Source organism: Saccharibacillus sacchari DSM 19268 (genome assembly GCF_000585395.1).
Taxonomy (GTDB): Bacteria; Bacillota; Bacilli; order Paenibacillales; family Paenibacillaceae; genus Saccharibacillus; species Saccharibacillus sacchari.
Genome location: NZ_KK073875.1, coordinates 1631445 through 1689115 on the forward strand (window position 1 = coordinate 1631445; position 57671 = coordinate 1689115).

Sequence of the window (57671 nt, forward strand, 5' to 3'; positions counted from 1 at the left end):
AAGCACGCGTCCCTCGTTTTCGCCCGAACCTTCCAGCAAAATAGCCAAACGCTGCTCAGGCCGTGGCTTCTTGGCTTTTGTTTTGATCGGCAGCTCGCGCTCCATGCCTTCAATACGGCCCCGGCAATGCTCCATGACCGGACAGATGAGGCAATGCGGCGATTTCGGCGTGCAGATCAGCGCTCCGAGTTCCATCAGCGCCTGGTTAAAATCCGATGCCCGTCCTTCGGGAATCAAACCCGGAATGATCTTCTCCATCCCGATTCGCGTCTTGGGCTTGGCGATATCGTCCTCGATCAGAAAGTAGCGCGACAACACGCGCATCACGTTGCCGTCGACCGCAGGCTCGGGCTGATTGAACGCAATGCTGAGAATAGCGCCTGCGGTATACGGCCCCACTCCTTTTAACGCAAAAACATGTTCCCGCTCCGAAGGCATCTGCCCGTCATGCAGTTCGACAATTTGCTGCGCCGCCGCTTGAAGATTCCGCGCCCGGGAGTAGTAACCAAGCCCCTCCCACATCTTCACCACGTCTTCCTGCGGCGCTTCCGCCAGATCGCGAATCGTGGGGAAGCGTTCGATAAAGCGATGGAAATACGGAATCACCGTGTCCACCCGCGTCTGCTGAAGCATGATTTCCGATACCCAGATAAAATAGGGATCGCGATGCCTGCGCCACGGCAAATCCCGCTTGCTGCGATCGTACCAGACCAGCAATTCACGGCTGAAATGCTCCCGACTCTCCGCGGCTTCGATGCTGACGATCCGCTCCCATACGCTGACCGGCGCTTCATTCGCCTGATCTGTTTTTCCTGTTTCTGCGTCCATGTTTGGTTTGCTGCTCATGATGTCGTCCTTTCCACTACGGCGAAGGCCGAAGCCATCCCCGGTTGATGCGTAATGCTCAAATGTATGACATAATCGTTCCCTCCCGGCAGGCTCAGCCTGTTCCAGGCTTCCTCCGACAGCGTGACGCCGGGCTTGCCCAGCTTATCGGGAACGATCTCGATATCTTCAAACCCGACCATATGGCCGATTCCGCAGCCTAATGCCTTGACGATTGCTTCCTTGGCAGCAAAACGCCCGGAAACGAATTCCGCTAATCTCGGTCCTCGTTCTCTCGCGATTCCGAGTTCCGCCGGGGTCAACACCCGCCGCAAAAAGCGTTCTCCTTGCCGCCCGTCCAACACCCGAACGACACGGCCGATTTCCAATAGGTCGTGACCGATTCCGTAAATCATTCCGTCGTTCCTCCGCTTCGTGCCGTTATGTTCCATCGCCCTATATTGTATCAGGAGACACAATCGAACTCCAGTTCCTCTTTCTGTTCCATTCCATTGTTTTGTTTCCGGTCTTTGATTCTCGATTCGCATCGGTTAAAATAGGTTCCAACAAGATACATACATTGACCCTACTTCATATCGAAAGGTGGAATCTTTTTGTCCCGCAACATTTTCTCCCGCGTCACTTCCGACCTTACCGGGATGTCCGACAAATGCAAAGTCATTCCTCCGTCCGAATTTGCGAATACCCAAGCTCAAGCTTACATTTTCACTGAGATGAACGAGAAGCTCTATTTCCTGCTCAAATCCGCAAAAGACGAATATGCCTTCACCAACATCGGCATGATCCACGTCGACGGAGAGAAAGCGATCAGCAGCAAACGGCAGATTCTGCGCTACAATTATTTCGAGCACACGCCGACGAACGTCATTCTGGAAACGGCAGGCACAGCGGATCTGGACGTCGAGATCAAGTTCACGATGGGTCAGTCTTTCTCCATCGACGTAGTCAAAGCCCATCTCGAACCGCTCACCGCACTCTATAAAATCCTCACCCTGATCGGCATGACAAAAGCCGAATACGCGCGCCACTGGGCATTGGTCGAACGCAGCTTCGAACACAGCCGCGACGCGGTAGGCCGCCTTTCGAGCAACGGTAGCGCAAGCGCCGAATATAAAGCCATCCTCCAACACGCCCAAACCGAACTCCTGGCCGCCCACGAGAAATACCATCCTCAAGAGTACGACGCGGCCTTTGAATTGTATCTTTCCTGAGTTCAAAAAGAGAATTATTCTGAAACGAATATTCCTTATCCAAAAAGAGGACCCGGCCTTGTAGGCCAGGTCCTCTTAACATACCACTAAACTCCAACGTAGCTGGAAGCGAGAAGACGGAGAGAGAAATTCAGTTCAATACGCCTTTGAACTTGGAAAACTTCAACTCAAAATTACAATCGACTTTTCCAAGTGAGACAGCGAATTGAACGAATTTCTCTCGCAGTCTTCTCGCTTCCCCCCACCTACGTAACTTAAATCCCCGGAATCGGGTTCCGCTTATGCGCCGTTCTCTTATAGAAATTCTCCAGCAGCGATTGCACGTTCGGCGATACTTCTTTGCCTTCCAGATAATCGCTGTTCTCGTCGTACGTGATGCCCAGCTCGGTCTCGTCGGTCTGTCCGACCCACAGTCCGGCCGTCGGAGCCTTGGTCACGATCTCCGCCGGAACGCCCAGCGCGGACGCTACCTGGCGGACTTGGCGCTTGTTCAACGTGGACAACGGCGTAATATCGACCGCGCCGTCGCCCCACTTCGTATAGAACCCGGTTACGGCTTCGGACGCATGATCCGTGCCCACGACGATCAAGTTCATCTCGAACGACAACGCGTATTGCACGACCATGCGCGTTCTAGCCTTGATATTGCCTTTGCCTTTGTCGGTCATTTTTTTCGGATTGTTGATATCCAGCTTCTCGAAACTTTTCTCCACCGTCAGCGAGACATGGTCCACGGCGTCCTGAATATTCGTCTCCACCGTATGCGTTAAATCAAAAGCTTTTGCCGTCGCGTAACTATGCTCGATATCCGACTGCTCGCCGTAGGGCTGGAATACGCCCAATGTAATAAACTCTTTGCCGTTTTCCGCAGTCAGTTCGTCGGTTGCGCGTTTGCAAAGTCCCGTTGCGACTGCGCTGTCCACGCCGCCGCTGATCGCGATCAAAAGGCCGTTCGCGCCCGCCGCCAGCACGTACTGTTTCAGGAAGTCGACCCGTTTGCGGATCTCCGCTTCCGGATCGATCGTAGGCTGCACGCCCAATTCGGCGATAATTTGTTGTTGCAAACTCATCGTGAATCCTCTCCTTTGAATACCCGGAATGATATGGCTCTCTCCACCATTATACCCGTAACAGCCTGACATCGAACTTACGCCGTGTTTTTTTTCACATTCATTTATATCGAACAAGCTGATTTTATGTAAAAAAAGCCCCGGCGGACAGCAATCGTCCTGCCGGAGCCTCATTCGCAAGACTCGCCGGAAACCCGGATTATCCGCAGAATTCATCGAAAGCGCGCGTCAGATCGTCGGCGATATCGCCGGCGGAACGGTCTTCGATCGAATGGCGCTCGATAAAGTGAACCAGCTCCCCATCCTTGAACAGCGCGATCGAAGGCGAAGAAGGCGGGTACGGCGCGAAATATTCGCGAGCCTGTGCCGTTGCTTCTTTATCCTGTCCGGCAAATACCGTAAACAGGTTGTTCGGCGTTTTCTCGTGCTGAAGCGCTTGAGCGACGCCCGGACGGCATTGGCCGGCGGCGCAGCCGCAGACCGAGTTGATCACGACAAGCGTTGTGCCCGAAGCGTTAGGAAGATTTTCTTCCACTTCCTCCGGTGTTCGCAGTTCGCGGATTCCCAATGTCGTCAGCTCGTCACGCATCGGTTGGATCATGTCACGCATATATTGATCGAAAGACATAGCCATGTTCGATTCACTCCTCCAAGTCGTTGATGTGCCTCCATTATACCGTGACCCCTAACCAAAGGAAAGCTGTTTCCCAATAACGGGTCTCAAGTCACTGCTTCGGCTATTCGATTCGCCGCCCGCAAGACTGAACGTCATACCTCTACCGCCGCTTTCGAAGCTTTCGATTCGTTCTTTTTCGCAAAGTCGATCCGTACTTCCGTGCCTTCGCCTACTGTCGATTCGATGGACAAACTGCCTCCGTGCCGCTCCGCTATGCCTGAACAAAGCACCAACCCGAGCCCGGTTCCGGTTTTTTTCGTCGTGAAAAAGGGCTGCTTGATGCGTTCGAGCGTCTCTTCCGAAATGCCCGGACCGTTGTCTTTTACCCGAAGCCGCAAACGGTCTTCCAATTCCTCGATCGCGATCACGAGTTCTCCCTTGTCGTCCATCGCTTCCAGCCCGTTGCGGGCCAGGTTCAACACGAGCTGCTTAATTTCTCCGGGGTGCATCGAGATTTCTTCGCCGTCCGCTCCGTCTTCGAACCGGATCGTCTGACCGCGAAGATTGGCATCCGCCTGAAGCAGCGGCCACAAATCTTCCACGACCGAACGCAGCGTGCGGCTTTCGTTCATCTGCTGTTTGGTTCGGGCCAACGCCAGAAAATCATCGATGATTCCGCCCGCCCGGTCAAGTTCTTCCAGCACGATTTTATAATAATGATCATATTCGTCCGGCGTTTTTTTCTGCAAAATTTGCAGATATCCGCGCACGACGGCCATCGGGTTGCGCACCTCGTGCGTGACGCCCGCGGCCATTTGCCCGATCAGGCTCAGACGGTTCATGTCTTCCAGCTCGGCTCTCATCCGTTCGACTTCCGTGACGTCGTAGATGCTGCATACCGCCCCGAACACTTCGCCTTGATCCGTATGCGCCGGGGAAAAATAAATGCTGAACTTCCGGCCGCCGAACTCCATCGTCTGCTCGGCCGTCCGGTTCTCGCGAATGCTCACGTCCAGCGCCTTCAAGAACAGGGGGTCCGCTTGCATGCCGATCGAGCTCATCAGCTCCGCAAAACTTTTGCCGGCAACCATCTCGCGCGTAGCCGTCGGAACGCGGCTGCTGATCGCGCCGAAAGCCCGATCGTTCACGCCCGTTACGCGGCCCATGCGGTCCAGCGTTAGCGCGAAACCGGGAAGCGTCCGCATGAAGGCCTGAAGCTTCGTTTCTTCTTCGATGACGCGTTCGCGCATCGCGCCCGCCTGCTCGTTCAGAAGATTGCGATCCTGCGCGTCCCTGCGCGAATAAAGCAGCAGCAGACCGGCAGCGAGTCCTCCCAGCAGCTCGATCGCCACTCTCGACACGGCCGCCCAGCCGTTGCCTTCGGCGACGGACTCTTGCATATGAAAAACGGCATGGGGAAAATACGCGACGAGCAGCCAACAGGTAAGGACGACTCTGCGCCGCCACGTTTGCATCCCAAGCATCCGCGAACGGCTCAACGCCAGCAGCAGAAGCGCCGCCGCTTCTATCCAGACATAAGGCAGTTCCCTCGATTCGGCAAAAAAGCTGCCCACCAACGCGTACAAGCCCACAAGCGGAAACACGCCTTTCGGCACGCCGTACAAAATCCCCATTCCGGTCGGCAGCAGCGCCAAATGACCGTCGATCCGCGTGCTTCCGGCATCCAGAAACCAACACATCAACAGCGATACCGAGCTCGCGCACGTGAAAGCGATGCCGACGGAGTCCCCTCCGTGCCTGACGAGCAGCCGATTCGCGCGCGTACGGACAAAGCTTTCGAACGAAGGTACCAGCAAAACGGGAAGCGAAGCGAATAATACCTGGATGATGAATACTTTGAGCAGCTCCACTCTTACCGTACCTCCTTTTTGGCATGGGTGGCATTTAAAACACGCAACTGGTAACCCTGTTTATTTTTCCATATTAAAGAAAATTTCTCTCCTTCTGATTAAAACATACCCATTCTTCCGATACAATATATCCAGCAGGTTATCTCGAATTAATATTGGCATGAATAAAAAACGATCCGCAAACAATTCGCCGGAAACCACGATCTTGGGCGTGTTCACGTCTCGGTTTGTGCTACTATTTGTGCTACTATTAATGAAAGAAATCGATCAATGTGAAAAGGAAGATGCATCTTGGATTATGACGTAATCGTCGTGGGCGGCGGTTCGGCGGGACTTATGGCAGCGGTGGCGGCCGGCGAAGGCGGCGCTCGCGTGCTGCTTGTCGACAAAGGAGACAAGTTGGGGCGCAAGCTCGGCATTTCGGGCGGCGGACGCTGCAACGTGACCAACAACAAAGAATTCGACGACCTCATCAAATGGATTCCCGGCAACGGCCGGTTTTTGTACAGCGCGCTGTCGCAGTTCGGCAGTCGCGATATTATCGCTTTTTTCGAAGGTTTGGGCATTGCGCTCAAGGAAGAAGACAACGGACGCATGTTCCCGGTGAGCGATCGGGCCAAAACGGTGGTCGATGCACTGGTCGGACGGGTGCGTTCGCTCGGCGTCGAAGTGCGGATCAATACGCCGGCGGAACGCCTTTTATATGCAGGGGGTCAAGTGGCAGGCGTTCGATTGAAAGGCGGAAAAGAAATCTCGGCGCCCTGCGTGATCGCGGCGGTCGGCGGCAAGTCCGTTCCGAAAACCGGATCGACCGGAGACGGTTATCCCTGGGCGGAAGCGGCGGGGCACACGATCACGAAGCTGTTCCCGACCGAGGTTCCGATTACGTCGGGCGCGGCTTTTATCCAGAGCAAAGAATTGCAGGGCTTGTCGCTGCGCGATATCGAGCTGACCGTCTGGAACGCCAAAGGCAAAAAGCTCGTTACGCACGCGGGAGACATGTTGTTCACGCACTTCGGACTGTCCGGCCCGGCGGCGCTGCGTTGCAGCCAGTACGTGGTCAAAGAGCTGGATAAGCAGGCCGGCGGCGGAACCGTGCGCGTAACAGTCGATCTGATGCCGGACCGCAGCGCCGACGACGTGTATCGCGAGACGCTCAATCTGACGGCGGCCGATCCGAAGAAAGCGATCAAGAACGTGCTAAAAACGGCGGTGCCGGAAAAGCTGATCCCTCTGCTGCTCGTACGCGCGGAACTGGACGAGATGCTGACTCACGACAATATTCCGAAAGCCAAATGGACGGAGCTTGCGAAGCTGATCAAAGCTTTCCCGATTCCGGTGAACGGCACGTTGTCGATCGAAGATGCTTTTGTTACGGGCGGCGGCGTTCATTTGAAGGAGATCGACCCGCATTCGATGGAATCGAAATTTACGGCCGGGCTGTACTTCTGCGGAGAGTTGCTGGACATTCACGGCTACACCGGGGGATATAATATTACGGCGGCGTTTTCGACCGGGCACGCGGCCGGGACGAGTGCCGCGGAGCGGGCGTTGGGGCTGCGGGCGTAGCATTTGCCTGAAACCTATACGGTTCTAGGGCGTTTCAGACAAGCCGAGCATCACGAAACAAAAAAAGCCGTATCCGGTCACGAAGACGGACGGCTTTTTGCGTGTTGGGAAAAGTCGATTGAGACTGATGAACTTTCTATTCATGCCGACGTCTAAGCTGCACCTTCTTTCTTCTGCCAAAATGCCGCCAGCATATACGCGAGCAGCATCCCAACAGCCGCCCCCGGAAGTCCCAAAGCAACAGCTCCCCACCAAGCCGCAAACATTTTCACGCCCAGGCAAGCACTCAATGCAAAAGCAATCGGCAGCATTTGCAGTCCCACCGCAGGTCCGCATGCCGAGTCGAGCAGCACGCGATCCATCGTGGCAACCGGCGGAAACGCATGCTCGGCGAATTGCAACCAAAGCCCTCTCAGCCACATGGAGAATAACAACAGCATCAGCGGCACGACAATCCATCCGACCCACAGCGGGCCGACGATTGTAGCGGCTAGACTCACACTGGAAAATTGCAGATACATGCGGGCATAACCCCGTTCGCGCAGCGCGCTTTTGAGTGCGGCATCCGCAACCTGACGTGTCTGCCACTTGCCCATGAAGCTTGGGAGTAACGGTCCTGAACGCCGCTGGAGCCGCACCTTCTGCTTCGGCAGACGGGGCTTATCCATGGACTGGGACAATAAAAGTGCCGTGAAACGAAGTCTTGCAGCCAAGTCGACAGCCGTACTTTCCTCGAAATGATGGGACAGCATGGAACGCTTATGAGTCAGAATCCCTGCCACTGCACCGAACAATACGGTAACGAGCCCGCTGATCGCCGTCCCGTTAGCCATAGCCCAAATAAATAAAACGGACGCGGCAACCGTGCCCAGAATGAAAGCCCAACGCTTCAGCCATTCTTTTCGGAAGACTCCGACAAAATGCGTAAGCATCCCGATAACCGCGTGCAAAGTCCAGATCATCAGATACAGTACGGCAAGGCTTTCCCAAGGAAGCTCGTAACCCTCTCTTAAAAAAGGTAACAGAAGCAGAAAAATCAATACGGATTTGCCAAACTGAAACACGACAAACCCTGTGCTCGCCCGCCCCAACACGCCGCGCAACCACCCGGGTCTCTGTCTCAAAAAGACGGCGTCCGCCGGTTCCAACAATAGAATCGGCCGTGAAGCGAGCGCCGTTAGCAGCGGAAGAAGTCCCAACACAGCCAGCGGCATATGTTCGAATACCGCCGGGATCTCTCCATGCCAGAACCCATAATAATAACGCAAGCCCAGCAAGCTAAAAGGAATGATAATGTATAACGCGACGACCCAATCTACGACCAGACTCAGATTGCGGCGCTCGCCTGCGATATAATCATGCAGCCGACGTCGAAACAAGGCTCCCGGCGCCGCCAAGCCTGCAAATACCGAGTTCCCGCTCATACCGTCAAAGCCTCGAAGCAGTCGAACAGATCTCCTTCCGCCAGACCGCTCGTTTCGCGAATTTGGGCAAGATTTCCCTGAGCCGCCGTTTCTCCGCCCGAGAGCAGCACGAAATAATCGCAAATTTTCTCCGCCGTATCCAGCACATGCGTACACATCAATACCCCCGCTCCCCGCTTACGCTCTTCTTCCAGCAGGCGCAAAAAATCTCGTGTCGCACGTGGGTCCAGCCCGATGAAGGGTTCATCGACAATGTACACATCCGGCTTCAGCAAAAATCCGATCATGAGCATCATCTTCTGCTTCATGCCTTTCGACATGCCGCCCGGCAGCTTATCGCGTGCATCGGTCATACGGAATCGCGCAAGCAACTCATTGGCATGACGTTCGAAATCCGGTTCATCCATCCCGTAAGCCGCTCCTGCCAACGACAGATGCTCCCACAACGTCAATGTATCGTAATAAAGTGGCTGCTCGGGAACATACGCATACGTCCCAGATCCTCCAAATTTAATCTCGCCTTTTACATGAGGGACCAGCTTTAAAAGAGCCTTGATCGTCGTACTTTTCCCCGCTCCGTTCGGCCCGATCAATCCAACCAACTCTCCGCTAGCCACCTTGAACGATATCCCGCGTACGCAAGCATCTCCCGGTGAATATCCCGCTTCGTCAAGGCTGACCTCCAGCGCGTATGTACGTTCGTTCGGTTCATGCTCCGTCGACACTTCCATCTCGATCCTCTCCTCATATCCATTTGCCAAACGTCCTGATCCACGCGCTCGGCGTACTTGCCTGAGAAAACAAGCTTTTATTCTCCACATTACGGCTTATTCAGCGTTTTGTTTCTTTTTTCTCCAAAACGCTCCTGTGCGCGCCATCACTTCAAATTTGAAGCTTCCGTGAAAAAGAAAAAATTTAAATTATTAAAAATGAAAAACTGTGACAAATGACATGTCGTTAAACATTAGCTCTGAACTAAGATAAATATAATTCATCTACCAAAATTTGAAAGGCGGAGGCACAATGATTCATGCTCAGGCACGCGATACCGAACTGTCGCTGCATCTGTACCGGGTGTTCGCCAAATCGTTCAAAAGCGTTAACGAACATGCCGTAAGCGGCAGCAAAATTCAAGGATTCAATCCTACGGCGTTTGCCGTTCTCGAAGTTCTCTTTTTCAAAGGCCAACAACCTATTCAACAAATCGGGGCCAAGCTTCTGCTGCAAAGCGGCAACGTCACGTACGTGATCGACAAGCTGGAGCGTCACGGCATGCTGGTCCGCCACCCTTGCCCAACCGACCGTCGCGTCATTTATGCCGATCTGACGGAAAAAGGACGCGCCTTAATGGACGAAGCTTATCCAAATTATGCAGAACGTCTGACGAATGCGCTTAGCGGCTTGGAAGAAGAAGAAAAGCTTCAACTGATCTCGCTGCTCAAAAAAATGGGCATGGAAGCAGAAAGATTGTCTCCGTCGGCACGCAAGTAACGCGGCGTCCCGGCGGCGGAAGTTTTTCAACGTTCATTGCGTTCTAATAAGTGAAATTTTTCTCAATGTTTGATTGTATGTTAAAAAACGATTTTCCGTGTTCTGACGCATCGCTTCAAACCTGTCCTTTTCAAAGGTTGAATCGACGGATCGGGATCGGAAAATCGTTTTTTTATCATGTTATTTTCTATTCCCGCGGCGCAGGAGGACGCTTGCTCAGCGGAATGACCGCCAGCAGTCCCAATGCGGTCAACACCAGCATCACGATGAACAATTGGTGCAGTCCGCCTTCCAGCACGCCGGATAAACTAGCCAGCTTATCCGCAGGAAGTTCGGCGCGTCCGTGCTCGGACAACAACTGATTGATATCCGCTTCCGTAGCTCCGGAGGCTCCGCGATCCGACAGCAGCGAAGCGTTCAGGAAAGTTCCGAAAAAGGCTACGCCGAGCGTCTGTCCGAGCGTACGCAGAAACGTATTCAGCGCCGTCGAAGCCCCGCGCAGCGAGTGCCCGACCGAGGATTGGGCGATGATCGTGAATACGGTCAGCGACATGCCGAAGCCCAAGCCGAGTACGAGCATCAGTAGCGGAAGAACATAAGCCGGCGCGCTGCCGCCGAGCAACGCTACCCCGCCGCTTCCCAGTACCAAGGCGGACAACCCGATGACGGCCGCGCCGCGCGCGCCGCTTTTGGCGATCATTTTACCGCCTATGAACGATCCGACGATCCAAGTGAACGACATCGGAGCCAGCAGCATGCCGGACAATACCGCGCTCCCTAATTGCACACCCTGAACCCATAACGGGATATAAGTGGTCAGACCGATCAATAAGGTACTCACGAAGATCGCCGCGATACTGGAAAAGGTGATATCCCGAATACGGAACAGCTTCAGCGGTACCATCGGTTCCGCGGCGCGACTCTCGATCCATACGAATGCGACAAGCATCACCACAGCTCCGGCCAACAGACCGATCATGAGCGGCGAATTCCAGGAAGCGGACTGTCCGCCGGAAGTGAGCGCAAGCAGCAGAGCCGTCATCCCGATGGTGAACGTCGCGGCTCCGGCCCAGTCGATCTGCGCTTTTTTCCGCGTACGCTCTTCTTTCAAGAACAGCATAATGAACAGGACGGCCAATAACCCGAACGGAACGTTGATCCCGAAGATCCAGCGCCATGAGAACGTATCGACCAGGTATCCGCCGAGCAAAGGGCCGACCAGCGATGCGATGCCCCATACCGAGCTGATCATTCCCTGGATCTTGCCGCGCTCCTCCATCTTGTACAGATCGCCGACGATCGTGTACGTGACCGGAATTACGGCACCGGCCCCAATTCCTTGCAGGGCGCGGAAGGCGATTAACTGTTCCATGCCTCCGGCAAATCCACATAGCGCCGAGCCGACGATAAACAGGATACAGCCAAACAGGAAAATCGGTTTCCGTCCGAATAAATCGCTAAGCTTGCCGAAGATTGGCGTTGTGACAGCCATCGTCAGCAGGTAAGCGGCAAATACCCAGCTCATCAGCGAAGCCGCCTCGAACTCGCCCACGATCGACGGCGTAGCCGGACTGATCACCGTACCTTCTACCGCCGCCAAAAAGGTGGAGAGCATCAGCCCCGCCAGCACGTATTTTCGTTTGTCTTGCAGTTGTTCCACAGCTTCAAAAGCCTCCCGTTCCAAAGTCTTGATCCTCACGCGACTCGGATCATGCAGCTACCGAATGCGCAATGACGCGTCCTTCCATTCTATCACGTAATCCATCATAAAAATCCCCGAATTCGCTCCTTGGAGACGAACTCGGGGATTCGACCGCTTCAAGACCATCGGCTCTGAGCGGTTGCCTCAGCACGTATAGAGTAAATCGTTCGCTCTGTTTCAGGCTCCTGCCGCTTTGGCGGTCGGACGTTCGGTCAGCACTTCCGAACACATGCTGCCGAGCGAATTGCGAACTTTGCGAAGCTCGGTAATTCCGGCTCCGGTCAGCGTGTATTCCTCGCCGTGGGCGGTAAGCAGATTCTCCGTTGCCAGATTCTCCAGCTCCTGCTTAACCTCCCGGTCTGCGACCCGGTAACCGGCACGCTCCAGTTTGGGCAGCGCTTCACGGATCGAGATGTCCTGCTCTTCCGCATAATGCAGCAGGTGAATCCTTACGAATAAATTCTGAGTTGCAGCCTGCATATCGCCTCTCCTCCATTCTGTGAACGACTGTCGCATCCTTTAATGTTCGATTGCAGCGGCATATCCGGTGGGTCTACCTGCATTCGGCAAAATACGCAGCGTTTGAGTTACCCACTACTTACCCGCCCGTTTCATGTAGGAAACACCCGGCTTTGCAACTTTCTCCGTCGTAAAGCAACTCCGCATTCCATGGACAGATTTGGCTGCATCGTCAAATCCGCCGAGCAAATCGGAGCTCTGCCGAGGATTTCATTCCTGCCTTATCCATTGACATTTATACCGGAAAAGGCCTTAATTAAGAATGCCGGATACATCGTATTCGGCCTGATCGTTTGCCTGAACCAGGCAGAACCTGCCCGGTCGACATTTTTCGAAACTGTATGCGAATAAGGAGGCTCACGCCCATGTTTGAAACGAAAATCTACGCCGGTTCGCGCGAAGAAAATTACGCGACCGCGCTGTCCCAATTGAAAGCCCTGATCGACGGCGAGCCCGATCGCATCGCGAATCTCGCGAATGCTTCGGCATTGCTTGCCCAGTGCCTGCCCGATACCAACTGGTCCGGCTTCTATCTGTATGACGGAAAAGAACTCGTGCTCGGCCCGTTCCAAGGTCTGCCGGCCTGCATCCGCATTCCGATGGGCAAAGGCGTCTGCGGCACCGCCGCACAGACGCGCGAAACGCAGTTGGTCGAGGACGTGCATGCATTCCCGGGGCATATCGCCTGCGATTCGGCTACGAACAGCGAGATCGTCGTGCCGTTGATTGCGGAGAACGGCGATCTGATCGGCGTGTTGGACATCGACAGTCCGGAACATGCGCGCTTCGACGAGACGGATAAAGAATTCGTCGAAACATTCGCGAAGATTCTCGTCGCGCAGCTGTAATTTTTATTCGCTAGAGGAAGCTTGGGGCGGCCAAGAGAGAAATTCGCTCAAGACGCTGTCTCGCCTAATAAAGCCTACGGCTTTATTGGCTCAAAGGCGTCTTTCGCTGAATTTCTCTCTTGGCCTCTTGCTTCGGTTTTTATAAAAAAGGACAACATTCTCTCTGGGGAGAATGTTGTCCTTTTTTGGATTAAGGCAAGAAAACAGCTTGAATGCTTACCATTTGATGACTCTAAAAGGCTTCGCTTACGACATAATTCCGCTGCCGCGCATGTTTTCTTGGCGTTCGGCTTCGGTGCGGCCGCCGAGGCGGCGTTGTTTGCGGTGGCGCCAGTATTCGAAGACGCCGATCGTCAGGGCCAGCCAAGCTCCGCTGGCGACGTAGCCGCCGATGACGTCGCTCGGGTAATGGACGCCGAGATAGATGCGGCTAAGGCCGATGGTCAAGGTCAACAGAATACAGGCAGCAAGCGCGGCGATGCGAATCACACGGGGGCGAATCATGCGCCAGAGCAGATAAGCCAGGATGCCGTAGAGCGCGAATGCTCCCATGGAGTGGCCGCTCGGGAAGCTGAATGAATATTCTTGAGCCAGGCGATTAATATCCGGACGTTCGCGTTGGAACAAATTTTTAAGCAAAATATTGATCAGCGCGCTTCCTCCGGTCGCGACCAATACCAGCAGCGGTTCCCAGCGAAGACGCGGCACGACGAGCAGGAACAGCAGCAGGATCAGCTCCAACACGATAACCACTTTGGTCGATCCGATCCAGGATAACGTCTCCGCCGCAGCCGTCCATCCCGGCGATTCCTGCGCTTGAATCCGCCCGATCCATTTATGGTCAAAATCAATGACGCCCTGGCTGCCCGAACTGACCAACATCGCGATTAGCACAAATGCCACGGTTAGCACGCCGAAGCCCATAAAACAAAGAGCCGTATGCCTCATCGAGGCTTTCGTTTTCCATCTTTCCATTCCTATTCCTCCGAGTTCATCTTGAAGTAAGCGTGCCTAAAAAAACACTGCCGGAGTCGCCTTCTATATCACTTGGCGGCATCGAATCCCCATCATACCACCCAGCCGACTTTACATTCAATTTACGTTCTTCTCGACATATCTAAACACTTCCCGCCAAATCAATGCTGAAATCCCTTGCCCAGAAATCATACCATCCCTCTGACTCTCCATTTTCCTCAACAAAAAAACCTCCCCGCCGTAGCGAAAAAGGTTTTTATGAGACCTGAGCCTTCCCGTTAAGCGAAGGAATGATTTTCCCTTACAACAACCCCAAAGCTGAAGCCCTTTTGAAATTCCGCCCTTCCCCGGAAAGCCCAGCGGAGGGAGTAATTCAGTGAAGGAGCTGAAGCATTTCGAAGAAATCCACTTCGGAAGCCTATGCTATAGTTCGCCTTTGTATTTGGGAAGCATCCTTATTCAAATCAAATCCAGCTTCCCAAATGCAACACGCGACCGGAACGAATTTCTCCCGCAGCGCCACGCTCCCACCGAACAGGACTTTCAACCCCGGCTTCAGAAACTCTCCACCACCAAAAACACGTTCAGCGCAATCACCAGCGCCGCGATCGCCCAGCCCAGAATCTTCGTGATCGGCCGATTCACGAGCCCGCCCATCAGCTTACGGTCGCCCGTGAACATCATCAGCGGCACAAGCGCGAACGCGATCCCGAACGATAGAATCACCTGACTCGTAACCAGCGCTTGCGTCGCATTGATTCCCGAAATGATCAGTACGAGCGGCGGCGTCATCGTGATCGCCCGGCGCAGATACAAATTGATCCGTTTATTGATAAAGCCCTGCATGACCACGTCGCCCGACATCGTACCCACCGACGAACTCGACAGACCGGCAATCAGCAGCCCTAAGCCGAACGAGATCGCAGTCGCGGGACCGGCCAATTCTCTAAAGTGAATAAATGCTTGATCCAGTTCTTCAACGACCAGGCCGTTTTTGAAGAACAACGCGGCGGCAATGATGAGCATTGCCATATTCACAGCTCCGGCCACGACCATCGCGAACACGATGTCGAAAAATTCAAGCCGGAAAATCTTTTTCTTCTCTTCCTCGTTACGGCCGACAATCCGATTTTGCGTCAGCGACGAGTGCAGATAGATGGCGTGCGGCATAACCGTCGCGCCCAAGATGCCTGCGGCGAGCATAATGCTTTCAGTCCCTTGGAACTGCGGCGTGAAGATGCCCATCGCTACGGCGCCCATATCCGGCTTCGCCATGAACACCTGGAAGGCAAAAGCCAATACGACAGCGACGACCATGCCCGCGATTCCGGTCTCAAGCGCCCGGAAGCCGCGGCGTTGAAGCTCCAAAATAGCGAACGAAGCGACGGCCGTAATCAACGCGGCAGGCAGCATCGGAATACCGAAGATCAGGTAAAGACCGAGCGCTGCCCCGATAAACTCGGCTAAATCCGTCGCGATAATGACCAACTCGCTCTGAATCCACAAGAAGATCGAGACGCCTTTGGGGAAGCGGTCCCGTGCGACTTCCGGCAAGTTACGCCCTGTCGCGATCCCGAGCTTCGCCGATAAGGCTTGTATCAATACAGCCATCAGGTTCGATCCGAAGATCACCCACAGCAGCATATATCCGTACTGCGATCCCGCCGTAATGTTGGTAGCAAAGTTGCCCGGGTCGATATAGGCTACCGCAGCTATAAAGGCCGGGCCGAGGAACGGCAGCAGCCGCTTGAGTCCTTTGGTTTCTCCGTTCAATACGGCTTGCGCGGCCAACTCGGTACGGGTTCTCGCTTCAGCCTGCCGACCGGCTGGCTCGTTGATTGTTTTTTCTCTCTGGCGCTCGGCTTTTCTTTCGATGTCTCTCTCCATGAATCCTCACCTCTTCGTCTCTATCTCTGTTTGATTCTGTATTTGTATTTCCTTGATCTACATTTGTTACCCTTACGCACGATTGTTTCCCCTGCGCAACTTTTGAGTTGATTATAGTCCTTTTCTTTCTATATGTAAACACTGCAATAAACAATTGTTTCATAAAAGCGAACTTTTTTTCATCTTTTTTCATCCCGCATAACGGAAAGCACAAAAAAGCGACGAAGCCTTAAGCCTGCGTCGCTTAATTACATAACCGATCCGGATACTAAGAGTGCTTCTGCTTCGACGTTTGGACTGCAATCCGCGCAATCCGATCTTCCAAACTCCCGTCAAACGGAAATACGTTCTGCCGGATCCGCTCCTGCAAATCGCTCAAAGCCTGCCGCGCATACGCCGCCAAATCGTTCGGGTAGTTCAGCCTGACACGATTCTCCTCAAACTCCTCTTCGTCCACCACATGCCAGCCCGATTCCTTATTCCACAACAGGTCCAGATCCAAATCAATAAACGAGACATCCGCTCCATCGCGTATACAAGGCTCCGAAATATTGCAATAAACCGAAATCACTTCACCGTCCAAAATATCGAAGCTGACCGTGAAGCCCTCTTGCAGCGCGTACACCTCCAGAGAAGCATGAGGAATCTTAAACGTCTGCCCTTTCGTATGGTGCTTAAGCGATCGGCCTGCTTTTCCTTCCGCGATCAGAAAGCCTTCCCGTTCTTCGAGCAAGGTCATTTCCCAATCATAATGCGCAATATTGCCGTATTTCATCGAATGCAGAAACAGTTTCATTTTGCGACTCCTTTTCCGAAAACGAGATCCGCTTCTAATACTCGCGCGTCCCGCCGTTTTTCACCTTTTCCCAATCCGGTTCGACGTTGGCGCGCACCTTTTGCAGCAGCCGAAGCAGCGTTTCTTCTTCTTCGGCACTCAGTCCTTTGACCGCGGCGGCGTTGGAGTAATCGTCCTCTTTGCGCAGAAACGCGTACATTTCCTTACCTTTTTCCGTCGGGTACAGCGCTTTGTTCTTTCGGTTGTCGGACTCCTGCTCCTTCCGGATCAAGCCGCCCTGTTCCAGCTTGTCGATCGCGCGGGAAGCCGTCGAACGGTCCACCTTGACCATATAAACAATCTCTTCCTGAATGATTCCCGGATTTTCGCAAATGCGCACCAGATAGATATATTGATTTTTGGAAAGGCCGTATGGCTTGAATTCGATGTTGGAAATCGATTCGAAGCATCTCGCGATTGCCCCGACCTCCCGTAAAATATTGCCCATGACGCCCCCCTTTTATTGCAAACGCAATAAAAATATTGTATGCTTCCTTCAGCGTATTTATATTGAATTATACACAGGGGGCAGCAGACATGCAGTGGCATTTGAAATCTTTTGAACAACTGAGCGGAGACGAACTTTACCGAATTCTTCGGGAACGGGTGGGCGTCTTTATGCTGGAACAGAACTGTTTGTACCCTGAGATCGACGGCAAAGACCCGCAATGCCACCATCTTTTTGCGGAAAAAGACGGACAAATCGCGGCCTATTGCCGATTGCTTCCTCCCGGTGTGGCGTACGCGCAGTCTTCGATCGGCCGCGTGCTGGTCAACGACGCCTTCCGCGGTCAGGGACTGGCTCAAGAGATGATGACGCGCGCGATCGCTTTCCTCACGGAAGAATCGGGCGAAAAGGAAATCAAGATTCAAGCCCAGCATTACCTCGAAAAATTCTACGGCTCGTTCGGCTTCCGTCCGATTTCGGAGGTCTATCCGGAAGACGGAATTCCGCACGTGGACATGTTGAGGGGAGGAAACGCGTAACTCGTTTCGGGAATCCTGTTCGCTGGGGAAGCGCGGGGGCGCTGCGGGGAAAATTCGTTCAAGACGCTGTCTCGCCTAATAAAGCCTTCGGCTTTATTGGCTCAAAGGCGTCTTTCACTGAATTTCCCCCTTCGCTCTAGCTTCCCAAATGAACAGGGATTGCCCGATGCGCTACGCTGTCGGGAAGAGAGAAGAAAAAGAATGAAAAATCAAGTTCGGATCAGAGGCGAATCAAGATCATGTACAGGATCGTGCCTGCGGCGATGGATAAGAACATGTTCTTTTTCCATAGATGCAGCCAGACGACCACGGCTACCGATACCAGTTCGGGCAGGCCGTGGGTTGCGGACAACAGATTGATGTCTTTCAGACTATAGATGACCAACAGACCGATTGCCGCAGCGGGAAGGACGCGGCCGAGGTATTTGACGTATTCGGGCGTCGGACGGCCGGGAGGGAAGATCAGGAACGGCAGGAAGCGCGTCGCCATCGTGCCGAGCACGACGACGGCGATCGTCACTATTTGTTGGCTAACGGTCATCATCATGCGGGACCTCCTTCTTCGGCTTCTGCCGTTTTGCGTTCCAAGGCTTTGCGCGTCAAGGTCAGCATGGCCAAGATCGCGATCATCGAAGGAATGATAAAGCGGTCCGGACCGAACAAGATCAGGCCGAGCACCGAGATCGCGATGCCGATTACGGCGCTATCGTGGATTTTTTGCTTCATCCATTGTTCCACGAAGATTACGACGAACAGCGCGGTCATGACGAATTCCAGACCTTTCAGGTCAAAGTTCACGAACGAACCGAGTACGCCTCCGACGGTGGCTCCGGCTACCCAATACGCATGGTTGAGCAGCGTCACGAAGAACATGAACCAGCCCCGATCCACGCCTTCCGGAATTTTGGCCGAGTAGTTGATCGAGAACGACTCGTCGCACATGCCGAAGATCAGATACGGCTTTTTCCAGCCTGTTCCTTTATATTTTTCCAACATCGAGATTCCGTAAAATAAATGCCGCGCGTTGACCATCAGCGTCAACAGCAGCGCTCCAAGCGGATTGAAGGCTCCGAGCAGCAACCCGACCGCCACGAATTCCATCGAACCGGCAAAGATCAGCAGACTCATCAGGAACGTCCAACCCGCGCCGAAGCCCGATACGTTCATGAATACGCCGTAGGCGATTCCGAGGAACATAAAACCGGCCAGAATCGGCAGCGTCACGGGAAATGCGGCGCGGAATGCTTTTGAGATTGTTGCATGTTCGTTCATATCGTACATTCCTCTCTTCGCTTGTAAACTTATAAAGTTCATATTAGGCTCGTAAATCCATACAATCAATTATATAATTGTATGGATTACAATTTTGCGAGGAGTGAATAACCGGATGCCGATCAATTCGTTTGTCGATTATCCGATGTCCTGGCGTCCCGAGCGGCGCGAGCTGAACCGTCCGATCTACCTGTCGCTGGCCCGGATGCTGGAGCGCGATATTACAGAGGGCTTTCTGCCGCCGGGAACCAAGCTTCCGCCGCAGCGGGAATTGGCCGATTTTCTGGATATCAACTTCACGACCGTCACCCGCGCCTACAAGACCTGCGAGTTGAAAGGACTGCTGCACGCCGTGACCGGAAGCGGAACGTTCGTCTCGACCAACGCCGTTCGTTCCGTCACCATCTCGCGAGACCGCGTGCCGGTGGAATGTATCGATTTCGGCTTGGTGGCCTCGTTCGAGCAAAGCAACTTCATGATCGCCGAAGCGGTGAAAAAGGTAGCGGAAAAAGCAGGCGTCGAGCGCTTGCTCAACTACGACGACCCCGCCGGCATTCCGCATCAAAAAGAAGCCGCCCTCCGTTGGATGCAGCCGCTGGGCATCCAAGCCGCCATCGACCAGGTCGCGATCGTATCCGGTGCGCAAAACGCGTTGACGATCACGCTGCTGGCGCTGTTCGAACCCGGCAGCCGGATCGCCGTGGACGAATATACGTATTCCAACTTTATCGAGCTGGCGAGATCGCTGCGGATCAAGTTGATTCCGATTCCCGGCGATGATTTCGGCATGCTTCCGGAGGAGCTGGACAACGATTGCCGTAACATTGAGCTGCAAGGCGTCTTCTTGATGCCGTCGTGCTGCAATCCCACCGCGATCTTCATCCCCAACGCACGCCGAAAAGCATTGGCCGACGTGATCGAAAAACACGGTCTTATCGTCATCGAAGACGACATCCACGCGGCTCTGCTACACGGAACGACGCCGGAAGACGGCATCCCTCTCCGTCAGATGCTGCCCGAGCAGACCGTCTATATTTGCAGCACCAGCAAGTCGATCTGTTCCGGCCTGCGCGTCGCTTACGTCGTCTTCAGCGACGCCATGCGCGAGCGAATGCTTCGGGCGATCTACCACGTCAACGTTAAGACCTCTTCGCTCGACGCCGAAATCATCACCGAGATTATCGCGTCCGGGCGCGGAACCGACATTGTCGCATACAAAAAATCGCTGGCGAAATCCGCCAACGATTTATTTGCCGACTATTTTCCCCAACCGGACGATCCCGGCCATCCGCTCAGCTTTTTCCGCTGGCTGCGTCTGCCGAATCCGGTCCATGCTTCGCGCTTCGAGAGCGATCTGCTGGCAAAAGGCGTGCGCGTTTTCCATTCGGAACGCTTTCTGGTCGGAACGGCGTCGCGCGAGCAGCATGTGCGCGTCGCCTTATCGTCAACCGAATCGCGCGACGAGCTGCGGACAGGGCTTGAGATTCTTCGCAGCCATTTATGATCGGAGTTCCGCGTGCGCCTTGTGCTGTTCGTTAGCTTTATCGGCAGCCCGTTTTTATCCCGAACAGCAAAGCTGAAAATCAAGGCTGCGATTCAGGAACGAATCGCAGCCTTTTTCTCTACCGCCTGCTTTACGAGCCCCGCAAAAGCGTCCGCTCCCGCGGGAGTCAGATGCACGCCGTCCTCCGAGAAATAATCGTTATGTCCCGCGCTGGCGCTGTACCAATCGATCAGCGAGACATTGTCGTAACGCTCGCACGCTTCCGTCAGGGAACGGTTCACGGTACGCTCCCAGGAGCGCGGAACTCTGACTGTCACGAGATAGACCTGCTCTTTGCCTTGCAGACTGTCCAATACTTCGTTCAGCTTTTTCGAATTGAACGAGCCGTTCGTACCCAGCTCGATTACGACGCGGCCGCCCAGCTTTTGCCGACTTTCCAGCTGCGACAGCAGATCAGGGGCTTCCCACATTTGCCGCCCGACTTTACCGTCCACATGGACTTTCGCGATGCTTTCCTCCAAATAAGGCTTGGCGTCAAGAATCACCGAATCGCCGATAACGGTGTACGCCACTTTGTCCGCGTTAGCAGTTGGCTGCTCGCCCTGCGTCTCTTTCGAAGGTGCAGAAGCAGCCGGAGCCGAATGATTCGTTTTCTGCGGAGCAGGCGGCGTGCTATTGACCGAAGACCCCAGTCTGCTCGGCAAAGCTTGCTTGTTTCCCTGTTCCGCAGTCTTCACCGTTTCCTTGGAAGGAGCTGCCGCCTGCTCTTGCGGAGCAGAATCAGCCGCTACGGCCGCGATCTCAGGCTCCGGCGCATGAGTCATTCGAACCAAGGCAAGCACGATCAGCGCCGCGCTCATCAACGTAAACGTTCGGGAGAGTACGATACGGCCCGGACGGCGCCTGCCGCGCTTCCATAGACCGGATGCGAAGGCGCGGAATCCATGCCGGCGAATCGGATCTTCGATTACTTTTAACGATACAGCCGCCAATACGAATACAGCCAACAGTTGAAGCGCAACCCGAAGAAAATCAACCCCTCCCGTGTCCACGCTCGGCGTCGTTAAGACGATAACGGGATAATGCCACAGATACAACCCGTACGAATGCCGCCCGATCCAACGCAAAGGCGCAATCCCGAACATGCGGGCCAGTACAGACGTCGGATGCGCCAATGCAGCGATAAGCAGCGCGGCAGCCAAGGCTTGCAGCGCCATGCCGCCCGTGTACAGCGCCGGGTCATACTCGCTTCCCGTCAGCATGACGTAGATCAGGAACGCCAAAGCCGCGGCTCCCGTCAACTCCATCGCAATTCGTGCGCCGAGACTGATCGCGGAAGACAGCTTTTGACTCGGCCAGACCACAGCCAGCGCCGCCCCCGCAAGCAGTGCAAAAGCGCGCGTGTCCGTTCCGTAATAAACACGACTCGGATCGAGATCCGGGTTGTAGAATAACGCCATCATTTCCGCGGACAACAGCGCAAGTCCGATAATAAATACCAGCAGCGGTCCCTTTTTCTGCATCAATGGAACGAGCAGCAAAAGCAGCAGCGGCCATACGACATAAAATTGCTCCTCTACCGCCAGCGACCAGAAATGCCCGAACGGCGACGGAGGCCCGAAACTTTCAAAGTAAGAAACGTGATGAAAAATGTACCACCAATTGCTTATGTATAACGCCCCGGCTCCCAAGTCCCCGCGAAGCTCGGACAGTCGGCCCGGATCGGCGAAAAATAACCAAATCATAATAGCGGCCATCACGGCAAACATGCCGGGGAGAAGCCTTCTCGCCCGTCGAATATAGAAATCAGCGAGGTTGATGGAACCCGTGCTGTGCCATTGCGAAAGTAGAATGTCGGTAATCAAGTACCCCGATAACACAAAAAACAGCCCTACCCCGAACAATCCTCCCGGCAGAAAACCGAGATCGAGGTGATAGGCGATCACCGCCAATACCGCAACGGCCCGAAGACCGTCCAATCCGTTCATATGCCGTCGACCGTCTTCGGCCTTCAGCTTCCCGGCCTTGCCGGGTCCATGAATATTCGGGGAATATAACGTCGCCCGATTCTTTGCATCTATCGTCTTGCCTGAAGTATTTTGCATTCCTGCTGCACCTTTCATTTCCTGCTTATTTACACCGTTCAAATTATACGCTTGTCCGAAACGTTCAAAGCGAATAAAAGATGACAAAACGGAGTGAAAATCGTAACTTCCTTGCTTCCTGACTGCTTCCTATCGAAACGATACGTTCCATTGTACGCCTAAGATTCCGGCAAGCTCAAGTGCGGAGGCTTTTTTCGGTATTCCAGACTTGAACTTTAATATACCAAGTCACTTTCGCGCCAAGTTTAAAAAACATCTATACCTGATCGCAATTCACTCACCGTTCGCAATCGGTTCGACTTGCGAGCCTTTGGGCACTTTGCCGTTTTGAAGTTGGCGAAGCGTATAGCCGAAGTCCATCTGGAAATGCGGATAATCGGGAAAACGATCCCAGTCGCCGCCCCAGTCAAAACCTAAAGCTTTCGCCAGTTCGACGACTTCCATCCAATCGGAACGGCCGTTGCCGTTGCGATCGACTTCCATGTCCCAGACTACGCCGCCGTTTCCGTCGCGTAGGGCAAAGTCGATGGCTAGGCCGTAATTATGGTAAGACTGGCCGCCTCGGGCGTTGGTGACGATGTTCCCCGAGTCTTCGCGTCCTTGGCGGAACAACCGATCCTGTTCCTCGCTGCTGCGGAAATCCGACGTGATCACAATTTCGATGCCCCGTTCGGCGGCTTGGGCGATCAGCGTATCGGTTTTGGCCCGCACCTCTGGATGGATGCCGACAATACGGCCTTCTTCTTCGTCCGGAACGTCCGGCACATAGCCGAAATACGCCAACCCTTTCCAAGCCGCGACCAGCAGGATCAGCAAAAAGACGATCGAAATCAAGGTCGTCTTTCCTCTTTTCTTTTTGCGTGCCGCTCTGCGAACCTTCGGCCTTGGCGCTGCCCCCGACATCGGTATGCCCCTTCCTTTTTCCGTACTTGTTCATCTTGAATTTATAACATTGCGGCAGGATAGAGGGCAAGTCGCGCTATTCTTTCAATTTGCGCATAAAAAAACGCCGATCGAACTCCTGATGCAGCATCAGGGAATCGATCGGCGTTTTTTGTTGTTTTGATTGATTTCTTTACTTGCGAGAAACGGTATACCCTTTGTCCTCAAGCAGCTTGAGCACGCCGTCGTTGCCCAGATAATGCGCCGCGCCTACGACGATGAAATACTCTTCGGCTTTGCCGCTTTTCAGGTAGCCGTCGATCTTGTCCGCCATGCCGACGTTGCGATCAACCAGCAGGGCTTTGTAATATTCCGGATCCGCCGCGATGGACGTGGTCATCTCGAGCAGAGCCTTTTCGTCGCCGCTTTTCCACATTTCGGCCATCTCGTCCGTGCTGTCCACGACGGTATCGAAGCCTTCGATCGCCGCTTTCAGATTGCGTTCCTGAAGTTCGTCCGACAACCCGTTGAACATGCCGAGCTGGGATTCGTACGTTTCCAGTTCCAGCACCGGAATTTTGTTTTTGACCGCTTGTTGGATGAAATACAGATCAATGCCCGATTCGGCTTCGTAGCCGGCTTCGCTCGTTTGCAGGCTGCCGATCGTCGTTTCGACCACCCATGGCTTGAATTGATCGAAAGCGTCGGCTTTGAGCCCGTTGGCTTTCAACAATTCGCCGAGTTCTTTGTACGTCTGCGCCGAGATATGGTCTTTCAGCGTTGTTCCGTCCGTGTAAGATCCCATCTCGAGCACCATTTTTTGCTGCGCTTCGTCGGCCGCTTTGCTCACGTCGATCTCGACGCCCAAATAATCGGCTTCGGCGAACGCTTTTTCAAACTCGTCGCGCAGCGGATAGAAGCTATCGTCCGCGATGTGCATCGAGCCGACCAGATAGACGGTCGTCGGGCCGTTTTTCACTTCCCATAGGAAACCGCGCGCCGCCTCGCCCGTTGCTTTCGAGACCAGCAGTACGGTGTTGGTCTGACGATCCCAGCGAACATCGTAGCCCGCTACTTCGGCCAGGGAACGCACCGGGATGAACGAGACGCCGCCGATCAGCTGCGCTTTTTCTTTGAGCGTAACGGTATCGCCGTTCACGACGATGCGCACCGTTCCGTTTTTGACGTCTTGCAGCTTGCCGCCCAGCGCTTCGACCGTCAGACGGACAGGCACGAGCGTGGTTCCTTTTTTGACAACCGCTTCGCCGTACGAATAATCGATCGCTTTGCCGTTCACTTGGATACTCGTATCCGGTGAGGATGCCACAGGCGCAGCTGCCAGGGCAGGAACCGAAGACGCGAACAAGCCGACGGAGACGGTCAGGGACAAGAGCATGTTTTTCCATGGTTTCATGTAGGTAGGTTCTCCTTAAAAGTGGGATATGAACAAACAGTTGTCTTGCCTACTCTTTACCTTTTACCCAGATTCGCGCAAAAAGTCGCAGGCTTCTTATTTCAAAACATGACGGACATTTACAAAAAAGCCCTTGCCCTTTAGACTATCTGAAACAGACTTGTCGAAATACTCAATCTATTCGCCGGATAAAGGAGATTTACGAGAATGAGCACGTTAAGCACGGATGAACGATTCATGAAAAAAGCGATCGAGGTCGCGCTGCAAGCTCGTCAAGAAGGCAACGAACCTTTCGGCGCGGTGCTGGTCAAAAACGGCGAGATCGTGATGATCGGGGAAAACCGAATTCATACCTTCAGCGATCCGACGCATCATGCGGAACTCGGGCTGATTCGGCAGTATTGCACGGAGCAGCAGATTTTCGACCTGAGCGAGTACACGCTGTACACCAGCTGCGAACCGTGCGTCATGTGCTCGGGCGCGATGGTCTGGTCGAATCTGGGACGGATGGTGTACAGCGTCTCCCACGACCAACTTGCGGAGATCGCGGGCGGCAATATCATGATCGCGTCCAAAGAAGTATTCGAGAAAAGCCCGCAGCGACCGGAATTGACGGAAAAGGTATTGAACGAAGAAGGGCTGAAGGTGTTCGAGGGGTATCGCTTTTCGTCTTGAGGTTTGCGACGCGGCTTGATATAATCGTCCCTAATCGATCACCGCGAAAAATTGCATACGCGTATAACTCCGTAGATAAGGTACGGGGGGCTCTACCGGAAACCGTAAAGTTCCGATTACAAACAAATGCATGCCTGGCAGGCGTGTTTTCGAGCGGTTGAAATCCGTTCGCATTTGCTTTGTGATCGGGATTTTTTTATTGTTTAACCCACCCTAATCACGCGGAAAAGGAGCCTGTGCATGTCAACGAACCTTTCAGCTTTAAGCAAACGAATCGAGGTCGCGGCCAAACGTGTTCATGCCGACCTTGTTGTCAAAAACGGAACCATCGTCAATGTATTTACCGGCGAAATGATGCAAGGCGATATCGCTGTCGTCGACGGGATGATCGCGGGCATCGGCTCGTACGAAGGACGCGAAACCATCGACGCGAACGGACGCATCGTCGTGCCGGGCTTTATCGACGGTCACGTCCATATCGAGAGCACGATGCTGCTGCCTTCGGAATTCGCCAAAGTCTCGCTGCGCCACGGCGTGACTGCCGTCGTCACCGATCCGCACGAGATCGCCAACGTCGCGGGCGCGGACGGCATTCAATATCTGCTCGACGACGCCGAAGAGGTTCCGTTGGACCTGTTCGTCATGCTTCCTTCCTGCGTACCCGCAACCCCGACCGAAAACAACGGCGCGGTGCTGGATGCCGATAAGCTCGCGCCTTTCCTCTCGGACCCCCGCGTGTTGGGACTGGCCGAGGTGATGGACTTCCCTTCCGTCGCAAACGGCAGTCCGGATATGCTGGCCAAACTGGACGCGATCCGCTCCGGCGGCGGGTTGATCGACGGCCATGCCGCAGGAATCGGGCGCGAGGATCTGAACATTTATAGGGCTGCGGATATCCGTACCGATCACGAAGCGGTGAATGTCGAGGAAGCGCGGAATCGTCTGGAACTGGGCATGTATCTCATGATCCGTGAAGGCACCGTGGCGAAAGACTTGAAGGCGCTGCTGCCTGCGATCACGTCTCGCAACTCGCGCCGCTGCCTGTTCGTGACCGACGACGTGCTGCTGGATGATCTGATCGAGATCGGCAGCATCGACCATTGCGTTCGGTTGGCGATTGGAGAAGGACTTGATCCGATAACGGCCGTGCAGATGGCGACATTGAACGCTGCCGAATGCTTCGGTCTGCGTCATCTCGGGGCGGTCGCTCCGGGATATCAGGCGGACTTCCTGCTGCTTGACGATCTGAACGACGTGAAGATTCACCAGGTGTATAAAAAAGGGCTTTGCGTGTTCGATCAAAAAAAAGAACCGAAGTTGGTTCCCGAACCGGACGAGAACGGCGAAGATACGACGGTTCCTTGGTGGCTTCAGTCGCGGCAGCCGATCGCTGCCCCCGATCCCGAACCGCGAATCGAACTTCCTTCCCTTAATGCCAAGCCTGTTGAGATCGAAGATATCGCGATTGCGCTGCCTTCTGGATCTCCGCAATGTCATGTCATCGAAGTCGTGCCGGGCAGTCTGATCACGCAGCGGAGTGTTCAGGTCGTGAAGGAGCAAGGCGGATTTTTCCAACCTTCCATCGAACAGGATCTGCTTAAAATGGTAGTCGTCGAGCGGCATCGGGCGACCGGAAATGTCGGGGCTGCGATTGTGCGAGGGTTCGGGTTGAAGCGCGGGGCAATTGCGACGACAGTGGCGCATGATTCGCACAATATCGTGGCGGTCGGGGCGTCGGATGCGGATATCGTGGCGGCGATCGAGCATGTTGTCGCGTTAAACGGCGGGCTGGTTGTTGTCGAAGACGAGAAACTAATTGCGTCGTTGGCGCTGCCCGTGGGTGGATTGATGTCGGACAAGCCTTATCAGGATGTGTATGCGACGATGCGAGAAGTGAATCGTGTACTGCCTCGATTGGGCGCTTCGGAAGAATTTAATTTATTTTTGATGTTGTCGTTTTTGACGCTGACGGTGATTCCGGAGTTGAAGGTGACGGATCAGGGGTTGTATGAGTTTTCGTCAAACTCTTATATTAACGTAGTAGTGTAAAATGAGGCGCTGCGGGAGGGATTCGTTTCGATCGCGTGTTGACTTTGGGAAGCTGATTGAATTTTATAAGGAAGCTTCCCAAAGTCAAAGGCGAACGCTAACGCTTCTACACTGAATCCCTCCCTCCGCTGGGTTTGACGACTAGTGGTGGGTAGAAGAAAGGCCGTTCCCAATGAATTTGGGAACGGCCTCTTTGCGGTGCAAGTTCTACGGGCTCTACAAAATTATAGGCGAAATGTGCGTTTGCAACGCTGTTTCGCGATAAGCTTTGCATGGTTGCAAAGTGTAAGAGCTTAGTGGATGTCTTTTTTCTTGAAATTACCGCCTCTGACTTCGGCGACGTCGTAGACGACGACGAAAGCGTTGGGGTCGATTTCGTGGATGATTTCTTTGATTTTGCTTTCTTCCATCCGGTTGATGACGCAGGTGATTTCTTTGAATTGTTCATTGCTGTATCCGCCGTAAGCGTCGGAATAGGTCGCGCCGCGGCCGAGGCGGTCGCGGATCGTTTCGACCATGATCTCCGGTTGGTTGGTGATGATTTTGAACGTTTTGGAGCCGCTGAGACCTTCTTCGACGATGTGAATGACCTTGGAAGCGATAAAGTAAGCAAGAGCCGACAGGATCGCGCCTTGCAGGCCGAAGACGAAAGACACGACGACGAACACGAAGGTGTTCAGGAACAGGATCAGGTCACTTGTACCGAAAGGCAGCTTGCGGGACAACAGGACGGCCAGCATGTCGATCCCGTCGAGCGCGCCGCCGTTACGCAGGGCCAGACCCATGCCGGTACCGATGATGATACCGCCGACGACGGTGACGAGCAGCGTATCGCCTTCGATGATCGTCGGAACGTGGTGCATCAGGCTCGCGCTGATCGCGAGTGCCGCAATGCCGACGATGGAGTACAAAGCGAAGCTTTTCCCGATCTGCTTGTAGCCGAGCCACACGAACGGGATATTGATGATACCGATCAGAAGGCCGAGCGGCAGGCCGAACAACTGGGAACCCACGATGCTCAGGCCGGTCACGCCGCCATCCGACACTCGGTTGGGAATGAGTACGGCTTCAAGGCCATACGCGGTAATAACGGCACCGATCACAATCAACAACACTCTGGAAAAAATCTTCAACAGCTTGTTTTTCTTGGACGTTTTTTCTTGCCCCATGCTTGCTTCCCCCTTTGAAAAAAACACTATCCTCTAGTTTATACCAACCGCCGCAAATTCGGCAAATCAAAACGGGACGTTTTTGCCGATCCGACAAACCGTCCCGCCTCCTTTTGCCATTAATAGAAACGCTCCATCACCACGTACTCTTGACCGCCTTTGTTAAACACGACCTGCGTTTGCTCCAGCCCGAATTTCTCGTAAAACGATACTTTGTTGCTTCTGGCATTGCAGCAGATATGCTTCACGCCTTTGCGTTTCGCTTCGTTCAGTACATGGGTCAACAGCTTGCTGCCGCAGCCTTCGCCCTGCCGATCCGCCAACGTGGCAAGCTTGCGGAACTGAGCGTCCTTCCCTTGCACGAACAGCGACACGACCGAGATCACTTCTTTTCCATCGAACAATCCGTAATGAATCCCTTCATCGTCGTCCGGCAGCTTGATGTAATCAAACTCTTCCTGCGGCCACATGACCTGATGACGCAACTGCCATACTTGTTCTTTGGTTATTACCTTGACTCCCACTTTCAATCAAACCTCGCATTCGAATAAATAGACTTGTTTAAAATAAAAAAGGACGCAACTTGCTTACCCTGCTTTTACGGATAAGAAGGCGACCGGTTTCAGTTTCATCCTGCATTGTACCATTTGTGCGGGAAATGTGAGAGGGGTGGAATGTAAAATTTTCTGAAGCCACTACAACTTTCCTACAAAGAGAATCCACGAGAGTTTCGAGCATTGGGCACTGGATACGATCGTATCCAACCAGAGTAAAAGCAAGGCATGTATCGCGGCATTCATGAATTGTTGTTTATATGCAGCATTGGCGAAGACAACTGAACGATAAGTCCGATGTCGCTACTCCGTGTTTGCCTTTGAGACTCCGACCATCTCTAAATACTTTGCTTCATTGATATAATACTTATCCTTGTACTTAACGATAAAATCCTTATTTTCGAACCCGGTTTGATAGATCGTGTTATCGTCGGCATCCAAAAATGAAATTTGGCTCTCCCACGCCACGTAACGTAGAGAGCCGTTCGTTTTATTGATTGCTTCGCTCAGCGAAATGAATCCGGAAGGGACTTCGGTATCGTCGCTTCCGCAAGCGGTCAAATACATCATGAGAAACACGAGCATCGCCAGGCCTGCCCCGAAATATTTACCGCGCATGATTCGCCTCCCCGTATCCTTGCGCAACTCCCGTCCGTTAATAAGCAATCCCTACACGACAGCCTACATACTCCCGACTCTCCAACTGACCGTACGCGAACTGCGCCGTATCCCCCACCGTGATCCGTTCCCCGCCTTCCGGCAGTCTATCCCGCTCCACCCGATATCCGCCTACTGCTTCCCCGTCCGGCAAATACGTCGGGCAGACGATCGTCCAGTCCAGTTCCGATGCTTGCAGCAGCTCGTACACGCGTCGGTGCTCCTCGGCGGCGCGGGTCGATTTGCGTTTGGAGTCGCTCGATTGATAGCGCAGCAGCTCCGGCTCGGTGCGGCTTTGCAAAATTCCGGCGGTGCCGACCGTTACGATCCGCCGAATGCCGAACTCCCGCATGGCGTCGATGATGATCGGCATACTGTCGCTGAGCGTCGTTGTTTTGTCCGTATTCAACGCGCTGATCACAGCCTGCTGCCCTTCCATGACGCGCCGAATGTCCGCAGCGTTGCAGGCATTTCCCTTATTGACTGTCAGTCCTTCGCGGGCTCGAACCTTGCCTGGATCGCGCACGAGCGCCGTCACCTCATGTTCGTAGCGTAAAGCATGCTCAACGATCAAACTGCCGACTCGCCCGGTTGCGCCTAATATAAGAATACGCATACGTTCATCCCCTTCTATAACTACTCCAATACGAAATAATCGTCTTCAACCGTACCGTCAAAAGCCAACCACAACTCGTAATAGCCGATTTTTTTATCCTGATATCGAATAGGCATGTAGACTCTCACATGATTATAATTCAAATCCGGATAGTTCAAGTAACTGATGGAAACGGATTGGATCTTTAACACGAGCTTGGACGGATCAAAATTCGAAAAGTACTCCTCATATTCGTCCGGCTCCTCCGTTTTATAATTGTTCAGACTTAACCAAAAACTGTCATGGCATCGTTTTTCCACATCGTATTTGACCAACCACTCTTTAAGATCGTCTGCGCTGAACAGCACGCTCACTCCTTTTTCAACCGTTCATTTAATTTCCCGAATAAAAAGAGACCCTTCATCGAAATGAATGATCTCTTTTTATGCACTCTTCTCATAATCTATGTTAAGCCAAATCGAGACCAGCCCCAAGCCTTATTTATTCTTAGGCGATCCGCACTGCGGAACCGGTCATCATTCCGGCAGCGGGAAAAACGAGTGTCCTTTTGGGGGATGCGATGTCCTGTCTGCTCAATTCGAGCGTCGGGGCATGAACGCCGCGATGCCCTGCTCGCGAAGCGTGTGCAGCAGCGGGTCCCAGCCGTTCGTATGCAGCTTGACCGGCTTGTCTTGCGCGATGCGCTTCATCTGCTGCTCGTAATAACTCAACCCGATCATCGCGCCGAGTTTGCGGTCCAGCGAAGAGAAACCCGTCGTCAGCCGCTGCGTGTTAACCGTGTCGTAACGGCCTTCCAGTATGTGGTTCGGAATATCCGGTACCAGGGCCATCGGGCGCGCAATGCCGATCATGGAAGTCTTGCCCGCGGTCAGCGCTTCTTCCATGCCCGCCTGCGAGCGGAATCCGCCCGTGACGACGATCGGCACGTCGACGAGGGAGCGAATCCGCTCCGCATACTTCAGGAAAAAAACTTCGCCGCCGTCATCGGCAGACATTTTCGGATTTTCGTAGTTGCCGCCGGAAATCTCGATCAGATCGATTCCGCGCTTCGCCATTTGTTCGATGACCGCCAGCGAATCTTCTTCCGTGAATCCGCCTTCCTTGAAGTCGGACGAATTAAGCTTCAATCCGATCGGAAAATCAGCCCCCAACGCCCCGCGCATCCCGTCATAAATTTCGATCAGGAAGCGCATGCGGTTTTCACGGCTGCCGCCGTATTCGTCCGTTCTGCGGTTGTCCGCAGGCGACAAGAATTGGTTGACCAGATAACCGTGCGCGCCGTGGATTTGAACGCCGGTGAATCCCGCTTCTTGCGCAATCTGCGCGGTGGCGACGAAGCGCTTCACGATATTTTTCACCTCCGCGTTCGCCAATTCGCGTGGAGCCTTGAACGCACGTCCGTAACTTCCCCCCATCGGAATCGCGCTCGGCGCGACGGGCTGCTTGGACATCGTTCGCGGCGACTGCTTGCCCGGGTGATTGATCTGCATCCACAGATGGGTGCCGCCCTGTGTTCCCGCCTGCGCCCAACGCTTGAGCTGTTCCATATCGCGTCGATCCTCGATCGCGACGTTACCCGGTTCCCCGAGCGCGCCGCGATCCACCATGACGTTCCCCGTAATGACGATCCCGGTTCCGCCTTCGGCCCATTTTCGATACAGCTCGACATGCAGGCGATTCGGCGAGTTGGATCGATCCGCCATCGCCTCGCTCATCGCCGATTTGAAAAATCGGTTTTTGATTACCGCTCCGCCCGGCAAGGTTAGCGGTTGCGCAACTTTTAACATTGTATTCATTGTCTCTGCTCCTTTTAAACAAACGTAAATATTTGGACACTTGTCAAGATCTTAGACTCATGATAAGCTTGCTCCCGACCTTAGGCAAGATTCAAATTCGGGCAAATGTCCGGTTTTGGACAGATTGCGAAATATGCAAAAAAGGAGGCTGCCCCGTGAAAAGAGATTGGACGAAAAAAACGACCCGCGGCGCGCAGCGGACGCTGGATGCTTTTACCGCCGCCATGCTGGACGCCCTCACCGGCAAATCGTTCGAACAAATCACAGTGAACGAGTTGTGCGAGAAAAGCAATTATCCGCGCGCTACCTTTTATAACTACTTCGACGATAAATACGATCTGCTGCATTACATCTGGCACTGCCTGAATCGACAGATTCGTTTGGAGCAGTATGAAGAAACAGAACCGGAGCAGCGATTGTTCGTCTTATTCGACCGGGCTTACGATTTTATCGAAGCTCATCAAAGCACGCTGAACCGGATCATCAAGCATAATGCCAAAGAGAGCTTTTTATTGTTCCATTTCCGCGTTCAGTTGGGCGACCGGGTACGCGAAATGTTCGATCCGAATATTTGCCGCTACCGCGATCAAGTTCCGCACGAAATCATTGCCGACCATTATTGCAATACCGTGCTTTTGGTGCTCGAATGGCGATTCTTGCACGGCAATGACGGCTCCAAAGAAGATACGCTGCGTTACCTTGAACATCTGCTCGGCGCTTTGAACGCGAAGTCCTTGCATGAATTCTAGGCGTATGGCCGACAAAAAGGGACGCTTCCTGAACAAACGGAAACGTCCCTTTTAAAAATCTGCTTGCACTTTTGAGAATGATAATTCTACTATATTCAAAAAAATCCGGCTTATTTCGTCAGAAATCGCGTCGCGCTGTTCATGACGCGAACCAGCTTCTCTTTGTCGATCGCGGTTCGTCCCATCGCTCTGATGCCGACGGACAAAGCTTGCAAATATTCGGCCGTTTCTTTGGGCTCGCAGTCGGACGAAAATTCCCCTTCTCGCTGCCCCCAAACGATAATCCGTTCAAATAGCTCCTCCGTCGACGCAACGGAACAAAGGGATTTGACGTTGATTTCGGCATCGCGCGCGGCCAGTTCCGTCATCGCGTTCACGATCATGCAGCCGGACGGCGAATGTTCGGATTCGGCGATCATGAATCCAAATACGGATCGCAGCGCTTCGGTTGCCGTCCGGGCCTGCTTCGCTTGGCTATTCAGCGTCGTTTCGACTTTGCCGATATACCGGTCCATCGCTTGCAAGAACAACGAATGTTTGTCGCCGAACGTGTCGTATAAGCTTCTGCGATGAATCCCCATATGTTCGACGAGATCGTTCATCGACGTCTTCTCGTATCCCTGTTCCCAAAAAAGCATCATTGCTTTCTCCAATACTTCGTTGATCTCGAATTCCCTGCTCCTAGCCATAACGATCCCTCCCAAAATCAATGTATCATGTCGGGATCGATAAGTGAAGAATGAGCCGGTTCTGCCGATTCGGCTTTGGCAGGCCGATCCGACCGATGCGTTTTTTACGCCAAATCCGGATACAGCGCGGCTACGCCTCCGGCCAAACCCTGTTGAACCTGACGGCTTATGTCGTCCGCCACGATCTCGTAAAGCCCGGCTTCGATGCCGTCGATCGCGATGCGCGCAATATCCGCAGGCGACGACTTTGGCGCTTGAACCCCTGCGGTCATGTCCGTATCCATGAACCCCACGTGCAGACCGGTTACCCGGATATTTTTGGGCGCCAATTCCAGACGCAGCGCGTTCGTGACAGCCCATTGCGCCGATTTGGCGGCCGAATACGCGCCTTCCGAGCCAATGTTGACCCACGACAACGCGGACAGGATATTCAGAATCGAACCGCCGCCGTTTTGCTCGATAACCGGCGCGAAGGCGCGCATCATCGACAACGTTCCGAACACGTGCGTGTCGAATTCCACATGAATATCTTCCAACCGGCCCGCCAGCAGGGACGCTCCCGTCCACGATCCCGCGTTATTGATCAATACCGTGGCGTCTCTGGCGATCTCGACGGCAGCCGCGACCGATTCCGGGTTCGTGACATCGAGCCGAAGCGGAATCGCTCCCGGCAGATCGACCGACTCCGGGTTTCTTGCGCCCGCATAGACTTTTGCTCCTCTGGCCAGAAGTTCGAGCGCCAATTGTTTGCCCAGCCCGCGGTTCGCGCCGCTTACGATTGCTACTTGTTTAGAAAAATCCATTTTTCATCCTCCTTTTTAGAACGATTGTTCTCAAAATGTCAAAAAAATAAGCTTTTACTTCTGACGCAACAATTTCACCTATCGGCAACTGCGGCGTTACAGCTAGCCCGGCTTGCAGGCGTGTCTTTTCGTACGTAGTATATTCCTTTCGAGAACGATCGGTCAACTATTATTTTTTCTTCTTTTTCCCGACAAAAAACCGCAAGCCGGCTATAGATAGCTATAGCCGCTTGCGGTCGAAGTGAACGATCTTTTAAATTTTATACGCCTTCATCGCTTTGCGCAGCTCTTTCATCGAAGGACGCTTGCCGTACATCAGCACGCCCGTCCGGTAGATCTTGGCCGACAGCCAGCCGAAGAAGAAGATCGAAGCGATCAGCAGCGCGAGCGACAGCAGGATCTCCCAGAACGCGATCTCGCCCAGGCCGATCCGCGCGATCATCGTCGTCGGCGACGTGAACGGCACGAACGACGAGATTTTCATTAGCAGCGAGTTCGTGCTGTTAAGGCTGAAAATCCCGATATAGAACGCGGCCAGCGACAGCATGGTCAGCGGCGTCACCGCTTGGCCGAGGTCTTCGGTGCGGCTGACGATCGATCCCACGGCGGCATACAGCAGCGCGTACAGGAAGTAGCCGAGGATGTAGAAGACCAAGCCGTAACCCAGCACGTCCAGCGGCATTTGCGAGAAATCGAGATCGAAGCCGGCCAACACGTTGCGGTTATGCGGCAGCATCAGATTGATCGCGATCGTGACGCCGAACACCCCGATTTGCAGCAATCCGACCAGGAATACCCCGATGACTTTGCCGAACATTTGCGTCAGCGGCGATACGCTGGTGATCAAGATCTCCATGACACGCGAGCTTTTCTCCGACGTGACTTCCGACGCGATCATGTTGCCCGTCAGCATCGCCGAGAAGAAGAACAGCGTCATCAGCACGTAGACCGTGATAAAGTTCATCGGATTGAACTTGTCGCTTTCCGGTCCGTCGGTCGGCGGCGTTTCCGTTCCTGCCGATTGGTCGTAGCTGGTCGCTCCAAGCCGAACCGGCGTCGTGAGCTGCGCGATCTGTTCGTCGCTCAGCGCGCCTGCCGTAATAAACCGCGTTTTGGCACTTTCCAGCGCAGGTTGCAGTACAGCTTGCACGTCAGCCGGTACAGAACCGCTTTCGGAAACAAACTCAACGGCCGGGAACGCTCCGCCTTCGCTCGGTGCAATGGTCAAGTAACCTTTCAGCTCCTGTTCCTTCGCTTCCGTATTCAACGCAGCCGTATCCGCTCCTTGCAGAGTCACGATTTCAATCTCGTTACCCGGCAGCGCCGACACATAATCCTCAATCTGCTGCGTAATCTCCGTCTGTCCGCCGTCCGCGATGCCAATCTTATTCGCTCCGGCTTCGTCCCCGCCCGTAAACAACTGAATAAAGAACGGCACATGAATCCCGATCGTCATCAACAAAGCCAACAGAAGCGTCGTGATCACAAAAGACTTGGTGCGTACCTTGTTTTTAAACGTAAAGCCGATCACCGTTCCCAGTCTATTCATTGCGCTCACCTACCGATCGAATGAAGATTTGGTTCAGCGTGGGTTCTTTTACTTCGAAATGCCGGACCTCGCTTTGGCTCATCGCTGCCGTCAATACGGGCACCGCGGCCGATTCGTCCGAGATTCGCAGCAGATAGCCGTTCGGATCGCCTTCGACTCCCGTTACGCCGGGAATCGCATCCAGTCCTTCAACAGCCGATGCGGTTTTCAAAAGAATCTGCTCGCGCGGGAAGCCGTTTTTGATCTCGCGGATATCGCCTTGCAGCACGGTCTTGGAACGATCCAGAATCGTGATATTCCGGCACAGCTCCTCGACATGCTCCATCCGGTGCGTCGAGAACAGGATGCTTGCGCCTTCGTCCCGAAGTTCTTTGACCGCCAGCTTCAGCAGTTCGACGTTAACTGGATCGAGGCCGCTGAACGCTTCGTCGAGAATCAGGATTTGCGGACGGTGCACGACTGCCGCGATAAAGCCCATTTTCTGCTGATTGCCTTTGGACAGTTCTTCGATCCGTTTGTCGTAATACTCTTCGGCTTCGAACTTTTTCATCCAATACCGAAGGTTCTTGTCCGCTTCCGCTCCGTCCATGCCGCGCAGCTTCGCCAAATAGACGATCTGTTCGCTCACCTTGACCTTCGGATACAGACCCCGTTCCTCCGGCAGATAGCCGACCATACGCTGCACGTCGCCCCCATATGGACGTCCTCCGTATGTAATCGTCCCGTCATCGGGATAAATCAGACCCAGTACCATGCGCATGGTCGTCGTTTTTCCCGCGCCGTTGGCTCCGAGCAATCCGTAAATTTCGCCTTCCTTCACCCCGAGCGAGATTCGATCCACAGCCGTCTTATCGCCGTAGCGCTTCACTACATTTTGTAAAATCAGTCGATCCGTCATCTTCATCCTCCTTCTCCATGTTCGTGGATTTGTGGATGTCCGCAAAGCGTTATGGGCTCTTCTCTGGTTGCTGCTTCTACAAGGTGTCTACGGAAATGCCTCCGTTCATCCAATGCTCCATCATCTCGTCCAATTCCAGTGCGCGTACCCGAATCGGCTTGGTGCCGGCTTCTTCGAGCAGCGCCGCCGCGCCTGCATAATCCAGCGTAACGAAGCGCACCATGCCCTCCGACTCGATCGCGGATTCCACGACGGCCGGCAGCTCTTCCAACAGTTCGTCGTCGCGGGCAATCCAGATTTCCCGGCCGCGATCCAGCAAAGAATCTTTTTCGAGCATGCCGAGCGAACGCCCCTTTTCAACCAGAATCAGATAATCCGCCATCCGCCGAACTTCTTCCACGATATGCGTAGACATCAGCACGGTCGCGCCGTCTTCGTCCACGCAGCGGCGAATTTCGTTCATCATCGTTTTCCAGGCAAAAGGGTCAAGACCCGAAGAAGGCTCGTCGAGCAGCAGCAGCTTCGGCCTTGTCGCCAGCGCAACGGCAATCTCGAACTTGCGGCGTTGCCCCTTGGACAGCTTGTTTAACTTCTTGCCCCCCGGTACGTCAAAGCGATGCAGCAATTCTTCGTACCGCTGCCAATCCCATTTGGGGTACCAGGATGCCCGAAACTCCGCGACCTCGTCCATCTTGAGACCGTCTTCTTCGGCAATGAAGTTCTCCGGCACGTACGCGATCCGGGATCGAACCTCAACAGGCAATTCACCCGAATACGTCTCTCCGAACCAGGCCATCTCGCCCGAATCCGGGTGGATCAACTGAGTGGCCAGCTTCATCAACGTCGACTTGCCGGAGCCGTTGCGTCCGATCAGCGCCGTTACATAATTTTCGTACAGCTTGAGATCAACGGGGCCCAGCGTCATTCGGTCTCGTTTTTTCACGACGTTTCGCCATTCAAGCACTGCATGTTCCATCGCTTCCCACTTCTCCTTCATCCTCTGGTTGCTGTTTCTCGGCCCGGATCGGGAAGCTCTCCTCCAACTCCCTTTGCCGCATTTGTGCGCAAGGGGCTTTTTGGCAGGATTCCCGTCTATTTACGCTCCGCTTCGCGAAGCGTTTCATCCACCAACTGACGAAGCTCATCCGGCGCATAGCCCACCGACCTCGCCGTATCCATCAGCTCACGTACCGCTTCCAGCACGATCTGCTTTTTATAAGCTTCGCGATCATCCGTATCTACCTTCGTCACGAAGGTTCCGGTTCCTTGACGCGTGCGCAGCAGTCCTTCGTTCTCCAGATCCTGATACACGCGCCGAATGGTGATGACGCTGCATTTCAGGTCTGCGGAGAATTCGCGGATGGACGGCAGCAGCGTACCTTCGGCGATCTGCCCGGTCACGATGAGCGAGCGCAATTGCGTCTCTATCTGATGATATAAGGGCTCCGCGCTGCTTTCGTTGATTTGAACGGGTATCCGCATGACTTCACTCCTTTATGTCCCATGATGCTCATGCCAGGTTTCGTTTGGGCAATTTGATGACGAGGGCGCGATACGATACATAGATCGACAAGACTCCCGCCGCGAAAAACGACCATGCAATAGGCGAAAAGACGCCATGTTCCTTACTGATTCGCATAGTGCCTTCTACGATATGAACGCCCGAAAAATGCAGGATCAGCACAAGCAGCGTCAAAGCAACGACCAACACCAGACTGTACCAGAAATAAGCCTTCCCGCGTACCGACAGCTCAAGCACGACGTAGGCGCTGTTGCTGATGAGACCAAAACCTGTCCATAGCAACGCAAAAGCAACAAAAGCGCCCGGGTCCAACTGTTCGCGAATTCCTGAATGCAAGGCATACATTAATCCAAACAACAAAATACCGTTAAATACCGTCGCCAACGCCAGTTGCTGGCAGCGAGCCAATGCAATGACCTTAGGAGAGATCGGCAGCACGCGGTAATAAGCCAGCATCTGCGTGTACGAATCTTCCGCAAGGAACTTCATCATGCGTCTGGAAAAATAATATCCGGTCATCGACGCGACGGCCCAAAAAAACAAATCGGCGACAAGCGAAAACCTCGCTTCCTCGGAGATCATCGAAACCATAAGTCCGCTAAAAAAGGCCATGTACGCAATAAATAAAGTCGAAGCGGTCAGATAATACCGATCGATCTTCAATTCCCGAACCACGATTCGCCAAGCCTGATTCCAGATTCTGTCCACCCCTTACCTCCGTTCTGCTCTACGCCGCACAGTGATGCAACAAGCCTTCGCAATCTGTGCTCCTGTATATATCAATAAGCACAATTTAACCGAATTATTTCTTTTCGTCAAGCCACCCTTTCGGCAACCAAAAAAACCGTCCTCCCGGCATAGAGCCGAAAAGGACGGTCGAGAATGTTCGATAACAGGTATTTCGCATATTGCCGATTTTGATCGTTTTGCCTGCGTTGGGTCGCAAGGCAAAGGCATCTTCACGATAAATCCGGTTACGGCCTAAGCCGCCTGAAACTTTTCCTAGGAAGCGGACGAGTTGAGCTTGCCCATCTCGTTCTCCACCACCAGCGTCAATTCTTCCTCGTAGCCACCCATAATGTGATACTTCCGAACGTATTCTTTTACGAATTTCTTCGGATCACTCGGACGGAAAATACGAGTCATTTCCCGCAGACTTTCCTTGACTTCGTTATGACCTTTGGTCGCCATCATAATTCCCTCCCGGAACGTATTTCGTTATCGAGAATGTCAAAAAAATCTGCTGCCGACAGACGCCCCTTGAGGTTATCGCCTTGTCCGCCGCGCTCCGTTGCCTAGTGTTACGGCCAACGACGGTGTCGCCGCGAAGCTAAACATCCACCTAACTTCTTAGATACCCGACGAAATGCTTACTGAATCACTTCCGGTTTGCCCTTTCTTCTCTCTCTTTGGCCGGATGCGACTCTCCTCCAAACGAAAAACGAAGCTAATGAACAGATTTTAAGAAGATGCTTACTTACGAGTATAACATTTTTCGACGAAATTGGATATGAAACGCGAGCAACGATCACATTTGTATTTTCCTTTATCTCGTTTCAAGTTCTTTACGAACTTATACCTATAGACGCTGAATGTTCGGAAAAGGTTGCGGGGGGAGGCGCGGGAGCGAGTCCGTTTCGACCTTCGCTTGGTTCGTTTTCCTCCCCCTCTGACTGGAATAAAGGATTTAGAGGAAGGGGAGGAAAGCCAAAGGCGCTACGGTTCGAAACGGACTCGCTCCTCGGGGTGTAGTTGGGAGAGGGGCTTAAAGAGTCAAATCTTAAGGGATTAACGGCTTGAGGCATTGAGACATTGAGACATTGAATTTTGGGTGGTTTGTCTTTCGTATCACGAAACTGCAACGTAGCTGGAAGCGAGAAGACGGAGAGAGAAATTCAGGTCAAGACGCCTTTGAACTCGGAAAATTCCTTATTCAAATCTATTCCATTTTCCGAGTGAGACAGCGAATTGAACGAATTTCTCTCGCAGTCTTCTCGCTTCCCCCACCAAAGCAACTTTCTCGAAAGTGTGAATGTGGGAGGAAAGTTGATATGATAGGATCATCTCGCAATTCCCAGGGAGGAAACTATGCAAGCGCAGGAACCAAACGTGCTGATCCTGTATGCCAGTTACGGCGACGGACATTATCAGGCAACCAAGGCACTGGAGAAAAGTCTCCATGAACGCGGCATTCATCAAGTCAAAATGCTGGATCTGATGGCCGAGGCACATCCGAAGCTGAATGATTTGACCCGATTTGTCTATATGCAAAGTTACCGAACGATTCCGGGCCTGTACGGCCTTGTCTATAACATGACCAAAGATATGAAAGCCGATAAGCCTTTTGCCCATATTCTGCATGCTTTCGGCACGCGCAGGCTGGAAGAATATCTGAAAACCGAGCGGCCGGGAGTCGTCATTCATACGTTCCCGCAGATGGTTATGCCGAAGCTTCGGCGCAAGATCGGGATGGATATTCCGATCGTTAACGTCGTGACCGACTTTGATTTGCACGGCCGTTGGCTGCATCCGGACGTGGACCGGTTCTATGTCGCGACGGAAGAAATGCGCCAGGAAGCGGCCGCGATCGGGATCGATCCGGAACGGATTACCGTCAGCGGAATCCCGATCAAAGAAGGCTTCGGATTCGGCGCGGCAAAAAGCGCTTCTGCGTCCGACGCAGAAGTTATGGGTGCAAGCGCCGATTCGAGCGAAAAGGAAAGCGAAGCGTCGACAGCGTTGCCGACGCTTCCCAAATCCGGTCAATCTGCACCTTTCGCAGAATCGCACGCGCTCGAATTTGCCGCAGCCCGCGCGCTGCGTATGGGCGAATCGCCCGTGCCGGGCATTTCGCTTGATCCCGCGCGCAAAACGGTGCTGCTCATGGCCGGAGCGTACGGCGTCATGCTGGGCTTGCGCCGCGTCTGCGACCTGCTGCTCGAACAAGACGATATCCAGATCATCGTCGTTTGCGGACGCAACGAAGAAATGCGCACCGGCCTTGCGCAGCAATACGCCAACAGCGAGCGTATTCAGGTGCTTGGCTTCACTGACCGCGTCGCCTCGCTTATGCGCATGAGCGACTGCATCGTGACCAAGCCCGGCGGCATCACGCTCGCCGAATCGCTCGCCTGTCGGCTCCCGATCTTCCTGTTCCGCCCCGTGCCGGGGCAGGAACGCAATAACGCCGTCTATCTGGAAGCGCAAGGCGCCGCCTTCGTCTCCCGCACCGCCGAAGAGCTGGCTACCCAGATCGCCTCTCTGCTAGGCGACCCGATCAAACTTCAAGCCGCTCGCGACCGCGCCGCAGCCTTAGGTCATCCCCATGCGTCCGACGAAATCGCCGACGATCTGATCGCCCGCTATCTGAGCAATCAACCCGCGGATATTTCGGGCTGACCCAGCCGAACATCCCCGCTCTCATCGTGACTTGATCGATGCAGCACCGCCGGCAACTTTTTCTCCGTCCCCCACTGCTCCAGTCCGGCCCTATCGACATAGGCCGAACTGGAGTTTTTATTTTCGGCACGCTTCCCTGACTCCGGCCAGTCCCTCACATCCCGCCACATTCTTCCTTCTAATCTCTTTTTCCCTCTTTTTTCTTCCCCCAAAAAAGAGCCTTCCTTTTTTTCGGAAAGGCTCCCGTGCTTTTTGCCGTTTCGCCAAGGAGAGGTGCAGCCCGCGGAGGGGGAGTGTCGCGAAGGTCGCCTTTGAGATCGAAGATCGAGACAGCGACCGGAGCGATACTCCCCCTCCGCATCCCGGGCGCAGCCAATCCCTCGCGAAACGCCACGGCAAAAAGTCAAAGCCTTCCCGAAAACGATCGGGAAGGCTCTCTTTTAACTCAACTTATACACCCGCGCCTCGTAAGGTCGCAGGTTCAAACTGTACAGTTCCTCGCCGTCGATCGGCTCGTAATTCGAAATCAGCAGTTCTTCCTTCATTCCCTGCAAATCTTCCGGCCACTCGAACGTCGGCGCGCCGCTGAAGAAGTTCAGAATGACGAGCAGCTTTTCATCTTCCCAATTCCGTACGAACGCATAAATTTCCTCATGCACCGGCAGCAGCAAGCGGTAATCGCCGTAGACGATAACCTCGTGCTTTTTGCGCAGTTCGATCAGTTTGCGGTAATGGTGGAAGATCGAATCCGGATCGCGGCGCGCCGCTTCAACGTTAATCTTGGGATAATTCGGATTAACGTCCATCCAGGGCTGACCGTCCGTGAAGCCCGCGTGCTCCTCGACGTTCCACTGCATCGGGGTACGGGCGTTATCGCGGCTCTTTTTCCAAATCCGCTGCATGACTTCTTTCTCGTCCATCCCTTGCTTCATGCACTGCTTATAGTAGTTCAAGGTCTCGACGTCCCGATACTGATCGATCGACGGGAAGCTCACGTTGGTCATGCCGATCTCTTCGCCTTGATAAATGTACGGCGTCCCTTGCAGGGTATGCAGGAACGTGGCCAGCATTTTCGCCGAACGCACGCGGTAATCGCCGTCGTTGCCGAAACGCGATACCTGGCGGGGTTGGTCGTGGTTGCTCATGTAGTTGGCGTTCCAGCCTTTTTTGTGCAAAACGGTCTGCCAGCGGCTCATGATCTTTTTCAGATCGATCAGCGTCCACGGCTTGATATCCCATTTGCCCGTACCGCCCGATTTCGCGTCCAGGAACATGTGCTCGAACTGGAAGATCATGTCCAGCTCATTGCGGCCTTCCCCGACGTAATCGAGCGCTTGCTCGGGGCCGAGACCGGACACTTCGCCCACGTTCATGATGTCGTAAAAGTCCAGCACGTCTTCGTTCAGCGTCCGCAGGAAGTAATGCACTTTGTCCAGATTGGAGAAGAAGTGGTACGCCTGCACGACCGGAAGGTTTTGCGGGTTGTCCGCGTTAGGCAAGCCTTCGGCCTTGACGATATGCGAGATCGCGTCGAAACGGAAGCCGTCCACGCCTTTTTCCAGCCACCACTTCACCATGTCGTGCAGCTCGCGGACCACCTCGGGATTTTCCCAGTTGAGATCCGGCTGTTCCTTCGCGTAGAGGTGCATGTAATATTCCTGCGTCCGTTCGTCAAACTCCCATACGGAGCCGCTGAAGTACGATTCCCAGTTGTTCGGATAACCGCCGTTCTCTTTCGGTTCGCGCCAGATGTAATAGTCCCGCTTCGGATTGTCTTTGGAGGACGAAGATTCGATAAACCATTCATGCTCGTGCGAGCTGTGGTTGAGTACCAGGTCCATGATGATGCGGATATTGCGGGCGTGCGCTTTTTGCAGCAGTTCGTCGAAGTCTTCCATCGTGCCGTACTTGCGGTCGATGCCGTAATAGTCGCTGATATCGTATCCGTTATCATAATCCGGCGACGCGTAGATCGGACAAATCCAGATCGCGTCGACGCCGAGTTCCTGCAAATAATCCAATTTCTCGATGATGCCGCGCAGATCGCCTTTACCGTCGCCCGTCGTGTCTTTGAAACTGATCGGATAGATTTGGTAAATGACGCTTTCTTTCCACCATTTTTTATTCATGAATTCACCCCGACGCGAATAGTAGTACCTTGTCAACACCAAAGGCAAGGTTACGTTCCCCTGAGATTTCGTACCTAACCCGTGTACGTTTCAGGAAAACGCAATCCTCCGATTAAGAGTTGAAAGGGTGGTCGTGTAGCCGAACCGTGCGTTTGTGTTTGCCGTCTATCCTTATTGTAACCATGTTAGGGGCAGGTTCTTTCAAAAATTCAGGAAGTGAGCGAAAAATGACGGAGGAAATCGTTCGGCGGTATCAGAACTTTCCTAATAATGGGCGCGTTCATTTTTGAAAGAGGAGGCGCTTGGATGGGAAATGCGAAAAAAAGCTGGCGACGAATCGGAGTGTTTTCGGGGATGTTCGTTCCGGTAGCAGTTGCTTGGTTGTTGTGGCATCATCATACCTCCTACACGCCCACCCCCGAGCTTTATCGCCTGGGACAGAGCTTGCCGACGGAGGAAGGAAGCTATTTTCTGCAAACGGACGGGGAGCGAACCTTTTTCATCGATCAGCAGGCGGGGCGGCGCATTTATGCCATGAACGCGCAGGGAGATGAGGTTGAATTGATCTCGGACCGGCCGGCTCTGCAGATTCTTTTGCATGAAGACTGGCTTTATTATACGAATCGCGACAAGGACGGCGGCATTTATCGGATGGGCAAAAACGGACAGAATCGCGAAAAGCTCGTCGACTCCTCCTTTTCCAGCCTCATCGGGGTTGCGAACGGACAGCTTTATTATCTGGACAGCGACGAAAATTATGCGCTTAAGCATGTGGATCTCCAGTCGGGAGCGATCGGAACCTTAACGAAAGACTGGATCGGTCCTGCCCAAATTCATGCCGGAAAGTTGTATGTCGTAAACCACTCCGAAGATTGGAACCTATACGTGATGAATCTGGACGGAAGTCGGGCACGGGAATTGATTGCGCAAAGCGTATACCAGTTCTTTTTCACTTCAAAAGGAATCGTGACGCAGACGGAACGGGGCGAGATCGATCTGCATCGGCGCCAAGCGAACGGGGAATACCATACGGTTCGGCTGATCGATTACGCGGCAAAAGTCTCGATCGTCAAAGATCGCCTGCTGTACAGTCTCGATAACGGGGTCATGTACCAAGCGGACCTCCCCGATAAAAAGCAGAAAACTATGCCCTCGACAAACGACGTGCCCGAGCCGCTGCTCCAGCCTGATCCTCCCGTGTTTGGAGCGTTTTTCGTCGTTGGCGATTGGCTGTATTACTACGATTCGATGAACACGTCCGCCAAGCTGCATCGGATCAGGTTGCCGAAATGATCCTATTTTTCAAGTCAAAAAGGACCGGCTTCCCTCTTCATGAGAGAAATCCGGTCCTTCTGATTGAACGGCATTATTTAAACCGCGCTGCCTACGCTCTTTTTCGAAGCGTCCGCCGAGGAAGTTTCCTGCGTCGCAGCTTCTTCCGCACCGCCGAATACATCGTCGTCCGACGTGACTTTGAGATGACCGTTCTTTTCGCCCAATCCGTTAAAGAGCAGGTTCATGATAATCGCCGTGAAGCTGCCCGCGATGATGCCGTTGTCCACCAGGATGCGAAGCTCTTCCGGCAGTCCCGCGAACAGTCCCGGCACGACTGATACGCCGAGTCCCATGCCCACGGAGCAAGCGATGATGAACAGGTTTTCGTGGCGGGACAGATCGACCTGATCGCCCAGTACGCGTATGCCGGACGAAAGAACGAGACCGAACAACGCGACCATAGCGCCGCCGAGCACGGAATGCGGAATCAATTGTGCGGTAGCCGCGATCTTCGGAATAAAGCCGACGATCACCAGCAGAATACCCGCCACGGCAACGACGTCACGAGTCTTCACGCGGCTCATTTGCACGAGGCCGACGTTTTGCGAATAAGTCGTGTACGGGAACGAGTTGAAAATGCCGCCCAGCATGATCGCCAAGCCTTCCGCACGGTAGCCGCGCGCAAGCTCTTTGGAGCCGATGTCCCGGCCGACGATACGTCCCAACACCATGAATACGCCTGTCGACTCGACCACACTGACGATCGCAACGAGGATCATGGTCAGGATCGCGCTGAGGTTAAAGACCGGAGCCGCGAAATGGAAAGGCGTGATCGCATGGAACCAGCTTGCGTTCGCGACCGGGGAGAAGTCTACTTTGCCCATGAATGCCGCGACGACCGTACCGACTACAAGGCCGACCAGGATCGATATCGAACGAATGAATCCGGTCGAGACGCGGTTGAGAATCACGATGAAGATCAGTACGCCGAAGCCGAGCGCGATGTTCGACAAGCTGCCGAAGTCTTCCGCGCCTTGACCGCCGCCCAGATTCGTCATGGCCGTCGGGATCAACGTCACGCCGATGATCGTCACGACGGAACCCGTCACGATCGGCGGGAACAGACGAATCAACTGACCGAACAGGCCGGAGAATATGAAGATGAACAAACCGGAAGCGATGATCGCCCCGTAAATGGCCCCGATGCCCATGCCCGGCGCGTTGCCGATCATGATCATGGGCGAGACCGCCTGGAACGCGCAGCCCAGCACGACCGGGAGCTTAATGCCGAACAGTCGATTGCCCCATACCTGCATCAGCGTCGCGACGCCGCACGCCAGCAGGTCGATCGCGATCAGATACGTGAGCTGCTCTTGGGTCATGCCGATCGCGTTGCCGACGATCATCGGCACGACGATCGCGCCCGCATACATCGCGAGCACGTGCTGCAAGCCGAGCGAGAAAGTTTTCGCCGGGTGGCGGTGTTTTTGGAAAATGCGGTCCGAACTCATAAAACGTGATTCCCCCTAGAATAATTGAAGTCGAAACGGATAAAGCTTGTTGCGGGTTACAGGATTGAGAGCGATTTAGTGTACGGTTTCTTCGGTTGCGAACGTCACTTTGCCGTCCGCGAGCGAAGCGATCCGAACCAGCGATTCCACTCGGTAACCGGCTTCTTTAATACGCTGAGCGCCGCTCTGGAACGACTTTTCGATCACGATGCCGATACCGGCCACCGTCGCTCCGGCTTGCTCCGCGATGCGTGCCAGACCAAGCGCCGCTTCGCCGTGAGCGAGGAAGTCGTCGATGATGAGCACCCGGTCGTTCGGGAAAAGGAATTTTTTCGATACGGTCACGTCGTTGCTTTGCTCTTTCGTGAACGAGTAAACCTTTTCCACGTAAATGTCCTCCCGCAGCGTCAGCGACTTCTGCTTGCGCGCGAAGATCATCGGCACTTCGAGTTCCAATGCGGCCATGATCGCCGGAGCGATGCCGGACGATTCGATCGTCAGCACTTTGGTGATGCCTTCGGCTTCGAACAAGCGAGCGAACTCTTTGCCGACTTCTTTCATCAACACAGGATCCATCTGGTGGTTCAGGAACGAATCCACTTTCAATACTTTCTCGCTGAGCACGATACCTTCGCTCAATACTTTGTCCTGCAATAATTTCATCATTAGTTCCCCCCGGATGTCTGGTATAAGGCGATTGCCCAAAGCGGAAACGCAAAAAAGCCCGCCTCTCTCCCGGTGCGGAAGAGAAACGGACGATGGAAGGAACGACTGCGGATCTTGGAAAAAGATCAAGCCCGGCAAGGGCGAAAGCTTCCGTTCGAATGGCGGGTACATCCTGCGCAAGTGCCGAAGACTCACTGTGCGAGGCATGCTGCCAGATTCGAAGGGGTTAGCGCTATTCGCAAAACGCCGGTAAACCGAAGCGGCGAACGCTTCGGGCAGTCGTTTTCCGTAGTCCGATCGTTCCGGCGACCGGGTAGAGACATGCGGGCCGATTCCCGCACCTATACGAAAAACAGAATAATGGTTGAAGTATACTCCGAATCGGTAAAAATGAAAAGTGAAAATTACATGAAACGTGAGTTTTCATTTTGGGAATTTGGTGTACAATGGAAAAAACGTATTACATATTCAATCGACTTCAAACGACCCTTTCAACTAACGAGGAGGAATTTTCATGGGAATCGTCAAGGAATTCAAAGAGTTTGCGATGCGCGGCAACGTCATCGACCTGGCGGTCGGCGTCATTATCGGGGCAGCGTTCGGCAAGATCGTCACGTCGCTCGTCAATGACATCATCATGCCTCCGCTCGGAAAAGTGATGGGCGGGATCGATTTCGGCAGTCGGTTTTGGAATCTCGATCCGGACATCACGATGGCGGACGGTTCGCCGATCCGCACGCTGGCTCAAGCCCAGGAAGCCGGAGCTTCGGTCATCGCGTACGGACAGTTTGTCAACAACATCATCGACTTTTTGATCGTGGCGTTCTGTATTTTCATTCTCGTGAAGGGCATTAATATGCTCAAACGGAAAGAACACGAGAAGCCGGCACCGGAAAAGACGACGCGCGAGTGCCCGCGCTGCCTAAACGAAATTTCCGCCAAAGCCAGCCGCTGCCCGCAGTGCACGTCGGAGCTGGAGCCGGAGAAGGTCGGGGCTTGACTTGGATGCTAATCGCTTGACCTGATCGGACAATCGCAATCCGGAGAAAACAACGCGTAACGGATCGACATGACGCTTAGCGGCCCGAATCGGGGAATTGAGATTTGTAACGGAACGAGATGACGCTTAGCGGTGAAAAAGCTGATTTCCGTGCCGATTTCATCCGTTTTTCCGTTTTAAGCGTCCCTACGATCCGTTACGGAATGCGAATCACGAAAATGAGCGTTCTAACGGACATGCGATCCTTTAGCCGCCGATCATGGATTAAGGCGAGCGAGGTTTAGGCGATAAAGAGCCGTTCGTTTCGCGCTGCAACCTCTAATGCTACAGGGTCAAGATACTCGGATATTCGGATTCCAAAAGAAAAGCTCAAGGCATCTTCTTTCGCGGAAGATACCCTGAGCTTTTTTGTTTGCAGGTATGCGCGGGATGACCCGCTACGTAAAAAGGGGCTTTTGAAAGTGTCAGACATGGAAATACCTGCAAATATCCAGTTAATTCACAACAGATCGTGATGCATTTGAAAATAAGCGCATATATACAGTTATATTAGGCAAAAGGCTCTGATAGCTTGCCGATAGCGGAAATTAACTGGATATATGCAGGTATTTATTTGAAATTTCGACATGCGAGAAAATTAACTGGATATATGTTGTTATTTTTGGTTTAGAGCGAGAGCAGGTCGCCGGGAAGCGGTGAGTGAATGGCAGTTTGATCTGCCGCTCAATATTAAAAGAAGAGCGGCCTGACGACTTAGCGTTGGGAACCCTTCTTGAAGCGTGAAGGGTTCCCGCGTGGATCTCCTCCTTCCTAAATACGAAGGAGGAGATCCACGCTAGTACCTTGTCAACGCTAAAAGTAAGGCTATGTTCGACTGAAACGCACCTAAAACGTGTGCATTTCAGTCAAACATGACCTCTGATTAAGAATTGACAAGGTATTAGATAGGTCTGTTGCGATCCGGAAGAAGATTGGCTACGATCGAATTCAAATCATGATCGTCTTTCGTCTTCTCTTGGCCCGAGTCCACTTCGCGGATCCGAATCCAGCGGTAATCGGCGGACGGGTCAAGGGGTTTGAAGACCAGCTGCGCAGGGTCGTCCAAACGTACCTTGTATCCCATTCGGGCAAACATCTGCACGAACTTTTCTTCGCCGGGTTCTTCGCCTTTGCCGACTATGATCAAGCCTCTGAGCTGCTTGGGCTCGTCTCCGTGCATAATTTCAAAATGTACGATACATTCCATAATCCTTCATCCTTTCCGAACTGAGCTTTCACACCGACTTTGAAACATTTTTCACATCTATACCTGTCCATACGTATCATCTTGCAAAACGTTGCAAAAATCAGAAAACAGACGTCAAAACGTCAAACTTCTACCCATGCGGCAGAAGTTTGACAAGGCAGTAACGCCGATTCCGAACCTATCCAATTCGATTAAATCTGTTCCGACGCGCAGTGGGGACACCATTTGGAGCCTTTCGGCAGCCCGCTTCCGCAGACCTGGCAGCGCACGACTTCGCCGACGGGACGACGGACGATTCGTTCATCATCATCTTGTCGGTCAACTCCGCGATCCCAGGAAGCGATCAGGCGATCCAGTTCGTCCTGGCGCTCCTTTTCGCGTTCCTCCCGCTCGCGCTGGCGCCGCTCATGCTCGGGATCAACAGTCGGCTCTGGATTTTCTTCATGAGAATCCGGGCCTGGTCGCGTATCGGCCTCGACCGAATCTGCACGCTCGCGATCTTCGTTCATTTTACGACGCTCGCGGATGCGAATTTCGCGCAGTTCGCGACGCTGACGCTCTTCGCGTTGTTCACGTGTTTCCTCAGCCTCTTCGTAGCCGCCGGCTCGATCCTCTGGAGTCGACATATACGAATCCGGTTCATCGGCCTGGCCCAGTTCGAAGCGCTTCGTTTCAAACTGCTCATCTTCGTCCTCTTCGCCGAACGATTGCGCAGCCGGCACGCGCTCTTGCGCCGGTTCCTCCGAATAGGCCTCTGCATTTGCGTGATAAGCATACCCGCTGTCAGCGCCTGCATCATCGGAGCGATAGGTCTTAACCTCTTCTGCATCATGGGCTGGATCGTAGAACGGTTCAGCCTCGCGATCCTCTTCGAGTTCAAAATCCGGATCTTCAACCAGATCGTGAACAGCTTCCGCTTCGACACGAGGTTCATCGGAAGCTTTGCGCAGTTCTACATGCCCCCCCGGTGTATCTGCCGTACCGGCTGCATCAGGCAGGGGTTCTTCCGCGGCGCTTCCCCATTGCCGTCCGCAATGAGGGCAGGATACGGCCTCGGCATCCAGACGCGCTCCGCATTCGCACAGTTGTTCGTTACGCAGATCCGCAATCCGCGACCGCAGTTCTGCAATCTCCTCGGTCAACAGATCGCAGGCGGTGCACAATTCCAAAATCTCTTCTTCCGCAGGTGCTGTATTTCGTTTGCTATAATTTTCGTAAAAGACCTGCCCCATGCGCAAATAATGCACTTCGATCTCACGCTGAATGTCCGAGATATGGCTGTTCAGTTTGCCGATCTCCACCGCGCTCTGGGCACGTTCGGAAGCCCGTCCGGCCCCGTCCCTGATCCGCTGCAAAAAATTCAAATTTGTCTCCTCCTCTATCCCGGCCTCTTGCGGCTCTCCACGGCCGGAATGGCCGACGTCGCACGCTCCCATCGTCATACTCGCGATTGCGGATTCGTTCCCCCGCTTATTCGGTTACATGAATAAGGCAGGTATTCGCAGTGGAATGCCGAATGTTCAAAAGCGCACGGTCTTTCCGGCCTTCAGCCTATTTAGGCCATGCAGTGCCCTATGCTTGTCAGTTTACAATAGATGCGCCGTTCCCACAATCCGACACCATTTCAGGAGTAGATCAACTTGCATAAACCGCTTAACGATTTAACATCTTCCATGTCAGGCAAAACGCAACCAGACTCGACACGACGCGATGTACGAACAGAACCTTTTTCGCATCAGGATTCACCGGACAAAGCCGAGCGCGAAGCCCTGCTTCTGGCCGCTTGCGATCCCGAAGACGGGAGTTTGTTTCCCGATGGAGAATGGGTGCAGCCTCCCTTGCTTTACCAGCACGCTCTTCGGAAGCTTCAAGACGAAATCGAAAGCATTCGCCAGGAATGGAAAAGCGCGGAAGGCTTTAGCCCGATCGAACATATCAAGACGCGCATCAAGGAACCGTCCAGCATCTTGAACAAGTTGGAACGCCTTGGCGCGGACGCGGACGCTGAACAGATGGCCGACCAGGTGCACGATATTGCAGGCATGCGCATCGTGTTTCCTTTCGTAACGGATGTCTATCTGCTGCTTGAACGAATCTGGCAAAGTCCGGAGCTGCATATTCTATGGATTCGCGATTATATTATGGAGCCGAAGTCTAACGGTTATCGCAGCCTTCACGTGCTCGTATCCGTTCCTATCATATTGGGGGGCGCAGAGTTCCGGGTTCGCGTCGAAGTGCAGATGCGGACATTGGCCATGGACTTCTGGGCCAGCCTGGAGCATATCCTGCTTTACAAATACGACCGCAGAGTGCCGGAGCATCTGGAACAAGAGCTCGCTTCTGCCGCCGGAGCCGCCGGAGAACTGGACCACAAAATGCTGGCGCTGCGCAGCGAAGTGCTGTCCCTGAGCGACGAGGACGAACGATCGGGAAAGTAAAAAGAACCTTTTCCAAGTGCCTTCGAACCCAACTTTGCCTCAGTTTCTATTTATCGATCAAACGGAAAATGACCTCGAAAACCATGCAAGCATGGAGATCAAGGTCATTTTTTAATATCGAAAATCCGTTCCTGCCCGGAAAGTCTCGTTCGTCCCAAGAACCATTGCAACTCACTTGCCGCTGTTCAGGTTGCTCTCGTCGAGATACTCTTCCAACGACAATCCGCTGGCATGCACGGCTTCGGCCAGTTCTTTGCCCACGTAACGGATATGCCAAGGCTCGTACGAATAACCGGTCTGCTCTTCTTTGCCTTTGAGATAATGCACGATGAAGCCGTAATCTTGGGCATGGTCAGCCAGCCAACGGCCTTCCTCCGTATCGCCGAAGGTTTGTTCCAGATCGTTGTTTACGCTGAGCGCGGACACGTCCATCGCAAGTCCCGTCTGATGCTCGCTCGTGCCGGGAAAAGCGCTGACTTTGGCCGCTTCTTCTTCGCCCTTGATCGAAACATTGCGGTCGTAAATGTTCTTTTGACGCGCATACGAACGGTAGCCGGATACGGCATACAGTTCGATATTCGCTGCCTTCGCTCCTTCAAACAACTGCTCCAGCGCTTCTGCGGCTTCTTTGCGCAGATGGCTCTTCTCCTGCGCTTCCGCGTCCCCGTACGAAAACGGCACGTCCGGAATGACCAGATCGGAAGGCTCGTAGCCGTCCGGCAAATAACGCTGTTTATTCACGACGACGCGCATCGAAGTTGAATTGGTGATTACATCCTTGCCGTCCTTTTGTTCAAGCGTAGCCTGAAGCGAATCCGCCGCAAACGGGCTCGGCTTACTCGTCTCTTGCGCATTGGCTTGTTCGCCGGACGGCTGCTGCGCTTCCCGGTCCGGCTTATTCGTTGCTCCCGCATCTCCGCAAGCGCTGAGCAATCCGGCTGCCAGTGCCGTTCCCATTGCAACGGCTACCCACCTGGACATCTTATGTGTAGTCATGTTGGTTCCTCCCTGCTGTCTTGCTCTGCTCCGCTGTTTCTGGTCTCGTCTCATTTAATTCTGCTTCCCTATGCGCGCCCGCATTGCCCGGCGCAGCTCCGCAAGCACAGCCTGTGCCGGAGCCTCGTCCGGCAGCAGCGACAGGTCGCAAAGCTCCTGCGAGGCCGCTTCCCTGCCGGATTCGGGCGCTTCCGGCAATCGGCCGTGCTCGTGCAGCACGCCCTTCTCCGCCGCCGAGGCGATCCACTCGGCGATCTCCCGGCCGCCGCCTTCGGAGGCGGCGCGGGGCGCGGCCTTCGGCGCCTCGTCCGGGGCGACTGCCCAGCCGTCGCCCCACGCGGCCAGGGCCGCGTTAACCAGCTCGCCGGGATCGATGCCGGCGAGCGTCAGCCCGAACGCCAGACGCGTTCGGGCTGCTTCGGCCGCCGCTTGAAGGGCGGCCGGCACTTCCGGGCCGCCGCCCGCTTCCGCGGCGGCCAGCTCCCAGGCGGCATCGCCGCCGTCGAACGGAAGCTCCGTTCGGACGAACGGCAGTCCGGCGTCGTTCGTCTCCACGGCAACGTGAATGCCGGCCGCCCCGTCCTCGGCATCCGGATCGCGGTCACGGGATGCTGCCGCAAGACGAGACGACCCGGCTTCGGCAGAAGCAGGCTTTCGCTTGCCTCCGGATCGGCCGGCAAGCCGTATGATCTGCTCGCCGCATTGGCCGAGCAGGTCATACAGGCCGACTGCCGAGCGCCCGGCCAAGCGCTGCCACTCCGCCCGCTGCTTCGCCGTGGCGGCATGCAGCGGAATCTCGACTTGGCGAGAATCCCGGCCTTCCTCGATCACGGCGATCAGCAATCCGGGTTTCGCCTCTAATTGTACTACGTGCAGGCTGTTCATCTCTATATAACCCCTCTTCGCCGGGCGCGCATCCGTCATTTCTGCCGTCTATGCCCCCGGACGCCTATGCGGCGCTTACTGAATCTGTTCGCCTTGCAAAGACACAAGCGTACGCAGCTCTTCGTTGGACATCTCCGTCAACCAGCGTTCTCCGGTTCCCGTGACGCGCTCGGCCAGCGTTCTTTTATTTTCGATCATCTCGTCGATTCGTTCTTCAAGCGTTCCTTGGCAGATCAGCTTGTGCACCTGCACCCCGCGTTTCTGCCCGATTCGGAACACGCGGTCCGTTGCCTGATTTTCGACGGCCGGGTTCCACCAACGGTCAAAATGCACGACATGGTTCGCGCGCGTCAAATTAAGTCCGAGTCCGCCCGCTTTCAGCGACAAGATAAACGCGTTCGCGCCTTCGCCCTCCTGGAAGCTTGAAATCATGCGATCCCGTTCTTCTTTTTTGACGGCCCCGTGCAGGAACATCGGCTCTTCGCCGTACCGTCGATTCAACTCCTCGGCCAACAATTTGCCCATTCGCACGTACTGAGTGAAGATCAGCACCGATTCCCCGTTTTCCCGAATCCGATCAAGCAGCTCGACCAACTGCATCAGTTTGCCCGACTTTTCGGCTTTGAAGCCGCCCGTATGCTCCCGAATCAACGCAGGATGGTCGCAGATCTGCTTGAGCCGCGTGAGTGCCGACAATACGATGCCCTGACGAACGGTACGGCTTGAAGCTTCGCGGCTTTCCACCTTGTTCATCAGCTCGCCGACCACGGATTGGTACATGCCCGCCTGCTCGATCGTCAATTCGCAATACGACTTCAACTCGATTTTCTCCGGCAGATCTTTGCGGATATCCGGGTCGCTTTTCAAGCGTCTGAGCATGAACGGCGCCACCATCGTCCGCAGCTTGTCGCTCTCTTCGGAAATCTGCGGCGCATTGGCGCCGAAACGTCTGCGGAACGAAGCGGCAGAACCCAGATAACCCGGATTCATGAATTGGAAAATGGACCACAGCTCGGCGAGACGATTCTCGACCGGAGTTCCCGTTACCGCGATCCGGTGCGGCGAATTCAGCTTCATCACATTCTGTGCCTGCTTCGTCCCATAGTTCTTGATCGACTGCGCTTCGTCGAGTACCACCGATGTCCAGACGATGCCGCGGAATTCTTCGACGTCGCGTCCGATCAACGGATACGTGGTCAAAATGATATCGTGCTCGCGAACGCAGCGCTCGAACGCTTCGCCGCGCAACCGCTGGGTGCCGTGGTGTACATGCATGGTGAAGTTCGGCGCAAAGCGCTGAATCTCCCGCTGCCAGTTGCCGAGCAGCGAAGTCGGGCAGACAATCAGCTTCGGGCCCGGCGATGGATGATCGAGCAGACAGGCAATCACCTGCACCGTCTTGCCCAGACCCATATCATCGGCCAGACAGGCCCCGAAGCCCATCTCGCGCATCGAGGAGAGCCAACGGTAGCCGCGCTCCTGATAAGGCCGCAGCGTGCCGTTGAGCGCGTCAGGTACCGAATGCTGCGAACCGGTCCGCCCCCCGCCTCGCAGCAGATCATACAGAAGTCCGTAAGTTTCGATTCCCGAAACGCCGATGCCGTTCCAGATCGTATCCTCCTCGGACGCAGACAACTTGAGCAACTCGCCGAAAGTCATCTCGTGCACGGTCTGTTTTTTGAGCATGCGCAGCACTTGACGCACTTCCTTCACGTCGACTTCGATCCACTCTCCGTTCAGGAATACCAGCGGCACGCCGTCTTCGGCAATCCGGCGCAGCTCGTCCAGACCGATCGACGCATCGCCGATCGTCGCTTCCAGATCGAATTCCACCAATTGCTTGATGCCCAGCGCCGCTTCGCCTTCTCCGCTTCGGCTCGGTTCCAACCTGGCCTTGAGCTTCACTCCCGCCGTCCGACGGCCGCGCTTGGTGAAGCGCGAAGGCATTTCGATCCGAACGCCGGATGCGCGCAGAGCCGATACGCCGGACATCAGAAATTCGAACATCTCCTGCGCGCCCAACCAGGCTTCTTCCGGGTGAGGCCGGCGAAGCGCTGCTTGAAGCTGAGGCGCTTGCTGCGCCGCGCGTCCGAGCAGCATCAGCAGCTGACGCTTGGGTTCCGCGTAATGGCGACCCCGAAGCACCAGCTCATCGCTTTGCAGCCGCCAAATCTCGGAAGCCGGCAGCGAAGCACCCGTCTCCACTTCGTCTTCGGCACGGAAAGCCAGGCGCCATCGATCTTCTTGCGCACTGTCCGGATCGGAAATTCGCGGTTCCAATCGCAATCCCAGACGAAGCTGCGAACTTGCCGCTTCCCCGGGCTCGGCACTCTCGGGCACCGCTCCGCCCAATATCCCGATCTGTTCGGACAGCTCTTCGATATCCTCTGCTCCGCCCTGCACTTTGGTTTCGCGCTGCGGGTCGATCAGACTGTTCCACCATAGCGAAGCCAGCGGCGAATAACCGCGGCGGTAAGGCAGTCGCATCTGCGGCAGCGCGCTGCGCATCGTGCCCAGCATCATTCGCATCTGCCCGTCGATCATTGCCGACAGGAACGAATGCAGCACCAGCTCGCGCGCTCTCCCCAACGGAGGCGACTCTTCTTCCGCCGAGACCGCTCCCGGCGCCGTCAAGCCGACAGGCGGCATCGCGGCGGCCATCGCGGAGAATCGTTCCCGATCCTCCGGTCGTTCCAGCAGCGGCTTCCATGTGCCCGTGAACGTTAGCTCGGATGCCCGGCGCGCGCTTACCCGTGCCGCCGGATCGGCTCCCGGGGCAAAGCAGCCCGCCGCCAACAACTCGCGGGCGAAGCTCACTGCCGCGCTCCAGTAACGCATCTCCGCCCCGGGCGCAAAGCCCTGCGCGGCAAACTGCTGCTCGTTCAGATCCGCCAAAAGCATAAAAGCTTCCGAAGCGGGCAAAGCCAATCCTTCCAACGTACGGCCTCCGAAGCCTCTCCCGCGCCCGCGACGCGACGAAGCTCCCGGCCAACGCAGCTCGGCCAATCGCAGCGCCGCCTGCCTAAGCGGCTTATGACCGCGAATATCCAGTTTTCTCACCTGCCGGGTCCAGGCGTCTACCTTCGGCTCCGACGTTTCGCCGGAAAAGCAGAAGAAGACGTCTCCCAGCCATATCCCATAAAGCGGTTGATTCATGATTGTCCCCCGTCTTGTCCGCTTTTTTCGAGCCTATAATCCAACAAGCCAAAATTGCCCTTCTCCCCATTCTAAACGATATCCGGCAATTTTTCGACCGGTTACGCAATGTCTGTGCGAGCAAGCGTCAGCAAGCGGGCCAAAAGGCTTGACGGAACTAAAGGCCGGCATCACGATAAAAGAAACGACAAGCAGGCCGTACGCAAAAGACCTTGC

53 protein-coding genes and 2 riboswitches (1 of these 55 only partly in view) are annotated in these 57671 nt (G+C 54.3%); of the genes, 13 read left to right on the plus strand and 40 right to left on the minus strand.

The genetic code is table 11. The features are described 5' to 3' along the window. Both mutY and acpS read right to left on the minus strand, forming a co-directional pair. A protein-coding gene (mutY, locus tag SACSAC_RS07005) for an A/G-specific adenine glycosylase (protein ID WP_037292268.1) crosses the window boundary here: on the minus strand, positions 1–756 show its 5' portion. Its footprint begins 435 nt before the window's first position; 756 of the gene's 1191 nt are visible here — the first part of the coding sequence; its start codon is at positions 754–756; its stop codon lies beyond the left edge, outside the window. An 86-nt stretch (positions 757–842) separates the two neighbouring features. After that, positions 843–1241 (minus strand): holo-ACP synthase, encoded by a 399-nt coding sequence (gene acpS, locus SACSAC_RS07010; protein WP_037284901.1) that lies wholly within the window; start codon positions 1239–1241, stop codon positions 843–845. Positions 1242–1439: 198 nt separating this feature from the next. On the opposite strand from acpS, the gene SACSAC_RS07015 reads away from it, so the two are divergent. Then, positions 1440–2057, plus strand: a complete 618-nt coding sequence (locus SACSAC_RS07015; RefSeq protein ID WP_051506935.1) for a PH domain-containing protein — start codon at positions 1440–1442, stop codon at positions 2055–2057. Between the two features lie 254 nt (positions 2058–2311). Here the strand turns inward: SACSAC_RS07015 and nadE are convergent, their stop codons facing one another. The 3 genes from nadE to SACSAC_RS26885 all read right to left on the minus strand — a co-directional run bounded on the left by nadE (position 2312) and on the right by SACSAC_RS26885 (position 5614). Next, the gene (nadE, locus tag SACSAC_RS07020) at positions 2312–3127 is read right to left on the minus strand and encodes an ammonia-dependent NAD(+) synthetase (protein ID WP_037284902.1); all 816 of its coding nucleotides are present in this window, start codon (positions 3125–3127) and stop codon (positions 2312–2314) included. A gap of 199 nt (positions 3128–3326) precedes the next feature. Next, positions 3327–3761 (minus strand): BrxA/BrxB family bacilliredoxin, encoded by a 435-nt coding sequence (locus SACSAC_RS07025; RefSeq protein WP_037284903.1) that lies wholly within the window; start codon positions 3759–3761, stop codon positions 3327–3329. Positions 3762–3895: 134 nt separating this feature from the next. Beyond that, positions 3896–5614, minus strand: coding sequence for an ATP-binding protein (locus SACSAC_RS26885; protein WP_051506936.1), 1719 nt, complete (start codon positions 5612–5614; stop codon positions 3896–3898). Between the two features lie 291 nt (positions 5615–5905). Between SACSAC_RS26885 and SACSAC_RS07035 the strand changes: the two genes are divergently transcribed. Continuing rightward, entirely contained in the window at positions 5906–7183 is a 1278-nt protein-coding gene (locus SACSAC_RS07035; protein WP_037284905.1) for a BaiN/RdsA family NAD(P)/FAD-dependent oxidoreductase, read from the plus strand. Positions 7184–7335: 152 nt separating this feature from the next. On the opposite strand, the gene SACSAC_RS07040 is transcribed toward SACSAC_RS07035, so the two are convergent. Both SACSAC_RS07040 and SACSAC_RS07045 read right to left on the minus strand, forming a co-directional pair. Beyond that, a complete protein-coding gene (locus SACSAC_RS07040; RefSeq protein ID WP_037284908.1) occupies positions 7336–8607 on the minus strand; it encodes an ABC transporter permease in 1272 nt (423 codons plus the stop codon). After that, positions 8604–9338 carry an ABC transporter ATP-binding protein gene (locus SACSAC_RS07045; RefSeq protein WP_037284909.1) on the minus strand — a complete coding sequence of 245 codons (735 nt, stop codon included), beginning with the start codon at positions 9336–9338 and terminating at the stop codon, positions 8604–8606. Before SACSAC_RS07045 ends, SACSAC_RS07040 begins: the two co-directional genes overlap by 4 nt. Positions 9339–9630: 292 nt before the next feature. Here SACSAC_RS07045 and SACSAC_RS07050 point away from each other — a divergent pair, with 292 nt between their 5' ends. Then, a complete protein-coding gene (locus SACSAC_RS07050) occupies positions 9631–10098 on the plus strand; it encodes a MarR family winged helix-turn-helix transcriptional regulator (RefSeq protein ID WP_037284911.1) in 468 nt (155 codons plus the stop codon). 187 nt (positions 10099–10285) lie between these two features. Here SACSAC_RS07050 and SACSAC_RS07055 read toward each other — a convergent pair whose 3' ends face one another. Beyond that, positions 10286–11713 carry an MDR family MFS transporter gene (locus SACSAC_RS07055; RefSeq protein WP_051507476.1) on the minus strand — a complete coding sequence of 476 codons (1428 nt, stop codon included), beginning with the start codon at positions 11711–11713 and terminating at the stop codon, positions 10286–10288. Between the two features lie 264 nt (positions 11714–11977). Next, positions 11978–12280, minus strand: coding sequence for a hypothetical protein (locus SACSAC_RS07060; protein ID WP_037284913.1), 303 nt, complete (start codon positions 12278–12280; stop codon positions 11978–11980). Positions 12281–12684: 404 nt separating this feature from the next. Here SACSAC_RS07060 and SACSAC_RS07065 point away from each other — a divergent pair, with 404 nt between their 5' ends. Further along, entirely contained in the window at positions 12685–13167 is a 483-nt protein-coding gene (locus SACSAC_RS07065) for a GAF domain-containing protein (protein WP_037284915.1), read from the plus strand. A gap of 246 nt (positions 13168–13413) precedes the next feature. Here SACSAC_RS07065 and SACSAC_RS07070 read toward each other — a convergent pair whose 3' ends face one another. The 4 genes from SACSAC_RS07070 to SACSAC_RS07085 all read right to left on the minus strand — a co-directional run bounded on the left by SACSAC_RS07070 (position 13414) and on the right by SACSAC_RS07085 (position 17312). After that, positions 13414–14142, minus strand: coding sequence for a phosphatase PAP2 family protein (locus tag SACSAC_RS07070; protein ID WP_051506937.1), 729 nt, complete (start codon positions 14140–14142; stop codon positions 13414–13416). A gap of 555 nt (positions 14143–14697) precedes the next feature. Next, complete coding sequence (locus SACSAC_RS07075) at positions 14698–16029, minus strand: Nramp family divalent metal transporter (protein WP_084777951.1); 1332 nt, start codon at positions 16027–16029, stop codon at positions 14698–14700. Positions 16030–16297: 268 nt separating this feature from the next. Further along, positions 16298–16825: a DUF402 domain-containing protein gene (locus tag SACSAC_RS07080; RefSeq protein WP_037284917.1), complete on the minus strand. Its 528-nt coding sequence runs from the start codon at positions 16823–16825 to the stop codon at positions 16298–16300. Between the two features lie 34 nt (positions 16826–16859). Then, positions 16860–17312 carry a MarR family winged helix-turn-helix transcriptional regulator gene (locus SACSAC_RS07085; RefSeq protein ID WP_037284919.1) on the minus strand — a complete coding sequence of 151 codons (453 nt, stop codon included), beginning with the start codon at positions 17310–17312 and terminating at the stop codon, positions 16860–16862. Positions 17313–17401: 89 nt separating this feature from the next. Here SACSAC_RS07085 and SACSAC_RS07090 point away from each other — a divergent pair, with 89 nt between their 5' ends. Beyond that, positions 17402–17851: a GNAT family N-acetyltransferase gene (locus tag SACSAC_RS07090; protein ID WP_037284921.1), complete on the plus strand. Its 450-nt coding sequence runs from the start codon at positions 17402–17404 to the stop codon at positions 17849–17851. Positions 17852–18071: 220 nt separating this feature from the next. Here SACSAC_RS07090 and SACSAC_RS07095 read toward each other — a convergent pair whose 3' ends face one another. Together SACSAC_RS07095 and azlC are read right to left on the minus strand one after the other, a co-directional pair. Next, the gene (locus SACSAC_RS07095; protein ID WP_037284924.1) at positions 18072–18398 is read right to left on the minus strand and encodes a branched-chain amino acid transporter permease; all 327 of its coding nucleotides are present in this window, start codon (positions 18396–18398) and stop codon (positions 18072–18074) included. Then, on the minus strand, positions 18395–19123 hold the full coding sequence (gene azlC / locus SACSAC_RS07100; protein ID WP_037284926.1) for an azaleucine resistance protein AzlC: 729 nt from the start codon (positions 19121–19123) through the stop codon (positions 18395–18397). The genes SACSAC_RS07095 and azlC overlap by 4 nt, the downstream gene beginning before the upstream one ends. Before the next feature lie 115 nt (positions 19124–19238). On the opposite strand from azlC, the gene SACSAC_RS07105 reads away from it, so the two are divergent. Further along, positions 19239–20627: an aminotransferase-like domain-containing protein gene (locus tag SACSAC_RS07105; protein ID WP_037284928.1), complete on the plus strand. Its 1389-nt coding sequence runs from the start codon at positions 19239–19241 to the stop codon at positions 20625–20627. Positions 20628–20719: 92 nt separating this feature from the next. Here SACSAC_RS07105 and SACSAC_RS07110 read toward each other — a convergent pair whose 3' ends face one another. From SACSAC_RS07110 to SACSAC_RS07120, 3 genes are all read right to left on the minus strand, one after another. Beyond that, positions 20720–22732, minus strand: a complete 2013-nt coding sequence (locus SACSAC_RS07110) for an acyltransferase family protein (RefSeq protein ID WP_084777952.1) — start codon at positions 22730–22732, stop codon at positions 20720–20722. A gap of 273 nt (positions 22733–23005) precedes the next feature. Beyond that, entirely contained in the window at positions 23006–23635 is a 630-nt protein-coding gene (locus tag SACSAC_RS07115) for a M15 family metallopeptidase (RefSeq protein WP_051506938.1), read from the minus strand. Between the two features lie 172 nt (positions 23636–23807). Continuing rightward, positions 23808–25028 (minus strand): TraB/GumN family protein, encoded by a 1221-nt coding sequence (locus tag SACSAC_RS07120; protein ID WP_037284930.1) that lies wholly within the window; start codon positions 25026–25028, stop codon positions 23808–23810. A 207-nt stretch (positions 25029–25235) separates the two neighbouring features. Between SACSAC_RS07120 and SACSAC_RS07125 the strand changes: the two genes are divergently transcribed. Together SACSAC_RS07125 and SACSAC_RS07130 are read left to right on the plus strand one after the other, a co-directional pair. Then, positions 25236–25703, plus strand: a complete 468-nt coding sequence (locus SACSAC_RS07125) for a nucleoside deaminase (protein ID WP_037284932.1) — start codon at positions 25236–25238, stop codon at positions 25701–25703. Positions 25704–25742: 39 nt separating this feature from the next. Next, positions 25743–25842, plus strand: a riboswitch (purine riboswitch). A 101-nt stretch (positions 25843–25943) separates the two neighbouring features. Continuing rightward, a complete protein-coding gene (locus SACSAC_RS07130; protein WP_037284934.1) occupies positions 25944–27752 on the plus strand; it encodes an adenine deaminase in 1809 nt (602 codons plus the stop codon). Positions 27753–28045: 293 nt separating this feature from the next. Here the strand turns inward: SACSAC_RS07130 and SACSAC_RS07135 are convergent, their stop codons facing one another. The 6 genes from SACSAC_RS07135 to SACSAC_RS07160 all read right to left on the minus strand — a co-directional run bounded on the left by SACSAC_RS07135 (position 28046) and on the right by SACSAC_RS07160 (position 32544). After that, on the minus strand, positions 28046–28921 hold the full coding sequence (locus SACSAC_RS07135) for a YitT family protein (protein WP_037284935.1): 876 nt from the start codon (positions 28919–28921) through the stop codon (positions 28046–28048). 119 nt (positions 28922–29040) lie between these two features. After that, the gene (locus SACSAC_RS07140) at positions 29041–29445 is read right to left on the minus strand and encodes a GNAT family N-acetyltransferase (protein WP_245608597.1); all 405 of its coding nucleotides are present in this window, start codon (positions 29443–29445) and stop codon (positions 29041–29043) included. Positions 29446–29778: 333 nt separating this feature from the next. Continuing rightward, entirely contained in the window at positions 29779–30093 is a 315-nt protein-coding gene (locus SACSAC_RS07145; RefSeq protein ID WP_037284939.1) for a hypothetical protein, read from the minus strand. A gap of 37 nt (positions 30094–30130) precedes the next feature. Then, positions 30131–30748 (minus strand): NAD(P)-dependent oxidoreductase, encoded by a 618-nt coding sequence (locus SACSAC_RS07150; protein ID WP_037284940.1) that lies wholly within the window; start codon positions 30746–30748, stop codon positions 30131–30133. A 20-nt stretch (positions 30749–30768) separates the two neighbouring features. Continuing rightward, positions 30769–31095, minus strand: coding sequence for a hypothetical protein (locus tag SACSAC_RS07155; protein ID WP_051506939.1), 327 nt, complete (start codon positions 31093–31095; stop codon positions 30769–30771). Between the two features lie 225 nt (positions 31096–31320). After that, positions 31321–32544, minus strand: coding sequence for an NADH:flavin oxidoreductase/NADH oxidase family protein (locus tag SACSAC_RS07160; protein WP_037284942.1), 1224 nt, complete (start codon positions 32542–32544; stop codon positions 31321–31323). A gap of 155 nt (positions 32545–32699) precedes the next feature. Here SACSAC_RS07160 and SACSAC_RS07165 point away from each other — a divergent pair, with 155 nt between their 5' ends. Further along, the gene (locus tag SACSAC_RS07165) at positions 32700–33293 is read left to right on the plus strand and encodes a TetR/AcrR family transcriptional regulator (RefSeq protein ID WP_037284944.1); all 594 of its coding nucleotides are present in this window, start codon (positions 32700–32702) and stop codon (positions 33291–33293) included. A gap of 110 nt (positions 33294–33403) precedes the next feature. Here the strand turns inward: SACSAC_RS07165 and SACSAC_RS07170 are convergent, their stop codons facing one another. The 8 genes from SACSAC_RS07170 to SACSAC_RS07205 form a co-directional block, all read right to left on the minus strand. Continuing rightward, positions 33404–33982: a TetR/AcrR family transcriptional regulator gene (locus SACSAC_RS07170; protein WP_037284946.1), complete on the minus strand. Its 579-nt coding sequence runs from the start codon at positions 33980–33982 to the stop codon at positions 33404–33406. Between the two features lie 104 nt (positions 33983–34086). Continuing rightward, positions 34087–34785: an SDR family oxidoreductase gene (locus tag SACSAC_RS07175; protein ID WP_037284948.1), complete on the minus strand. Its 699-nt coding sequence runs from the start codon at positions 34783–34785 to the stop codon at positions 34087–34089. A gap of 253 nt (positions 34786–35038) precedes the next feature. Next, positions 35039–36334 carry an ABC transporter permease gene (locus tag SACSAC_RS07180; protein WP_037284951.1) on the minus strand — a complete coding sequence of 432 codons (1296 nt, stop codon included), beginning with the start codon at positions 36332–36334 and terminating at the stop codon, positions 35039–35041. After that, positions 36327–37232 (minus strand): ABC transporter ATP-binding protein, encoded by a 906-nt coding sequence (locus SACSAC_RS07185; protein WP_037284953.1) that lies wholly within the window; start codon positions 37230–37232, stop codon positions 36327–36329. The genes SACSAC_RS07180 and SACSAC_RS07185 overlap by 8 nt, the downstream gene beginning before the upstream one ends. 76 nt (positions 37233–37308) lie before the next feature. Further along, on the minus strand, positions 37309–38208 hold the full coding sequence (locus SACSAC_RS07190; RefSeq protein ID WP_037284955.1) for an ABC transporter ATP-binding protein: 900 nt from the start codon (positions 38206–38208) through the stop codon (positions 37309–37311). A gap of 116 nt (positions 38209–38324) precedes the next feature. Beyond that, a complete protein-coding gene (locus SACSAC_RS07195; RefSeq protein ID WP_037284956.1) occupies positions 38325–38714 on the minus strand; it encodes a GntR family transcriptional regulator in 390 nt (129 codons plus the stop codon). 28 nt (positions 38715–38742) lie between these two features. Next, on the minus strand, positions 38743–39462 hold the full coding sequence (locus tag SACSAC_RS07200) for a hypothetical protein (protein ID WP_037284958.1): 720 nt from the start codon (positions 39460–39462) through the stop codon (positions 38743–38745). A gap of 294 nt (positions 39463–39756) precedes the next feature. Beyond that, the gene (locus SACSAC_RS07205; protein WP_018977850.1) at positions 39757–39945 is read right to left on the minus strand and encodes a hypothetical protein; all 189 of its coding nucleotides are present in this window, start codon (positions 39943–39945) and stop codon (positions 39757–39759) included. Between the two features lie 897 nt (positions 39946–40842). Between SACSAC_RS07205 and SACSAC_RS07210 the strand changes: the two genes are divergently transcribed. Continuing rightward, on the plus strand, positions 40843–42153 hold the full coding sequence (locus SACSAC_RS07210) for an MGDG synthase family glycosyltransferase (RefSeq protein ID WP_037284961.1): 1311 nt from the start codon (positions 40843–40845) through the stop codon (positions 42151–42153). 440 nt (positions 42154–42593) lie between these two features. On the opposite strand, the gene SACSAC_RS07220 is transcribed toward SACSAC_RS07210, so the two are convergent. Next, positions 42594–44282, minus strand: coding sequence for a glycoside hydrolase family 13 protein (locus SACSAC_RS07220; RefSeq protein ID WP_037284965.1), 1689 nt, complete (start codon positions 44280–44282; stop codon positions 42594–42596). A gap of 306 nt (positions 44283–44588) precedes the next feature. Here SACSAC_RS07220 and SACSAC_RS07225 point away from each other — a divergent pair, with 306 nt between their 5' ends. After that, positions 44589–45575: a DUF5050 domain-containing protein gene (locus tag SACSAC_RS07225; protein ID WP_037284966.1), complete on the plus strand. Its 987-nt coding sequence runs from the start codon at positions 44589–44591 to the stop codon at positions 45573–45575. A gap of 77 nt (positions 45576–45652) precedes the next feature. Here SACSAC_RS07225 and SACSAC_RS07230 read toward each other — a convergent pair whose 3' ends face one another. Together SACSAC_RS07230 and SACSAC_RS07235 are read right to left on the minus strand one after the other, a co-directional pair. After that, complete coding sequence (locus SACSAC_RS07230) at positions 45653–47068, minus strand: nucleobase:cation symporter-2 family protein (protein ID WP_037284968.1); 1416 nt, start codon at positions 47066–47068, stop codon at positions 45653–45655. 75 nt (positions 47069–47143) lie between these two features. Continuing rightward, complete coding sequence (locus SACSAC_RS07235) at positions 47144–47731, minus strand: xanthine phosphoribosyltransferase (protein ID WP_037284970.1); 588 nt, start codon at positions 47729–47731, stop codon at positions 47144–47146. Between the two features lie 272 nt (positions 47732–48003). Continuing rightward, positions 48004–48103: riboswitch (purine riboswitch) on the minus strand. A 145-nt stretch (positions 48104–48248) separates the two neighbouring features. Here SACSAC_RS07235 and mscL point away from each other — a divergent pair. Further along, positions 48249–48734 carry a large conductance mechanosensitive channel protein MscL gene (gene mscL, locus SACSAC_RS07240; protein ID WP_037284972.1) on the plus strand — a complete coding sequence of 162 codons (486 nt, stop codon included), beginning with the start codon at positions 48249–48251 and terminating at the stop codon, positions 48732–48734. A gap of 940 nt (positions 48735–49674) precedes the next feature. On the opposite strand, the gene SACSAC_RS07245 is transcribed toward mscL, so the two are convergent. Together SACSAC_RS07245 and SACSAC_RS26890 are read right to left on the minus strand one after the other, a co-directional pair. After that, positions 49675–49980: a hypothetical protein gene (locus tag SACSAC_RS07245; protein ID WP_037284973.1), complete on the minus strand. Its 306-nt coding sequence runs from the start codon at positions 49978–49980 to the stop codon at positions 49675–49677. 191 nt (positions 49981–50171) lie between these two features. Continuing rightward, positions 50172–51344: a hypothetical protein gene (locus tag SACSAC_RS26890; protein WP_051506940.1), complete on the minus strand. Its 1173-nt coding sequence runs from the start codon at positions 51342–51344 to the stop codon at positions 50172–50174. Positions 51345–51620: 276 nt separating this feature from the next. Between SACSAC_RS26890 and SACSAC_RS07255 the strand changes: the two genes are divergently transcribed. Further along, on the plus strand, positions 51621–52418 hold the full coding sequence (locus SACSAC_RS07255; protein ID WP_245608598.1) for a GTP pyrophosphokinase: 798 nt from the start codon (positions 51621–51623) through the stop codon (positions 52416–52418). Positions 52419–52589: 171 nt separating this feature from the next. Here the strand turns inward: SACSAC_RS07255 and SACSAC_RS07260 are convergent, their stop codons facing one another. The 3 genes from SACSAC_RS07260 to SACSAC_RS07270 all read right to left on the minus strand — a co-directional run bounded on the left by SACSAC_RS07260 (position 52590) and on the right by SACSAC_RS07270 (position 57455). After that, on the minus strand, positions 52590–53414 hold the full coding sequence (locus SACSAC_RS07260; RefSeq protein ID WP_037284975.1) for a M15 family metallopeptidase: 825 nt from the start codon (positions 53412–53414) through the stop codon (positions 52590–52592). Between the two features lie 54 nt (positions 53415–53468). Continuing rightward, positions 53469–54299: a hypothetical protein gene (locus SACSAC_RS07265; protein ID WP_037284977.1), complete on the minus strand. Its 831-nt coding sequence runs from the start codon at positions 54297–54299 to the stop codon at positions 53469–53471. A gap of 75 nt (positions 54300–54374) precedes the next feature. Further along, positions 54375–57455, minus strand: a complete 3081-nt coding sequence (locus SACSAC_RS07270; protein ID WP_037284979.1) for a DEAD/DEAH box helicase — start codon at positions 57453–57455, stop codon at positions 54375–54377. Between the last annotated feature and the right edge of the window lie 216 nt (positions 57456–57671).

Bases quoted from the DNA above. Each gene is read 5' to 3' on its own strand.
- SACSAC_RS07105 (WP_037284928.1), top strand. From the start codon at position 19,239: ATGCCGATCAATTCGTTTGTCGATTATCCGATGTCCTGGCGTCCCGAG.
- SACSAC_RS07080 (WP_037284917.1), bottom strand. From the start codon at position 16,825: ATGAAACTGTTTCTGCATTCGATGAAATACGGCAATATTGCGCATTAT.
- SACSAC_RS07270 (WP_037284979.1), bottom strand. From the start codon at position 57,455: ATGAATCAACCGCTTTATGGGATATGGCTGGGAGACGTCTTCTTCTGC.
- SACSAC_RS07185 (WP_037284953.1), bottom strand. From the start codon at position 37,232: ATGACGGATCGACTGATTTTACAAAATGTAGTGAAGCGCTACGGCGAT.
- SACSAC_RS07085 (WP_037284919.1), bottom strand. From the start codon at position 17,312: ATGGGCAATATTTTACGGGAGGTCGGGGCAATCGCGAGATGCTTCGAA.
- nadE (WP_037284902.1), bottom strand. From the start codon at position 3,127: ATGAGTTTGCAACAACAAATTATCGCCGAATTGGGCGTGCAGCCTACG.
- SACSAC_RS07195 (WP_037284956.1), bottom strand. From the start codon at position 38,714: ATGCGGATACCCGTTCAAATCAACGAAAGCAGCGCGGAGCCCTTATAT.
- SACSAC_RS07175 (WP_037284948.1), bottom strand. From the start codon at position 34,785: ATGGATTTTTCTAAACAAGTAGCAATCGTAAGCGGCGCGAACCGCGGG.
- SACSAC_RS07205 (WP_018977850.1), bottom strand. From the start codon at position 39,945: ATGGCGACCAAAGGTCATAACGAAGTCAAGGAAAGTCTGCGGGAAATG.
- SACSAC_RS07265 (WP_037284977.1), bottom strand. From the start codon at position 54,299: ATGAACAGCCTGCACGTAGTACAATTAGAGGCGAAACCCGGATTGCTG.
- SACSAC_RS07070 (WP_051506937.1), bottom strand. From the start codon at position 14,142: ATGGAAAGATGGAAAACGAAAGCCTCGATGAGGCATACGGCTCTTTGT.
- SACSAC_RS07055 (WP_051507476.1), bottom strand. From the start codon at position 11,713: ATGCTCTCCACCTTTTTGGCGGCGGTAGAAGGTACGGTGATCAGTCCG.
- SACSAC_RS07135 (WP_037284935.1), bottom strand. From the start codon at position 28,921: ATGGGGCAAGAAAAAACGTCCAAGAAAAACAAGCTGTTGAAGATTTTT.
- SACSAC_RS07090 (WP_037284921.1), top strand. From the start codon at position 17,402: ATGCAGTGGCATTTGAAATCTTTTGAACAACTGAGCGGAGACGAACTT.
- mscL (WP_037284972.1), top strand. From the start codon at position 48,249: ATGGGAATCGTCAAGGAATTCAAAGAGTTTGCGATGCGCGGCAACGTC.
- SACSAC_RS07230 (WP_037284968.1), bottom strand. From the start codon at position 47,068: ATGAGTTCGGACCGCATTTTCCAAAAACACCGCCACCCGGCGAAAACT.
- SACSAC_RS07220 (WP_037284965.1), bottom strand. From the start codon at position 44,282: ATGAATAAAAAATGGTGGAAAGAAAGCGTCATTTACCAAATCTATCCG.
- SACSAC_RS07115 (WP_051506938.1), bottom strand. From the start codon at position 23,635: ATGTCGGGGGCAGCGCCAAGGCCGAAGGTTCGCAGAGCGGCACGCAAA.
- SACSAC_RS07110 (WP_084777952.1), bottom strand. From the start codon at position 22,732: ATGCAAAATACTTCAGGCAAGACGATAGATGCAAAGAATCGGGCGACG.
- SACSAC_RS07120 (WP_037284930.1), bottom strand. From the start codon at position 25,028: ATGAAACCATGGAAAAACATGCTCTTGTCCCTGACCGTCTCCGTCGGC.
- SACSAC_RS07075 (WP_084777951.1), bottom strand. From the start codon at position 16,029: ATGGAGAGAGACATCGAAAGAAAAGCCGAGCGCCAGAGAGAAAAAACA.
- SACSAC_RS07160 (WP_037284942.1), bottom strand. From the start codon at position 32,544: ATGAATACAATGTTAAAAGTTGCGCAACCGCTAACCTTGCCGGGCGGA.
- SACSAC_RS07040 (WP_037284908.1), bottom strand. From the start codon at position 8,607: ATGAGCGGGAACTCGGTATTTGCAGGCTTGGCGGCGCCGGGAGCCTTG.
- SACSAC_RS07210 (WP_037284961.1), top strand. From the start codon at position 40,843: ATGCAAGCGCAGGAACCAAACGTGCTGATCCTGTATGCCAGTTACGGC.
- SACSAC_RS07245 (WP_037284973.1), bottom strand. From the start codon at position 49,980: ATGGAATGTATCGTACATTTTGAAATTATGCACGGAGACGAGCCCAAG.
- SACSAC_RS07125 (WP_037284932.1), top strand. From the start codon at position 25,236: ATGAGCACGTTAAGCACGGATGAACGATTCATGAAAAAAGCGATCGAG.
- SACSAC_RS07180 (WP_037284951.1), bottom strand. From the start codon at position 36,334: ATGAATAGACTGGGAACGGTGATCGGCTTTACGTTTAAAAACAAGGTA.
- SACSAC_RS07065 (WP_037284915.1), top strand. From the start codon at position 12,685: ATGTTTGAAACGAAAATCTACGCCGGTTCGCGCGAAGAAAATTACGCG.
- azlC (WP_037284926.1), bottom strand. From the start codon at position 19,123: ATGAACGAACATGCAACAATCTCAAAAGCATTCCGCGCCGCATTTCCC.
- SACSAC_RS07170 (WP_037284946.1), bottom strand. From the start codon at position 33,982: ATGGCTAGGAGCAGGGAATTCGAGATCAACGAAGTATTGGAGAAAGCA.
- SACSAC_RS07150 (WP_037284940.1), bottom strand. From the start codon at position 30,748: ATGCGTATTCTTATATTAGGCGCAACCGGGCGAGTCGGCAGTTTGATC.
- SACSAC_RS07145 (WP_037284939.1), bottom strand. From the start codon at position 30,093: ATGCGCGGTAAATATTTCGGGGCAGGCCTGGCGATGCTCGTGTTTCTC.
- acpS (WP_037284901.1), bottom strand. From the start codon at position 1,241: ATGATTTACGGAATCGGTCACGACCTATTGGAAATCGGCCGTGTCGTT.
- SACSAC_RS07190 (WP_037284955.1), bottom strand. From the start codon at position 38,208: ATGGAACATGCAGTGCTTGAATGGCGAAACGTCGTGAAAAAACGAGAC.
- SACSAC_RS07025 (WP_037284903.1), bottom strand. From the start codon at position 3,761: ATGGCTATGTCTTTCGATCAATATATGCGTGACATGATCCAACCGATG.
- SACSAC_RS07260 (WP_037284975.1), bottom strand. From the start codon at position 53,414: ATGACTACACATAAGATGTCCAGGTGGGTAGCCGTTGCAATGGGAACG.
- SACSAC_RS07095 (WP_037284924.1), bottom strand. From the start codon at position 18,398: ATGATGATGACCGTTAGCCAACAAATAGTGACGATCGCCGTCGTCGTG.
- SACSAC_RS07050 (WP_037284911.1), top strand. From the start codon at position 9,631: ATGATTCATGCTCAGGCACGCGATACCGAACTGTCGCTGCATCTGTAC.
- SACSAC_RS07130 (WP_037284934.1), top strand. From the start codon at position 25,944: ATGTCAACGAACCTTTCAGCTTTAAGCAAACGAATCGAGGTCGCGGCC.
- SACSAC_RS07045 (WP_037284909.1), bottom strand. From the start codon at position 9,338: ATGGAAGTGTCGACGGAGCATGAACCGAACGAACGTACATACGCGCTG.
- SACSAC_RS07060 (WP_037284913.1), bottom strand. From the start codon at position 12,280: ATGCAGGCTGCAACTCAGAATTTATTCGTAAGGATTCACCTGCTGCAT.
- SACSAC_RS07225 (WP_037284966.1), top strand. From the start codon at position 44,589: ATGGGAAATGCGAAAAAAAGCTGGCGACGAATCGGAGTGTTTTCGGGG.
- SACSAC_RS07235 (WP_037284970.1), bottom strand. From the start codon at position 47,731: ATGAAATTATTGCAGGACAAAGTATTGAGCGAAGGTATCGTGCTCAGC.